The organism is Ammoniphilus sp. YIM 78166, assembly GCF_004522215.1.
GTDB lineage: Bacteria > Bacillota > Bacilli > Aneurinibacillales > RAOX-1 > YIM-78166.
In genome coordinates this window covers 1-57,671 of the sequence record NZ_SDLR01000002.1, presented here as the reverse complement: position 1 = coordinate 57,671, position 57,671 = coordinate 1, and the positions used below count along the sequence as shown (strand labels likewise).

At 44.8% G+C, this 57,671-nt stretch carries 50 protein-coding genes and 1 pseudogene (1 of these 51 running past the window's edge); 7 read left to right on the top strand and 44 right to left on the bottom strand.

Translation table 11 applies throughout. The annotated features are described in order from the left end of the window. The 5 genes from pruA to EIZ58_RS06270 form a co-directional block, all read right to left on the bottom strand. Positions 1-1,275: the 5' portion of an L-glutamate gamma-semialdehyde dehydrogenase gene (pruA, locus tag EIZ58_RS06290; protein ID WP_134699717.1), read on the bottom strand. Its footprint begins 273 nt before the window's first position; 1,275 of the gene's 1,548 nt are visible here — the first part of the coding sequence; it begins with the start codon at positions 1,273-1,275; its stop codon lies off the left edge, out of view. 36 nt (positions 1,276-1,311) lie between these two features. Next, the gene (locus EIZ58_RS06285) at positions 1,312-1,905 is read right to left on the bottom strand and encodes a GNAT family N-acetyltransferase (protein ID WP_134699715.1); all 594 of its coding nucleotides are present in this window, start codon (positions 1,903-1,905) and stop codon (positions 1,312-1,314) included. Between the two features lie 149 nt (positions 1,906-2,054). Continuing rightward, the gene (locus tag EIZ58_RS06280; RefSeq protein WP_240689021.1) at positions 2,055-2,207 is read right to left on the bottom strand and encodes an anti-repressor SinI family protein; all 153 of its coding nucleotides are present in this window, start codon (positions 2,205-2,207) and stop codon (positions 2,055-2,057) included. Between the two features lie 148 nt (positions 2,208-2,355). Beyond that, positions 2,356-4,362 carry an NAD-dependent DNA ligase LigA gene (gene ligA / locus EIZ58_RS06275; protein WP_134699712.1) on the bottom strand — a complete coding sequence of 669 codons (2,007 nt, stop codon included), beginning with the start codon at positions 4,360-4,362 and terminating at the stop codon, positions 2,356-2,358. A gap of 55 nt (positions 4,363-4,417) precedes the next feature. After that, complete coding sequence (locus EIZ58_RS06270; RefSeq protein WP_134699711.1) at positions 4,418-7,723, bottom strand: UvrD-helicase domain-containing protein; 3,306 nt, start codon at positions 7,721-7,723, stop codon at positions 4,418-4,420. Between the two features lie 77 nt (positions 7,724-7,800). Between EIZ58_RS06270 and EIZ58_RS33155 the strand changes: the two genes are divergently transcribed. Beyond that, positions 7,801-7,965, top strand: a complete 165-nt coding sequence (locus tag EIZ58_RS33155) for a hypothetical protein (RefSeq protein WP_167577536.1) — start codon at positions 7,801-7,803, stop codon at positions 7,963-7,965. 30 nt (positions 7,966-7,995) lie between these two features. Here the strand turns inward: EIZ58_RS33155 and pcrB are convergent, their stop codons facing one another. After that, positions 7,996-8,685 (bottom strand): heptaprenylglyceryl phosphate synthase, encoded by a 690-nt coding sequence (gene pcrB, locus EIZ58_RS06265; RefSeq protein WP_134699709.1) that lies wholly within the window; start codon positions 8,683-8,685, stop codon positions 7,996-7,998. A 656-nt stretch (positions 8,686-9,341) separates the two neighbouring features. On the opposite strand from pcrB, the gene EIZ58_RS06260 reads away from it, so the two are divergent. Further along, a complete protein-coding gene (locus EIZ58_RS06260; RefSeq protein ID WP_167577535.1) occupies positions 9,342-10,124 on the top strand; it encodes a hypothetical protein in 783 nt (260 codons plus the stop codon). 60 nt (positions 10,125-10,184) lie between these two features. Here the strand turns inward: EIZ58_RS06260 and EIZ58_RS06255 are convergent, their stop codons facing one another. The 5 genes from EIZ58_RS06255 to EIZ58_RS06235 form a co-directional block, all read right to left on the bottom strand. Continuing rightward, positions 10,185-11,048, bottom strand: a complete 864-nt coding sequence (locus EIZ58_RS06255; RefSeq protein WP_370297660.1) for a carbohydrate ABC transporter permease — start codon at positions 11,046-11,048, stop codon at positions 10,185-10,187. 44 nt (positions 11,049-11,092) lie between these two features. After that, entirely contained in the window at positions 11,093-11,917 is an 825-nt protein-coding gene (locus EIZ58_RS06250) for a carbohydrate ABC transporter permease (RefSeq protein ID WP_240689019.1), read from the bottom strand. 112 nt (positions 11,918-12,029) lie between these two features. Beyond that, entirely contained in the window at positions 12,030-13,358 is a 1,329-nt protein-coding gene (locus EIZ58_RS06245) for an ABC transporter substrate-binding protein (RefSeq protein ID WP_134699705.1), read from the bottom strand. Positions 13,359-13,535: 177 nt separating this feature from the next. After that, positions 13,536-14,501, bottom strand: coding sequence for an SIS domain-containing protein (locus EIZ58_RS06240; protein ID WP_134699703.1), 966 nt, complete (start codon positions 14,499-14,501; stop codon positions 13,536-13,538). 120 nt (positions 14,502-14,621) lie between these two features. Beyond that, the gene (locus EIZ58_RS06235; protein ID WP_134699702.1) at positions 14,622-15,365 is read right to left on the bottom strand and encodes a GntR family transcriptional regulator; all 744 of its coding nucleotides are present in this window, start codon (positions 15,363-15,365) and stop codon (positions 14,622-14,624) included. A 161-nt stretch (positions 15,366-15,526) separates the two neighbouring features. Between EIZ58_RS06235 and EIZ58_RS06230 the strand changes: the two genes are divergently transcribed. Further along, entirely contained in the window at positions 15,527-16,348 is an 822-nt protein-coding gene (locus tag EIZ58_RS06230) for a PfkB family carbohydrate kinase (protein WP_134699701.1), read from the top strand. Positions 16,349-16,452: 104 nt separating this feature from the next. On the opposite strand, the gene EIZ58_RS06225 is transcribed toward EIZ58_RS06230, so the two are convergent. The 8 genes from EIZ58_RS06225 to EIZ58_RS06190 form a co-directional block, all read right to left on the bottom strand. Further along, a complete protein-coding gene (locus EIZ58_RS06225) occupies positions 16,453-16,755 on the bottom strand; it encodes a YerC/YecD family TrpR-related protein (protein ID WP_134699700.1) in 303 nt (100 codons plus the stop codon). A gap of 205 nt (positions 16,756-16,960) precedes the next feature. Continuing rightward, the gene (locus EIZ58_RS06220; RefSeq protein ID WP_134699699.1) at positions 16,961-18,016 is read right to left on the bottom strand and encodes a DUF3048 domain-containing protein; all 1,056 of its coding nucleotides are present in this window, start codon (positions 18,014-18,016) and stop codon (positions 16,961-16,963) included. 135 nt (positions 18,017-18,151) lie between these two features. Then, positions 18,152-18,859 (bottom strand): ABC transporter ATP-binding protein, encoded by a 708-nt coding sequence (locus tag EIZ58_RS06215; RefSeq protein ID WP_134699698.1) that lies wholly within the window; start codon positions 18,857-18,859, stop codon positions 18,152-18,154. A gap of 25 nt (positions 18,860-18,884) precedes the next feature. Further along, positions 18,885-19,667 carry an ABC transporter ATP-binding protein gene (locus EIZ58_RS06210; RefSeq protein ID WP_134699697.1) on the bottom strand — a complete coding sequence of 261 codons (783 nt, stop codon included), beginning with the start codon at positions 19,665-19,667 and terminating at the stop codon, positions 18,885-18,887. After that, entirely contained in the window at positions 19,664-20,950 is a 1,287-nt protein-coding gene (locus tag EIZ58_RS06205; RefSeq protein WP_134699696.1) for a branched-chain amino acid ABC transporter permease, read from the bottom strand. Before EIZ58_RS06205 ends, EIZ58_RS06210 begins: the two co-directional genes overlap by 4 nt. Before the next feature lie 11 nt (positions 20,951-20,961). Then, complete coding sequence (locus tag EIZ58_RS06200; protein ID WP_134699695.1) at positions 20,962-21,927, bottom strand: branched-chain amino acid ABC transporter permease; 966 nt, start codon at positions 21,925-21,927, stop codon at positions 20,962-20,964. Between the two features lie 114 nt (positions 21,928-22,041). Beyond that, positions 22,042-23,265: a branched-chain amino acid ABC transporter substrate-binding protein gene (locus EIZ58_RS06195; RefSeq protein WP_134699694.1), complete on the bottom strand. Its 1,224-nt coding sequence runs from the start codon at positions 23,263-23,265 to the stop codon at positions 22,042-22,044. A 331-nt stretch (positions 23,266-23,596) separates the two neighbouring features. Beyond that, entirely contained in the window at positions 23,597-25,339 is a 1,743-nt protein-coding gene (locus tag EIZ58_RS06190; RefSeq protein WP_134699693.1) for an adenine deaminase C-terminal domain-containing protein, read from the bottom strand. A 135-nt stretch (positions 25,340-25,474) separates the two neighbouring features. Between EIZ58_RS06190 and EIZ58_RS06185 the strand changes: the two genes are divergently transcribed. Continuing rightward, positions 25,475-25,804 carry a YgaP family membrane protein gene (locus EIZ58_RS06185; protein WP_134699692.1) on the top strand — a complete coding sequence of 110 codons (330 nt, stop codon included), beginning with the start codon at positions 25,475-25,477 and terminating at the stop codon, positions 25,802-25,804. Next, entirely contained in the window at positions 25,797-25,922 is a 126-nt protein-coding gene (locus EIZ58_RS34790) for an EYxxD motif small membrane protein (RefSeq protein ID WP_255438231.1), read from the top strand. The genes EIZ58_RS06185 and EIZ58_RS34790 overlap by 8 nt, the downstream gene beginning before the upstream one ends. Here the strand turns inward: EIZ58_RS34790 and purD are convergent. The 17 genes from purD to EIZ58_RS06100 form a co-directional block, all read right to left on the bottom strand. Beyond that, the gene (gene purD, locus EIZ58_RS06180) at positions 25,919-27,184 is read right to left on the bottom strand and encodes a phosphoribosylamine--glycine ligase (protein WP_134699691.1); all 1,266 of its coding nucleotides are present in this window, start codon (positions 27,182-27,184) and stop codon (positions 25,919-25,921) included. The genes EIZ58_RS34790 and purD overlap by 4 nt on opposite strands. Before the next feature lie 22 nt (positions 27,185-27,206). After that, positions 27,207-28,739, bottom strand: coding sequence for a bifunctional phosphoribosylaminoimidazolecarboxamide formyltransferase/IMP cyclohydrolase (purH, locus tag EIZ58_RS06175; protein ID WP_134699690.1), 1,533 nt, complete (start codon positions 28,737-28,739; stop codon positions 27,207-27,209). Then, a complete protein-coding gene (gene purN / locus EIZ58_RS06170; protein ID WP_134699689.1) occupies positions 28,736-29,338 on the bottom strand; it encodes a phosphoribosylglycinamide formyltransferase in 603 nt (200 codons plus the stop codon). The genes purH and purN overlap by 4 nt, the downstream gene beginning before the upstream one ends. A gap of 2 nt (positions 29,339-29,340) precedes the next feature. Next, complete coding sequence (purM, locus tag EIZ58_RS06165; protein WP_134699688.1) at positions 29,341-30,378, bottom strand: phosphoribosylformylglycinamidine cyclo-ligase; 1,038 nt, start codon at positions 30,376-30,378, stop codon at positions 29,341-29,343. Between the two features lie 21 nt (positions 30,379-30,399). After that, entirely contained in the window at positions 30,400-31,830 is a 1,431-nt protein-coding gene (gene purF, locus EIZ58_RS06160) for an amidophosphoribosyltransferase (RefSeq protein ID WP_134699687.1), read from the bottom strand. Continuing rightward, positions 31,815-33,989 carry a phosphoribosylformylglycinamidine synthase subunit PurL gene (gene purL, locus EIZ58_RS06155; protein ID WP_240689018.1) on the bottom strand — a complete coding sequence of 725 codons (2,175 nt, stop codon included), beginning with the start codon at positions 33,987-33,989 and terminating at the stop codon, positions 31,815-31,817. Before purL ends, purF begins: the two co-directional genes overlap by 16 nt. Before the next feature lie 46 nt (positions 33,990-34,035). Beyond that, complete coding sequence (gene purQ, locus EIZ58_RS06150; RefSeq protein WP_134699685.1) at positions 34,036-34,719, bottom strand: phosphoribosylformylglycinamidine synthase subunit PurQ; 684 nt, start codon at positions 34,717-34,719, stop codon at positions 34,036-34,038. A gap of 4 nt (positions 34,720-34,723) precedes the next feature. Further along, positions 34,724-34,972: a phosphoribosylformylglycinamidine synthase subunit PurS gene (gene purS, locus EIZ58_RS06145; RefSeq protein WP_134699684.1), complete on the bottom strand. Its 249-nt coding sequence runs from the start codon at positions 34,970-34,972 to the stop codon at positions 34,724-34,726. Continuing rightward, positions 34,965-35,684: a phosphoribosylaminoimidazolesuccinocarboxamide synthase gene (gene purC, locus EIZ58_RS06140; protein WP_134699683.1), complete on the bottom strand. Its 720-nt coding sequence runs from the start codon at positions 35,682-35,684 to the stop codon at positions 34,965-34,967. The genes purS and purC overlap by 8 nt, the downstream gene beginning before the upstream one ends. Before the next feature lie 28 nt (positions 35,685-35,712). Next, the gene (gene purB / locus EIZ58_RS06135) at positions 35,713-37,008 is read right to left on the bottom strand and encodes an adenylosuccinate lyase (protein WP_134699682.1); all 1,296 of its coding nucleotides are present in this window, start codon (positions 37,006-37,008) and stop codon (positions 35,713-35,715) included. Then, positions 37,005-38,144: a 5-(carboxyamino)imidazole ribonucleotide synthase gene (purK, locus tag EIZ58_RS06130; RefSeq protein WP_134700925.1), complete on the bottom strand. Its 1,140-nt coding sequence runs from the start codon at positions 38,142-38,144 to the stop codon at positions 37,005-37,007. Before purK ends, purB begins: the two co-directional genes overlap by 4 nt. Before the next feature lie 2 nt (positions 38,145-38,146). Beyond that, complete coding sequence (purE, locus tag EIZ58_RS06125; RefSeq protein ID WP_134699681.1) at positions 38,147-38,632, bottom strand: 5-(carboxyamino)imidazole ribonucleotide mutase; 486 nt, start codon at positions 38,630-38,632, stop codon at positions 38,147-38,149. A 175-nt stretch (positions 38,633-38,807) separates the two neighbouring features. Then, complete coding sequence (locus EIZ58_RS06120; protein WP_134699680.1) at positions 38,808-40,217, bottom strand: NCS2 family permease; 1,410 nt, start codon at positions 40,215-40,217, stop codon at positions 38,808-38,810. A 136-nt stretch (positions 40,218-40,353) separates the two neighbouring features. Continuing rightward, entirely contained in the window at positions 40,354-41,892 is a 1,539-nt protein-coding gene (gene guaA, locus EIZ58_RS06115; RefSeq protein WP_134699679.1) for a glutamine-hydrolyzing GMP synthase, read from the bottom strand. A 210-nt stretch (positions 41,893-42,102) separates the two neighbouring features. After that, positions 42,103-44,229, bottom strand: coding sequence for a transglutaminase TgpA family protein (locus EIZ58_RS06110; protein ID WP_134699678.1), 2,127 nt, complete (start codon positions 44,227-44,229; stop codon positions 42,103-42,105). After that, positions 44,216-45,367: a DUF58 domain-containing protein gene (locus EIZ58_RS06105; RefSeq protein WP_134699677.1), complete on the bottom strand. Its 1,152-nt coding sequence runs from the start codon at positions 45,365-45,367 to the stop codon at positions 44,216-44,218. Before EIZ58_RS06105 ends, EIZ58_RS06110 begins: the two co-directional genes overlap by 14 nt. Continuing rightward, positions 45,364-46,332, bottom strand: a complete 969-nt coding sequence (locus EIZ58_RS06100) for an AAA family ATPase (RefSeq protein ID WP_134699676.1) — start codon at positions 46,330-46,332, stop codon at positions 45,364-45,366. The genes EIZ58_RS06105 and EIZ58_RS06100 overlap by 4 nt, the downstream gene beginning before the upstream one ends. Positions 46,333-46,606: 274 nt before the next feature. On the opposite strand from EIZ58_RS06100, the gene EIZ58_RS06095 reads away from it, so the two are divergent. Next, complete coding sequence (locus tag EIZ58_RS06095) at positions 46,607-47,140, top strand: cell wall hydrolase (RefSeq protein WP_134699675.1); 534 nt, start codon at positions 46,607-46,609, stop codon at positions 47,138-47,140. 38 nt (positions 47,141-47,178) lie between these two features. Here EIZ58_RS06095 and EIZ58_RS06090 read toward each other — a convergent pair whose 3' ends face one another. Then, the gene (locus EIZ58_RS06090) at positions 47,179-48,486 is read right to left on the bottom strand and encodes an MFS transporter (protein ID WP_370297627.1); all 1,308 of its coding nucleotides are present in this window, start codon (positions 48,484-48,486) and stop codon (positions 47,179-47,181) included. A 56-nt stretch (positions 48,487-48,542) separates the two neighbouring features. Then, a complete protein-coding gene (locus EIZ58_RS06085) occupies positions 48,543-49,001 on the bottom strand; it encodes a chemotaxis protein CheW (RefSeq protein WP_134699673.1) in 459 nt (152 codons plus the stop codon). Positions 49,002-49,207: 206 nt separating this feature from the next. On the opposite strand from EIZ58_RS06085, the pseudogene EIZ58_RS34785 reads away from it, so the two are divergent. Further along, positions 49,208-49,399: pseudogene (locus EIZ58_RS34785) on the top strand (SelT/SelW/SelH family protein); the annotation flags it as partial. A gap of 32 nt (positions 49,400-49,431) precedes the next feature. Here the strand turns inward: EIZ58_RS34785 and EIZ58_RS06075 are convergent. The 6 genes from EIZ58_RS06075 to xylA all read right to left on the bottom strand — a co-directional run bounded on the left by EIZ58_RS06075 (position 49,432) and on the right by xylA (position 57,134). Beyond that, complete coding sequence (locus EIZ58_RS06075; RefSeq protein WP_134699672.1) at positions 49,432-50,199, bottom strand: amidohydrolase family protein; 768 nt, start codon at positions 50,197-50,199, stop codon at positions 49,432-49,434. A gap of 9 nt (positions 50,200-50,208) precedes the next feature. Further along, entirely contained in the window at positions 50,209-51,510 is a 1,302-nt protein-coding gene (locus EIZ58_RS06070) for an SLC13 family permease (protein ID WP_134699671.1), read from the bottom strand. A gap of 131 nt (positions 51,511-51,641) precedes the next feature. After that, positions 51,642-52,367, bottom strand: a complete 726-nt coding sequence (locus tag EIZ58_RS06065) for a GntR family transcriptional regulator (protein ID WP_167577534.1) — start codon at positions 52,365-52,367, stop codon at positions 51,642-51,644. 459 nt (positions 52,368-52,826) lie between these two features. Then, positions 52,827-54,212, bottom strand: a complete 1,386-nt coding sequence (xylE, locus tag EIZ58_RS06060) for a D-xylose transporter XylE (protein ID WP_134699669.1) — start codon at positions 54,210-54,212, stop codon at positions 52,827-52,829. 19 nt (positions 54,213-54,231) lie between these two features. After that, positions 54,232-55,740: a xylulokinase gene (gene xylB / locus EIZ58_RS06055; protein WP_134699668.1), complete on the bottom strand. Its 1,509-nt coding sequence runs from the start codon at positions 55,738-55,740 to the stop codon at positions 54,232-54,234. A 68-nt stretch (positions 55,741-55,808) separates the two neighbouring features. Continuing rightward, a complete protein-coding gene (xylA, locus tag EIZ58_RS06050) occupies positions 55,809-57,134 on the bottom strand; it encodes a xylose isomerase (protein WP_134699667.1) in 1,326 nt (441 codons plus the stop codon). Between the last annotated feature and the right edge of the window lie 537 nt (positions 57,135-57,671).

The following is a 57,671-nucleotide window of genomic DNA, read 5'->3' as shown; positions in this document are numbered from 1 at the left end:
CGTAAAGCCTACAACAGGACCAAAAATTTCTTCCTGCAAGATGCGCGCTTCCGGATGTACGTCAGCAAAGATCGTCGGCTTGATAAAGAAACCAGCCTCGTCTCCTTTTTCTCCACCCGTCATCAAGCGCCCTTCCTTCTTGCCAATTTCTATGTATTCTAGAATCTTATTATAAGCAGGTTCATCCACAACCGGCCCCATAAAATTAGAAGGATTCCTAGGGTCTCCCATTTTGAGTCCATTTGTCATTTCCACAACACGGGCCAAGACCTGGTCATATATGGATTCATGAATAATAGCTCTTGAGCAGGCTGAGCATTTTTGGCCGGAGAATCCGAACGCAGACACCGTAATACCATGGGCTGCAAGTTCTATATCCGCATCTTTATCAACGATGATGGAGTTTTTCCCGCCCATCTCCGCAATTAACCGCTTGATCCACTTTTGGCCAGGTTGGTGTTTAGCTGCTCTCTCGTTAATCCGCAGCCCAACTTCTCGAGAACCCGTAAAGCTAATAAAGCGAGTAATAGGATGATCGACTAAATAATCTCCAACCTCGGCTCCACTTCCAGGCGCATAATTGACAACACCTGGCGGTAATCCTGCATCCTCGAGAATCTCAATAAATTTAGCCGCAATAACAGGTGTTGTACTTGCTGGTTTTAAGACAACTGTATTCCCAGCCACAATAGCCGCGGTCGTCATGCCCACCATAATCGCTAAGGGGAAGTTCCAAGGAGGAATAACGACGCCAACCCCTAATGGAATATAGTAAAGCTCATTATCTTCCCCAGGCAGCCGGGTTAAAGGGTGTCTTTCCCCAAGCTTGATCATCTGGCGCGCATAGTACTCCATAAAATCGATGGCTTCCGCTGTATCGGCATCTGCTTCTGGCCATGTTTTTCCGGCTTCCTTCACCAGCCAAGCGGACCATTCATGCTTTCTGCGTCTCATAATGGCAGCTGCCTTAAACAGGTACCTGGCCCGGTGATCAGGCGGTACCGCCTTCCAGCTTTCAAATGTTTTAGCTGCCGCTTGAATCGCCTTTTCCGCGAGGTGTTGGTCTGCTTTAGAAACCGTTCCAACCACCTGCTCTTTAAGTGCAGGATTAATGGAGACAATTTTGTTTTCCGTGCGGATTCGTTCTCCGCCGATAATCAGATCATAGTCTCGACCTAGCTCTTGTTCCACCTTCTGCAAAGCCTGCTCAAAATCTTTTCGGTTCTTTTCATCGGTAAAATCGGTAAACGGTTCAGGTCGGTAGTCAATTAGCACAGAGAGATTTCCTCCTTAAAGTCATCTATGTGCTTATCATGCCCCGTTCCCACCATTTATTTCCTTTAATTTTCCCTTCATATTCGCCCACTCGTGATCCAGGATGCTAAAGTAAACGGAATCCCTCCGGTAACCATCGGGCAGAATCCGATGGGAGCGCAGGGTTCCCTCATACTGGGCACCAAGCCTCGCAATCGCTGTGAGCGATCGCTCATTACGCGAATCGGCCTTGAATTGGACTCGGATCATTTCTAGCTTTTCGAAGGCATAACACAAGAGCAGGTATTTACATTCCGTATTGACGTTTGTTCTCCAAACCCTTGGGTTAAGCCATGTCCAACCAATCTCGAGCCCCTTATTCTGTGGCACGATATCTAAATATCGAGTGCTTCCCACAATGGATTCGGTCTGCTTATCATAGATCGTGAACACCATCGAATGGCCTTGCTCTTGTTCCTTCAAAGCCTCGTGTATAAAGCTATTCACTTGATCTTGCGTATTCACTGCGTAGGGCATATAAGGCCAAATCTCAGAAGCCTGCCCTGCTTGAAGAAGCCCCTCTGCATGGGATAGGCATATCGGGATCAGTTTGACTCGTGTTCCTTCTAATTGATGGGTGGGATAGATCATTGGTCATTCTCTCCTCTTCCTTGGTTGTTATCTCCATAGTACGAGAAGATCTAACAGATCAAAAGAGGCAATTTGGATTGATGGGAGGAGTTACGAAGATGAGTGTTCTAGTTCTACTAAACAGGCACCCTACTTGAGTAGTGCCTATGTTATTCAACCAAGACATCTTTTTGTCTTTTCGACTCCAGAAAGGTTTTAAACTCTTCCTTGGTCACGTTTGATTTCATGGCTAGTTTAATCAGTTCCATCCACTGTGGTTCAAGCGCAGTATTCTTTTCTTTAGATTGGACACTTTCCAACATCTTTTCCAAAGTCTCGTCCCCCTAGTGTTTTTTTATTGTATATAGACCTATTTTACCACACCACAGTCAAATTTTGCTAAAATATTGCAAAATGTAGGTCTTTTGTCACAATTTATTAATGAGTAAAAAACCCAGTCCTAAGACTGGGCTAGCTCTGTAACAAAGCAATGAATTCTTCTTCTGTAATAACCTTAACATTGAGTTCTTGTGCCTTTTTCAGCTTAGATCCCGCAGCCTCTCCCGCTACGACAAGATCGGTTTTTGCGCTTACGCTTCCAGAAACCTTTCCGCCGCGCTCTTCAATCGCAGCCTGAGCTTCTTTTCGACTTAACTGTTCAAGTGTACCTGTAAGTACAACGGTCTTGCCGGCAAACGCAGAGTCTGTAGGCAATTCCTCCACACGAGGTCCTTTATACTCAAAGTTAACCCCGGCTTGTCGAAGCTTTTCGAGAGTTTCGTGGACAGCAGAGTTAGCAAAGTACGCGACAATACTATGCGCCATTTTCGGTCCAATTTCATCGATCGCGATTAATTCCTCTTCCGACGCTTCTACTAGTCGGTCCAAGGTGAGAAACGTTTGGCTGAGCGTCTTGGCGGCTTTGGCTCCGACAAGGCGTATCCCCAAGCCAAATACCAGCTTTTCCATGGAGTTCTGCTTACTGGCTTCGATGGCAGCTAAGAGGTTATCAACGGATTTTGCTCCCATTCTCTCTAAGGCTAGCAATTCTTCTCGTTTGAGGAAATAGAGATCGGCTACGTTTTGGATGAGCTCGTGGTTGAACAGCTGGGTAATGACTTTCTCGCCTAGTCCATCGATATTCATCGCGTTCCGCGAAACAAAATGGATCAAACCCTCACGAATATGGGCAGGGCATGACGGATTGATGCATCGCAAAGCCACTTCGTCTTCTAGACGAACCAGTTCACTTTCACATTCTGGACAGTGGGCAGGCATCACGTAAGGTCGCTCGCTTCCTGTCCTTCTCTCTGCCAGCACTCCTACGACTTCTGGGATAATATCGCCCGCTTTTTTGACAATCACATGATCGCCAATCATAATTCCTTTTTCACGAATGATGTCTTCATTATGTAAAGATGCCCTCTTCACGGTCGTCCCCGCAAGACTAACCGGCTTTAAAATAGCTGTAGGAGTTACTGCACCGGTGCGGCCTACACTCACTTCAATATCTTCAAGAATCGTCACCACTTCTTCTGCCGGGAACTTATAGGCCGTGGCCCAACGGGGGCTTTTCGCGGTAAAGCCTAGCTCGCCCTGGTGAGCATAGCTATCAACTTTGATAACCATCCCATCAATATCATAAGGGAGCTGACCTCTTTTTTCTGTCCATCCTTCGACAAACGCAATCACATCCTCGATGGATGAAAACACTCGGCGTTCTTGATTAACCTTGAAGCCCATTTGCTCGAGGTAGTCTAAGCCTTTACTGTGAGAGTCGATCGGATGGCCTTCTACGATCCCGATTCCATAGATGAACAAGTCTAATTCTCTTTCTGCAGCGAGCTTGGGATCAAGCTGACGCAAGGAACCTGCAGCCACGTTTCGTGGATTGGCAAACAGCTGCTCCCCTTTTTCTTCTCGAATCCGATTGAGCTTCTCAAAAGCCCTCCGAGGCATAAAAGCTTCTCCGCGAACTTCGATGGAAACCGGCTCCGTCAGTCTTAATGGCATAGACCGAATGGTTTTTAGATTTTGTGTAATGTCTTCTCCGATCGACCCGTCTCCTCTTGTCGCTCCTTGAATGAACACCCCATCCTCATAACGCAAAGAAACGGCCAGCCCATCGATCTTGAGCTCACACACGTAACGAACGTCCTCAGTGGAAACATTTTGCCTCACTCTTCGGTCGAAGTCGCGAAGATCATCCGCCCCGAAGCTGTTGCCCAGACTGAGCATAGGCACTCGGTGCTCTACTTTTTCAAAAAACGGAAGCGGCTCTCCGCCAACCCGGACGCTCGGAGAGTCCTCTGTTTTCAACTCAGGAAAAGCGGTTTCTAGCTGGATCAATTCTTTCATCAACTGATCATATTCTTGATCCGATATCTGAGGGTTATCTTTTACATAGTAAAGGTAGTTATGTTTATTAATTAATTCCCGCAGTTCATTAATTCGTTTTTGTGCGGTTATTTGTTCCATATGATTCTCCTTTGCTTGGGGTGAAGGCGGGGCCGGAGGCCCCCCTTCCCAACTTTTACAGCCGCTTGATCGGTGCAAACTTAGCTAACAGCTTTTTAATCCCAGTTGGTGCGGAAAACGCAATATCAAGCTCTAAGCTATCGCCCTGCCCTTTCATACTCACGACCGTTCCTTGCCCCCATTTTCCATGCTCTACTTTGTCTCCTAGTTTCCAGTCCGCATTCACATCTGCCCCGCGTTGGGCTGTCTGTGCTCCAACTGCTCCAACTGCTGGTCTTTGGAACGTACGTGCTGACGAGGATACAGGGGCGGCTTTCGGTTCATCCCCTTCCAAAAGCTCTTCCGGAATCTCACTCAAGAAACGAGAGGCTGGGTTCATCGTCGTTCGCCCGTACAAGGTTCTCATCTTGGCTCTAGTCAAATAAAGCTGCTCTTCCGCGCGAGTGATTCCTACATAAGCGAGTCGTCTTTCTTCCTCCATCTCACTGTCCTCAAACAATGCACGGGAATGAGGGAACACGCCTTCTTCCAGCCCGATAAGGAATACGACGGGGAACTCTAGACCCTTCGCGCTATGGAGCGTCATCATAATGACTTTGTTATCTGTATCTTCCTCATCAACTGAATCAATATCGGCGACAAGGGCTAGCTCCGTTAAGAAAGACGTCAGGGTCTTATCCTCATTTTTATTTTCAAAATCAAGCGTTACAGACAAGAATTCATCAATGTTTTCTAGACGTGCATTGGCCTCTAACGTACCTTCTGCCTTATACATTTCTCGATATTCTGTGCGCTTTAAGACTTCCTCGGTGAGCTCCGTTACACTGAGGTACTCATTCATTTGCTCTAAATCGCTGATCAACTGGGCAAAGTCAACGATTGTTTTAGCAGCCTTACCGGAAAGCCCCAATTGATTGCTTTCCATGATCGCCCGATACATCGAGATCCCATGCCGACCGGCATAATCGGCAATTTTGTCAATGGACGCTTGTCCGATTCCACGCTTTGGTACATTAATAATTCGCTGCAAGCTGATATCATCATCTGGATTGCTGATTAAGCGCAAGTAAGCTAGTACATCTTTTACTTCTTTGCGATCATAGAACTTCGTTCCACCCACAATGCCATAAGGAATGTTGGACTTCACAAAAACTTCCTCGACCACACGGGACTGAGCATTTGTTCGATAGAGAACCGCAAAATCCCGATAGGTTTTCCCCTCGGCAATAGCTTTCTTAATTTTGTCTACTATAAAGAAAGCCTCAGAATGCTCACTATCCGCATTGAACAGTCCAATTTTTCGTCCTTCATCGTTTTCGGTCCACAAGTTTTTCGCTTTACGTCCAAAATTATTTTTAATTACGGTATTCGCCGCTTGTAGAATTCGTTTGGTGGAACGATAATTCTGTTCTAGCTTTACAACCTTGGCACTCGGATAGTCTTCTTCAAAGTTGAGGATGTTGGTGATGTCGGCACCGCGCCAACCGTAGATGGAGTTATGAACAATGATATCGTCCGCAACAAAGTTTCGATGATTAGGAACAGACAGATCATAGACTTGACCCTTATATTCCATAATTTCTCTATCTGTTACGACATCCAGAATGACTTTTCCATCCTGTTCAACAGGGATGATCATCCCCGGGTGAATGTGCCCCGCAGGCGTAAAAGTAAATCCTTTCCCCTCACCCTTCTCATCCACAAGTCGTGCTTTATACACTAAATCCAAATCTTCAAGAGCTGCTAGCTGTTTCACATAAGCGATTCCTTGTTCGTAGTCTTTTCTAGCTGTTTCTACTCTCCAAGTCTTTCCTTTCCCTCTTCTAACGGGGAAATCTCCTGCAACTGCCTTTTCTCTTAAACCGTGCTCAGAGGATACCAACTGAACTCGATGATCATGCCAGGCTCTTCCTTGATACTGACGAAGGTCTCCAAACATAGTAAACGATACAAGCTTTCTAGAGACTTCCCCTCGTTGTACCGCACCAGCACGATAATGAGGGTATTCTTCAAATAAAAGCAGATCCTCCATGAGCCTGACTACTCGTTCTTCCGTAACTATTTCTTCATACAGCTGATCAATCTGAGCCTGCTGAAGCGCCATTCTTCTGCCCCTGACATGGAACACCATTGTAGGGATGCCATACTTGAAAGCATAATATTGCTCCAAGTAACTTGCCTTTTCCTCGGAATCCGTGGTAGCCAAGATCCAAACCTTATCCGCCACTTCTTGGTTTGTCCGGATTTGGAGGCCTGAAACTAAGGATCCTTGGCGGTTGCCGGCTCGCACGCCTCGGGTCTTGCCAATTCGATATCCTTTATTCTTTTTATACATTAAATATACATAGTAGAGATTAGCGGAATTTTGCAAGCGAGCAAACATAACATGGTTGGGTGTCGCTGTAATGACTTTCCCTAATTTCGTTGTTAGCTTTACAACAGGTCCTGAATACTCCTTACTCATGACATGATCAACTGCTGCAAAGGCCGTTTTTCCCCATCCGCTTGCTGCTAGTACTTGATCGCCCTCTTGGACGGCATCAATGGTCTTCATCCCATCCTTCGTTTCAATCAGTGTAGATGGTAAAAGACATTGATCGCCGTCACCCACCACACAAATGTTTTGATGCTGAGCTGCTAGCATGCGAATGAGCATGTATTGGGCTCGGTTCGTGTCCTGATACTCATCGACATGAATATATTGAAACTTCTTTTGATAGAAGGCTAGTACTTCTTTAACGTCCTTAAATAGCTCAATCGTCTTCATGATTAAGTCATCAAAATCAAGAGCATTGTTACTCTTAAGCTTCTTCTGATACAATTGATAAACTTTGTGAACCACCTGTTGGAAGGGATCCCCAATAAGCTTCTCATATTGCTTGGGATCCTTAAGTTCGTTTTTAGCCGAGCTTATAGAAGAAAGCACAGCTCTTGGGTCAAACTTTTTCGGATCGATGTTTAACTCTTTCTCACATTGCTTAATCACGGACAACTGATCAGAGGAATCTAAAATCGTGAAGTTACGATTATACCCAATTCGATCGATATCTCTTCGCAATATGCGCACACACATTGAGTGGAACGTGGCAATCCAGATATCCTCAGCTGCTGGACCCGCAAGGCTAGAAATCCTTTCTCTCATCTCGCGCGCCGCTTTGTTCGTAAATGTTATCGCTAAGATACTCCACGGGGCTACTCGCTTATTCCGAAGCAAGTAACCGATACGTTGTGTTAACACTCGCGTCTTACCGCTACCCGCACCTGCAACGATCAACAAAGGTCCCTCTGTCGTCTCAACCGCTCTGCGTTGCTCAGGGTTCAAGCCCTTTAACACATCCTGCTCTCCCGCAAAAATATTCATTGTTTCATCCTTCCTATAAAGTCTGGTAACTGCGCCGAATACGCTTCTTGTTACCAGACAATTGCTTCATCTAACTCTTGGCTACTACGTCGATTAATCTACCAGCTGCCAAGAAACTGTTGTCCCCGGAGGGGATGGTGCCGCCAAGGGCGGCCTTCCTATGCACGGCAACTACGTCGAATAATCCTCTCGCTGCCGTGCAATTGTGGTGCCGCCAAGGGCGGCCTTCCGCTGTCGTCTAATCCAAAACAAGAACACTTGTTTCTATTTTATCATGAGCCTTTAACGGCTGCGACAGTTTTTAACGCTTGACCAATATCTTCATAAATGACATTTCCAACCACTACGGTGTCTGCCCAGTTTGACATTTCCTGTGCTTGATCAGCGCTCCGGATACCTCCACCATAAAATAATCTTGCTTGGTGAAGAACTGACTTCAATTGTCTTACGATCTCGGGATCCCCATAAGCTCCACTATATTCAAGGTAGACGATCGGAAGCTTAAGCATTTGGTCGGCTAATCTTCCATATGCCTTGATTTCTTCAGTGTCCAAGCTGGTTTTAGCTCCTGTAAGACGGGCAGCCTCTGCTTCTGGATTGAGAATGATATACCCTTCAGTTGCCACTTCATTCCATTTCACCAGAGAACCATATTCCATTAAACCTTCAACATGCCGTTGAAAGATCCATTCTGATTTTTCTGCATTAAGAACAATTGGCACTAGATAATAATCAAAGCCAGGCACCACCGCCTGGACATTTGAGACCTCTAGAATACAAGGGATAAGATACCTCCGGACTCTTGCCAGTAAATCAATAGTATTGTCAAACGACACGCCGCTTGTCCCACCGACGATGATGGCATCCGTTCCCGATTCACAAATCTTATCAAGGTGCTCATCTGAGATCTCTTTATCCGGATCAAGTTTAAAAACGTGTCGCCATTCCTCCATGTTAATCATAACGTTTATCCCTCCTTTGCCAATGCTGATTTTCTGGAATTTATTATACCGGATTACGGTGTTTCTAACAAAGAGCTATGACGAATTGCTTCCTGATCTTCACCTGGCCTGGCCCGACTCCTCCACCTACTTGGAATCATTACCGGTTGGGGAGCAAGTTTCTGGCTTTCGTGATCAAATGGCGCGTTTTATTTGGAAATGTACCAGGTACGTGAGCAAACGCCCTCTCTTCGTGATCATCCGCCACTTTTCCGTGAGCATATTAGCATTTTCGTGACCATCCGGACCTGAGCAGTAGCCATGCGCCTCCGAACCAGGTCATGATGAAAAATAAAAGCCTAATTACTAAAAAATCAGCTTAAAATTGGAAGATCTAAACCAAGGTTTAGATCACACTTATAAAAAACGAGACCAAAAACTACGCAAAATCTCAAAAAGGCGCTTCGCCTATTTGGAATCATTACCGGTTTGGGAGCAAGTTACTAGGTTCCGTGAGCATCGGGAGCCAAACGCGAGCTATAGGGTCTGAAAATCGGCCAGGAAAATAAAAAAAGAGTAATTACTTAAAATCAGCTTCATTTTGAAGGCTCTAAACGAAAGTTTAAATAGCACTCATAAAAAACAAGACTAAAATCACCCAGAACCTTGAAAAAAACTTGATCCAGGCGGCACCTCATCCGAGCGATCCGCTAGGTTCAGGGCACGATTCACGTGCTTTCGGTACCTCAACCGAACGGTCCACCAGGTTCAGGGCACGAACCGCGGGCTTGCGGTACCTCATCCGAGCGATCCGCCAGGTTCAGGGCACGATTCGCGGGCTTGCGGTACCTCATCCGAGCGATCCGCCAGGTTCAGGGCACGATTCGCGGGCTTGCGGTACCTCATCCGAGCGATCCGCCAAGTTCAGGGCACGATTCGCGGGCTTGCGGTACCTCATCCGAGCGATCCGCCAAGTTCAGGGCACGATTCGCGGGCTTGCGGTACCTCATCCGAGCGATCCGCCAAGTTCAGGGCACGATTCGCGGGCTTGCGGTACCTCATCCGAGCGATCCGCCAAGTTCAGGGCACGATTCGCGGGCTTGCGGTACCTCATCCGAGCGATCCGCCAAGTTCAGGGCACGATTCGCGGGCTTGCGGTACCTCATCCGAGCGATCCGCCAAGTTCAGGGCACGATTCGCGGGCTTGCGGTACCTCATCCGAGCGATCCGCCAAGTTCAGGGCACGATTCGCGGGCTTGCGGTACCTCATCCGAGCGATCCGCCAAGTTCAGGGCACGATTCGCGGGCTTGCGGTACCTCATCCGAGCGATCCGCTAGGTTCAGGGTACGAACCGCGGGCTTACGGTACCTCAGGTGCTCCATCTACTTGGAATCATTACCGGTTTGGAAGCAAGTGCCTGGGTTTCGTGAGCATCCAGGCCGTAACAGTAGCAAAGTAGGTTCCCTTCTTATCTGGCCAAAAAAGGCCCAGTCTACCACAGACTGGGCCTTCCTCATCACTATCCTTTTATCCCTCCACTGGTAATGCCTCGGACAAAATACTTTTGTAAGAACAGGAACAAAATTACGATTGGCAAGGCTGAGATGCCGAGCCCAGCAAGTAGCACGCCCCAATCCGTATCCAGCGCATCGCGGAAGGCCATGAGGCCAGCCGGAACGGTTTTTAGGGCGTCGCTGTCGATGAAAATAATCGCGAACATAAATTCATTCCATGAAAAGTAAGCGGTTAACAATAATGCCGTCACCAGCACCGGCATGCTCAATGGAATAAACATCCGGGTAAACACACCGAAGCTATTGCATCCATCTAAGTAGGCCGATTCTTCGATTTCCTTTGGAATGGTCAGGAAGTGCGCGCGAATGAGCAGCACCGTCAACGGAATCCGATATGCAACATAAGGAATGATTAATGCCCAGTAACTATTGTACAGTCCCATCGCCTGAATCAGCTTGTATAAGGGAATCAAGCTGACTTGAGGAGATAACATCAATCCTCCTAGGATCAAAATTAATAAAACATTTTTCCCTTTAACATGAAATCGAGTCAACCCATAGGCCCCCAGGGCGCTTAAAAACACCGTCAACAAGCAAGTAACGGTTGTGACGATCAAGCTGTTCAAGAAATAACGGGAGATTCCTTGATTCCATGCTTCCACGTAATTTTGAAACAGCCATTGCTTGGGCAGTGCCCAACTGTTGCTGAAGATCTCGGAGGTTTCCTTTAAGGAGTTCATGAACATCCAAAACAGCGGGTAGGCAATGACGATCAAATACACGACGAGGATGAAAGAAACGCTTGAGATCCCAAACATCTTGGAAAAGGAACCCGCCCTTCGGGTGACCTTTTTGCTAGGCATACCCATTTCGACCGGCGACATACGCTCGCTATATTGCTCCTTCAATCGCCTCACTCCTTCCCCGTTTTAGATAGCTTCATTTGGACCAGTGAAATGGTTAACGTAATGATCAATATCACGGTCGCAATGGTGGAGGCATATCCCATGTTATCTCGAGAGAATGCAGAGTGGTAAAGGTAGGTCCCCAATACATGAGACGCGTGTCCCGGTCCACCTCCAGTCAGGATATACACCTCATTAAACACGGTGAACGCACCGGACAAGGTAATAATAGAAGTAACGAACAGCATCTCCTTTACCTGAGGTACGGTCACATGAAAAAACGTCTTCAGCTTATTGGCCCCATCGATCTCAGCAGCCTCATACAGTTCACCTGGGATTTTTTGAATCGCGACAATAAACAGCATCATGATGTATCCCGTGCTTTGCCACTGGGACACGGCAATGGCGGCAAAAATAGCTGTTGCGGAATCTCCTACCCATGCCCGTCCCCATTCCTCGAGCCCGATCATGGACAAGAAACCATTCAATAAACCTACATGAGGATGGTATACAAAGTCAAACAGTAAGCAAATAACCGTAATGGAAATCACCACAGGGAGGAAAAAGACGGTGCGAAAAATGGGCGACACCCGGCGAAACAGCTTGTCTTCAAGTATGGCGGCGATCACCAAGCCCCCTCCCACCTGGATGATCATCGAGATGATGGCATAGTAGAGGTTATTGCGTAAGGCGATATAAAAAATGGGATCCTGGAACAATTGAACATATTGCTCCAGTCCAACAAAGGTTTTCTGCGGGGAAAAGGTATTCCATTGGAATAAGCTCGATTCCAAGTTTTGAATGAGTGGAATGTAGATAAACACCAGAACCATCAGAAAACACGGCGCTAAATATAGATATGGCGTAATCCTTCGATGAATCAACGAATCTCCCCCCTTTGGATAGAATGACAGTGGAGTTCTGCCGAACTCCACTGCATAGGTATTACTTGGCTTCCGTTCTAACTTGAGCGGCTGCTTTTTGAACATCAGCGATAACTTCTTCCGGCGTCTTCTGTCCAGCTAGCATTTGCTGAGCTCCAGCCAGATACGCATCCACGATCTTAATGTCCATATCCGTATCCAGCCACAGCGAGAATCCTTCGGCCTTCATTACGCGATCCACCGCTTCAATTTGCGTCGGTGTTGCGGTATTGGCATGGACAGTCCCTTGAACGGCGCTAAGCTTGCCTACATCCTTGACATATTTTTCGCCCATCTCTTTGGAAGTCAGGAACTTCACAAACTTTAAAGCTTCTTCCGGATGCTTCGTCAAGGAAGAAATCATCCAGCCTTCAGGTGCGCCGGTTAGGTACGTAGGGTTTCCTTTCGCTCCGTCAATTTGAGGGAAGTCGATGAAACCAATCTCAAACTTGATATTCGGTTCAATCAAGCCGATTTCAGCTTTTTGGAAATACCCAATGGCCGCTTTTCCATCAATAAAGGTTTGACGTGCAAATTGATGCTCCAGTGCGTTCACATCTTTGTTGAAATATGGGCTTAGTTCATTTAGCTTGCGAAGGGCTTCCACATAACCAGGATCCTCAAAGGTTCCTGTGGCGCGATTATAATCCTTCATCCTGGTTTCTTGATCCACCATGCGCTGGTTAAAGGTTCCGATATAGTGCGATACAGCCCATGGAGCCTTGTTTCCGAAGGCAATGGGGGTGATGCCGCTATCCTTGATTTTTTGCAAGGTCTGGATAAACTCCGGCCATGTCTTGGGCACTTCCAAGTTCAGTTGCTTGAAAATCTCCTTATTGTAAAAGAAGGTTTTTCCGTCTAGCGTCATCGGAGCGCCATAGATCTTTCCATCCAAAGTGAAAGGAGGGAACTGGGTCTGGACTAATTGGTTGGCCCAAGCCTGATCCTTTTGCAAATGAGGGGTCAGGTCAAGCACCTTGTCCCCGCGGACAAACTTATAGGCGAACTCGCCGCTCCATGAAGTGAACACATCCGGCGGATTGTTCGTCCCGAGGAGGACGCGGATCTTTTCTTTATAGGAGTCATTGAGCACCGCTTCGGTCTCTATCTTGATATTCGGATTGGCTTGTTCAAATTCTTTTACCACCTGATCAAAATAGCTCTTATCGGGATCCTTCGGCCAGCGGTGGAAAAACTTCAGCGTGACCGTCTCCCCTGATGGAACCGTTGCAGCCGGCTGTGATGAGGCAGGGTCTGGGTTCGATGCGGGAGTTGTAGATGAACTTGAGCAACCAACAGCAAACGTGCTTACAAGTAGGATATTCGTGAAGAGTTTGAACATTTTCTTCATATCGCCTTGCCCCCCATTATGTGGTAAAAAGTCATATATTATTTCATAATATTATAATACTTCATACTATTGCGGGATGTAAACGTTTAATTCCCAAGTTGTAAGTTTGGTTGGTGGGGCTGGAAATAAGCGGAGCCCCTCCGCTTATTTCTTCATAATCCACCGAGTAGATCCCTCTTAATAGGGTACTGTCCACATATATCTTCTGGTCGATAATGGATGGTTTCGGGCATCTGCCAAGGCGTTAGCATACTGTCTCAACAAGTGGTTCAACACCAGTGGGGCTAGATACCCTTGAACGTCCTCATTAATTCCTGCCCAATCAAATTCCTTTGCATCCAACACGATCAGTTTTTCACCGTATTGCTTAGAGAAGCCCAGCGCACGCTCTTCTAGCGGACGAGTTTCGTCCAGACCTAACAGGTGAATGAAGGGAACATTCTTATCCAAAATTTCGAATGGGCCATGGAAGTATTCACCAGCGTGAATCGCGTGGGAGTGAATCCATTGCATTTCCATGAGGATACAAATTGCAAACGAATAGGCTACACCAAAGTTCGCTCCACTTGCCATCGTATAGATGACTTTCTCATCCTTATAGGTTTCTCCGAAAGCCAAGGCCTTCTCCGCATAATCGGCCTTTACTTGCTCGTAAACGCCGTTTAGATTTTCCAGAGATTGAAGCATGGATTGAAACCTTTGATTTTCTTCCTTCAGGTATAACAATCCTGAAGTCAACTGGTACAGCATGGAATAATTGGTATCCTTGGCAATCGCCTCCGGACCCCACTGATACTTTACAACATATTCAGATTCAACCGCTAAAGGAGATTCTTCCACATTGGTCAAGGATACGGTTAAAGCACCTTTATTCCGGGCAAACTTGGCTGCTTCTACCGTTTCTGGAGTCGTTCCGGAGTGAGAGCACAAGATGACTAGCGACTGCTCGCCAAGCGTTACTGGATTGCGGTGGATAAACTCATTGGCACTGTATAAATCCGCATGGATCGTTTTCGCTTCCCGATCCATGAAGTACTTGCTGGGATACATAATTGCCGAGGATCCTCCACATGCCACGTAAAATACAGTCTTAATGTCTCGATTCTTCATTGCCTCTAAAGCCGCGGAAATTTGGGTGTTCATTGTTTGTTCCTCCTCAAATTTGTCATATATAACTTTATATAATATTTTATAACATTATATAAAAAATAATTCAACACATTTTTTTGAATATTTATTTTAAACGAAAAAAACCGCCCTTTTTTAAGGACGGCTTTCGGATTTGGATGCTTTTAATGTAAAGGTTACGCGAGTCGTGGGGTAGTGAGAAACCGATAAATGAATCGGTACTTCTTGTTCATCTAACACCACTTTTTCAATTTCAAATATCGGCGTGCCCACGGTACACTTCAATAAGTCGGCTTGTTCTGTGTTAGCGACAATGACATTGACCGTTTTCTCATTATGATAAGCTTCGGTCTGATAGCGCTCCTTGAGCAATCGGTAGACGGAGCTTCCTTCTTGAATATGTTGCTCCATCCCCGGGAACCGATTCAAGGGGTAATGTGCCGATTCCCTCGAAAACGGATGATCATCAATAAAGTAAAGGCGCTCTAACCGCAATATCGGATCCCCTTGCTGAATCCTAAGAAGAGAGGCCTGATGTTCGTCTGCTGCTTCGGTTGTTGAAGATAAGATGTGTGCGCGTGCCGCTTTCCCGGAGCTTGTAGTGAAATCATAGAAGCCATTGACGTCAATCAGTTCCCGTTTGATCTTTTTCTCTGTTACGAAGGTTCCCTTCCCTTGCTGGCGCTGCAGAATGCCTTCCTCCACCAAATCAAGGATTGCTCTGCGGGACGTAATCCGACTGACCCCGTACACCTCGCAAATTTCCGACTCTGGCGGCAGCTGCTGGCCTACTTTATACTTCCCCTGTTGAATATCTTCTTTAATCTTATCCTTTAACTGAATGTATAAAGGAGTAATTGAAGAATTGTCCAGCTTCATAGTTGTTCCTCCTCTCCACACGGTATTCCCTCATATTAATATATTATATTATATTACAACTTCCCTTCATGAGGGGAAAAATTCAAAAAAATAAATGACATACGCTCACATGTTATTATATAATATTATATAAAATCATATCAAGGGTGGGTGCTGTCTTTATGCGTCTTCTAGCTATTGGAGATAACGTCGTCGATTTCTATCAAGATCAGGGAATCATTTATCCAGGAGGGAATGCATTGAATGTGGCCGTATTGGCTAAACGGTATGGCCTCACCCATAGCTCCTATATGGGGATCTTAGGAAGCGATGCATCGGCTGCTCACGTCAAGCATGTGCTAGAACAAGAGCAGATCGATACGACGAGAATCAGACAGGCCTTTGGCCCTAACGGAGAAGCGGTAGTCAGCTTGAACGAAGAAGGAGACCGCATCTTTGTCCGTTCGAATAAAGGGGGTGTTCAAGCCCTGTTGGGGATTAACCTGAACGCAGACGATGAGGCCTATATTGCTTCCCACGACCTGCTTCATACGAGCGTATATAGCCGGCTAGAACATCATCTTCCAGAACTTTCCCAGAAGATCCCTGTGTCTTTTGACTTTTCCACACGCCGGGATTCCGCTTACTTAGAAAAAGTCTGCCCTTACTTGACCTATGCTTTCTTCTCCGGCAGTGACTTGAGTAAGGAACAATGTCTCGAGTTGAGTGAGACGGCACTTGAGTATGGAACTAAGGTAGTAGGAGTTACCAGAGGTTCCCAAGGAGCTTTGTTCTTCGACCAGCAGCGTGCCTATGAACAGTCGGTTATTCCAACGGAAGTAATCGATACTTTAGGGGCAGGGGATTCTTTCATTGCAATGTTTTTAACCCAATATCACCAGCATCAGCGAATGGAAGAGGCTCTTCTGCGTGCAGCCGAGGCCGCAGCAGAAACCTGCAAAGTTTACGGGGCCTTTGGATATGGAGTACCCAAAGACATATGAAGCTTGGAAGGAGCATCTTGGATAGAACCATAATCGGCTGTTAAATGTAAAAAAACCGCCACTATACCCTTCCGGGCTAGTTGGCGGGTTTTTTACACGAAACTTTACTCTTTCTCGGAATCTTCAATTCGATCTAGTGCTAGCTGATATCCATCGTTGCCGTAGTTCAAGCAACGCTTCACTCTAGAGATGGTAGCTGTGCTAGCCCCTGTTTCTTCCTCGATCTGATTGTAGGTAAAGCCCTCGCGAAGCATGCGTGCTACCTCGAGCCGTTGGGCCATAGATTTCATTTCGTTGACCGTACATAGGTCATCAAAGAATATATAGCATTCATCTAGGTTCTCTAACGAGAGGATTGATTTAAATAGTTGTTCTAGTTCTTTCCCCTTAATCTTATCCAATTGCATAGTTCGTTCACCTCTCATGCTTGGATTACTGTAGTAGTTTGCCACTTTAAAATTTTTACGAGTTAAAGCCCGTTTCTTTTATATTATTCGATTTCCTCTATTTTTGCAATAAGTAATCGCTTTCATTGTTGTCAGAATATATTACTTTAGTAGAATGATTCTATAACGTTGAGTACAGAGAAAAAACCGGGGTGCTGCTCCCGGTTTATTGAAACTTGACACTTTCAGTAAGTGGTGGAACACTAGGAATCATGCTTACCCATGTGTTGCCAGGGTACATCGGAACTTCCTTCCCATCGATATAAGCTCGAATGAGTCCGCCCTTTCGCTCCCAGGTCACCTCTTTCACTTTTCCATGCTGAAGCAAATATCCCTTCCCAGGGCCGAATACATCTACGTCCCTTCTACCTTCTTTGTCTAAAATCTTATGAGGACTAGAAATAATTAGGACATTAACGGCGGTTAATTGTTGGCCTGTTGTCAAGTCAGTATGAGGCTGGCCTGAGGTCAATCTTTTATAACGCTTATTCTCCGTGTCGTATTCATAGCTTATTTTATACTGGCTTGTGAAGTTAACTTCTACTCTAGTTGCATCCGTGCCCGTTGGTTCTTGCTCCGGTGACATAAATACGAGTTCAGGAATTTCTGCTTCCATTCGGAACCCTAACTTCTTAGCCCCGCCCCAAATCTTATCGATATCCGTGTAGAGGTTATGGGGCGCTTTACGAGATTTATCCCGCCAGAATGAACCTCCTGCGTTATAGATCTCATCGAGGTGAGCCATTCCTTTGCTAGATAGTGTTTTTAAAGCGGTTGGACTCCCTCCTGCATGGACCATAATGGCATCAAACCCGCTGCCTATATCGATGTAGTAAGGACGGATGCTGCGAACAGGCCCAACAATGCTAGGCTTTTCGCTATGGTAGATCCCTACGAATCGAGTAATAGCCCCCTCAGCCAGAATTTCATATACTATATCTGCCTTATCGAGTCCAGATTGAGGACGTGCTTTAGGGTCGTTATTTACCATAACCATGACTGCTCGCTTAGGCAGTTCTTCATTGGTACCGATTCCTGTCAGTGGAGCTGTATATTTAAAGACTTCTTTCTCCTCGACTTGTTCGGCTGGCTTTTCCTCTTCACTCTGCTCCGGCTGTTCCACTTGTGGAGGTTCAGTGCTCTTAACCGTTTCTTCCTTTCCGCAGGCCGTGAAAATGATAGACATGGCAAGGGGCACAATAAGGAACAGGCTCTTTTTCATGATTGTTCGCCTCTCTTTTTATGATCTGTTCTTCTTCATTCGACAATAAAACAGAGGATTCCTTCCACATTTGAAAAAATTTAGGTAAAGCTAGAAACTAAAAAGGAGGTCGCTCTCGACCTCCTTTTTAACATCTTAAGATAAATAAGCTTCTTTTACTTGCTTATTGGTTAACAATTTACTCGCTTCATCCTTAAGGATGATTTCTCCGGTTTGGATGACGTATCCGCGATGAGCGACTTGCAAAGCTTGATTGGCATTTTGCTCGACGAGCAAAATGGTCATGCCTTCCTTGTTCAATTCTTGAACGATCGTAAAGATCTGCTCCACCAAGATGGGGGCAAGTCCCATGGAAGGTTCGTCTAGCATAAGAATTTTCGGCTTGGACATGAGGCCGCGTGCAATAGCTAACATCTGTTGCTCTCCACCGCTCATCGTTCCGCCTTTTTGATTAATTCTTTCCTTCAGGCGCGGGAAGTAGTGAAAAGAACGCTCAAACCCTTCTTCAATGTCCTTCTTATCTTTAAGTCCAAAGGCACCCATTTCTAGGTTTTCCTTTACCGTCATCTTCGGAAAGATTCTTCTCCCTTCCGGTACATGGGCAATACCATAAGATGCGGTAATATGAGGAGGGACATTGGTGATGTCTCTCCCTTCATATAGTATGGAGCCTTGCTTCGTAGCGACTTGCCCACAAATGGCTTTTAGCGTCGTGGATTTGCCGGCTCCATTGGAACCGATCAAGGTAACTACTTCGCCTTGGTTGACCTCAACCGAGATGCCTTTTAGCGCATGTATTCCGCCATAATAGGTGTGGATTTGATCTACTTTTAATAGTGCCATGTTTTCACCTCTATCCAGCTTTCGCCTATGATGCTTCCTCTTCCCCGCTCTTACCTAAGTAAGCTTCGATCACTCGCTTGTTATTGCGAATTTCTTCCGGGTTTCCTTCCGCAATTTTTTGACCGTAATCCAGCACGTGAATATTTTCGCTAAGCTTCATGACCAATTTCATGTCATGCTCGATCAGAACGATCGTAAGATTAAGTTCGTCGCGCAAGCGGAAGATAAAATCGGTCAATTCCACCGTTTCTCTTGGGTTCATCCCTGCCGCTGGTTCGTCTAGCAGAATGACCTTGGGTTGTGCTGCTAACGCGCGAGCAATTTCTAAGCGACGCTGTAGACCATAAGGAAGACTTTGTGCTTGATGGGTCGCGATCTGATCAATCCCTACATATTTAAGGATGCGGTAGGCTTCCACCATAACACGCTCTTCTTCTTGCTTCACGCCGCGGAAATTCGCTAAGATCCCCATCAGACCTGACTTGAGCTGAGTATCCATCCCTACCATGACGTTCTCAAGGGCCGTCATTTCCTTGAATAAGCGGATGTTCTGGAAGGTCCGAGAAATCCCTTTAGATGCGATGATGTCTGGACGAAGACCTTTGATGCTTTGTCCATCCAGAAGGATATCCCCCGCATCGGGAATATAAAAGCCCGTCACCATGTTGAAAAACGTTGTTTTGCCCGCCCCATTAGGACCGATAACAGCGGTAATGGAGCCTTTCTTTATCTTGACGCTTACGTCTGAAACGGCGGTTAATCCGCCAAAACGCTTCGTAATCCCTTTAATCTCTAAAACGTTGCTCATGAGCTTTTACCCCCTTGTTGGACTTGACTCAAAATACCGGTTTGAGGCAAGGTCTTATCCAACTCTTTCACCTTCTCCAGATCAATTTCCGGGCGTTTAGCTGGGATAATTCCCATCGGTCTGAAGATGGCAATAGCGATCAGGATCACACCAAAGATTAATCGTTGGAACTTCGAAGGATCCAATTCGTTTGGAATACTGATGACTCCGGACATGTTCAATTGCTGAATCCACTCAGAGATTTCCTGAAGAACGGATACGTTTAGAACGGTGATAATCGCCCCTCCGACGATAACGCCTGGCACGCTTCCATTTCCGCCCAAGATGACCATAACGAGGATACTAATGGACTGCATTAAGATAAAGCTAGTAGGATCAATGAACGTTTGCTTAGCAGCAAAGATTACACCTACAATTCCAGCAAAAGATGCACCTGTAGCGAACGCTAATAGCTTCGTACGTACTAGCGGAATCCCCATGGCTTGAGCGGCTAGCTCGTCTTCACGAATGGCAATCCAGGCACGGCCTAGACGTGAAATCTCCAAGCGCTTATTGGCAATGATGATCACCGCGATGACGATAAGCACCAAATAATAGTAGTGGGTAGATGTGTTAAATTGGTATCCAAACAACTCCGGCTGGGCCACCGCAGGAATTCCACGCGGACCATTGGTGATATTGATCGGCTTATCTAAGTTATTAAATACGATACGGATAATCTCACCAAACCCAAGCGTTACAATGGCCAGATAGTCCCCTTTTACTTTTAGAACAGGCAGACCGAGCAAGATACCAAAGATGGCTGCCACGACGAGTCCTACCAAGAGGAACGGCCAGAACCATTCTCCGCCGAGCGGGAACTGCATCCAATCAGGCATAAAGTTATTCGCTTGAGCGGTTGCGAAGATCGCATAAGCGTAGGCACCCGCTGCAAAAAAGGCCACGTACCCCAAGTCCAAAAGACCCGCGAAACCAACGACGATATTGAGACCGAGCGCCATCGCAATGTAGATCCCTACATTTGACGCAACTTCCATATAATATTGGTTTCCGCCAGAAGCTAACGGGAGGAGGACGGTAAAGATCAGCACCCCGACAATTACACGAGTTTTCGTGGGTATCTTGTTAGAGTAATAAAGGACAAGAAACGAAAACAAGAGCATCAAGAAAGCAATGATGGACTTGCTCGCATAATGCAACCAAAGCGAAGCAATTAATAGATAAATACTCACAACGGCGTATTGAGTGTTTTGATTTGACAGTAGAGCTTTCAGCTTTTCCATGTGCTCTTCACCTACACTTTCTCTTTCACTGCTTCTCCGAACAATCCTTCTGGCTTAAAGAGCAAGACCAGAATCAAGAGAGAGAAAGCAAGTACGTCTTTGTATTCTGCACCCATAGCTCCATGTGTGAGCGGCTCGAGATACGCGGAACCTAAAGATTCAAACATCCCGAGCATGACTCCACCGAACATGGCGCCTTGAATGTTCCCGATCCCCCCAAGTACAGCAGCCGTAAAGGCCTTGAGCCCTAAGAGGAAACCGATAAAGGGATTAATGGTAGAGAAATACTGTGCATAGAGTACCCCCGTAGCTCCTCCTAAACCAGAACCGATAAAGAAAGTAATCGCAATGACTTTGTTTACGTTAATTTGCATCAGAGCAGAGGTTCCTTGATCCTGAGCTACCGCACGCATCGCTTTCCCCCACTTGGTCTTGGAAACAAAGAACGAAAGACCAATCATCATAATGATGGCTGAAGCCATAATGATGACGGATTTCATGGGGAGGATTGCCATTTCTGAGACTTGAAAATTCGTAGTAAATAATTGCGGACTGTTTAAGAAGAAGGCCCCACGTGTTACCCCTTCTACTAAACGAACTAAATCCTGAAGCAAGAATGAAACACCAATAGCTGAGATCAATACAACAAGGCGAGGTGATTTACGAAGTGGACGATAAGCAATTCTCTCGATCCCAACTCCAAGTGTCCCAGTGAAAAGCGATGCGATGAGCAAGGCACCAAACAAGGAGAGGAAAGGATTCATTCCTTCTAATAAACCCGTTGCTTGCAATAGTAACAATACCTCTGTGCCAACAAAGGCCCCCACCATGAAGATCTCTCCATGGGCAAAGTTAATTAACTCTAAAATTCCATAAACCATGGTGTAGCCAAGGGCAACAACGGCATATAAGAACCCCAAGGTGAGTCCGTCAATCAGGACCTGCGGCAATATGGCAATGTAAAAATCAAAACCCATGAGTTTACCCCTCTTTCTGCTTGTATTCAGGGTTCTATAGATGAACCATAGCATTTAAAGCCAATAGGAAAGGGACGACATGGCGTCGCCCCTTGTCGAGCTTTCTAAAACAGACTACTTGATTTCTGCGATTTGATCTGGAGGATAGGCTCCCTTTTCGAAGCTCTTGATGAATACAGAAGCGTTTACGTTGTCTCCTTTGTCGTCGAAAGTCGTGGTAGAAAGGATACCTTTAAAGTCTTTCGTTGCAGAGATAGCCGCGTTCACCTGCTCACGAGTTGGCTTCTTGCCACCGTTGTCTTTAATCGCTTGCTCTAATCCGTTCAATACAACAAGTGCTGCGTCATATCCATAACCAGCGAATGCTCCCGGATCTCTCTTGAAAGAAGTCTTGAAGCGATCAACCCAAGCTGGACCTTCAGCAGAAGCGGTGATATCACCCGCTACAGAAGTGATGCGAGCCAATTTGGAAGCTTCAGCACCAGCAGCTGTTACAAATCCGCCATTATCAAGTCCATCTCCACCTAGGAACATACCCGTGTATTGCTTATCCTTCAATTGCTTTAAGAATTGTCCGCCTTGAGCGTACATTCCACCAAAGAATACAGCTTCAGAGTTAGAAGCCTTGATCTTCGTTACTAGCGTGTTAAATTCCATTTCTTGTGCACTTACAGATTCATGTGCGATTACTTTAAGCCCAAGCTCTTCGGCCTTTTTCTTCATCTCAATGGCTAACCCTTTACCATAGTCGGTTGCATCGTCAATGACATATACAGAATTTAAACCTTGGTCCTTAATATATTGAGAAGCAGCTGGTCCCTGGTTGTCATCACGAGCGCAAATACGGTGGAAAGTCTTCCAACCATTTTGGCTGAGTTGCGGGTTCGTATTGGATGGTGATACCACGGGTAAGCCTGCACCCTCGTAGGTTGTACCTGCAGCAGCCATAACCCCAGAGTTCAAGTGACCTACAAGAGCCAATACATCCTGATCCGTTACAAGTGCTTTCGCATTGGTGGTTCCTGTGGCAGGGTCTGCCTTGTCATCCTTCGGAAGCAACTGTAGGTCAAATCCCATAGCCTTGAACTTCTCAGCATTATCCTTCAATGCAAGCTCAGCACCTAGCTTGATGTCTTCCCCCATCTCCGCATTTTCCCCAGAGAGTGGACTTTGTGTTGCAATCTTGATTACCGCTGAGCCGCTACTTGCCGGCTGTTCAGCAGGCTTGGACTGATCCCCACTCCCTCCGGTTGGTGTGGACCCGCCGCCTCCGCAAGCGCTAAGCAACATTCCTAGCGAAAGAACAAGAGACGCTGCCAAAAATGATGGTTTTCTCATCTTTCTACTTACCCCCTTAGATAATTCTGATTTGGTAAAATATTTCTATAGCCTTATTTTATAAGTTATTTGAATTTTTGCAAGAGCAAAAAACAAATTTTTATAAATAATTTTTTTACCCACTCCATTGTGTTGTAAACTAATTGGAAACGCTAACACCTACGATATATCGCATATTTTATTTTGCGAAGTCTTCCCTCAAACTTTCTAATTACTTGTTGCGTAAAGTATTTTCATAACCTGTACACAAAAACACTCCCTCTCTATACATCCAAGTATAAAGGGGAGTGAGCGAATATTCTCTCTACTTGTTAGATAATCTATCAATTATTTAAAGAGGCTTTGAAGGGTAAATCACCTTGTTATTCTTAATAGAGAACACACCTTGGGCTGTTAAGCGCAGATCGGGCAGATGTGTTGCTGACAAAAAAAACATCGTATAAAAAGGGTCAATATGACGGTGTCCTCTTTCCCTTAAAAGGTGCACAAGCTGAATGGTTTCCTCAATTAGTTCCTCCATGTTTAGTCGACTCATCTTTCCTCCTAAAGGCAAGTCTAATTGGAATAAATTTTCTCTATTCTCTTTAAGGAGTATTCCACCCCCTCGGTCAAGAAGCTCATTCACCGCTTGGGTCATGCTATCCTTGCATTGTCCAATAACCAGCATGTCTTGGGAAGCGGTAATGGTTGCCGCAAAAGCATCCAACCGATGGGCAAAGCCCTTTAATAGCCCAGTTGTCATCCATTTGCCATCTTGATCAATCAATACCGCATAACATAGGTCCGCTTGATTCACGCCGTCTGGATGTCCTTCCTGATGCCGGATGATTACGGCATTTAGCAGCTCAAGTATCGGCAATGATTCTTTATCGATTTCATCAAGCCACTCTTTTTTCATTCTCCACTTCTTATCCATGGGCAGAAAGCGAAGTTTCTCCCAGTCGACCGGAGGCAAGCTCTCGAGCAGTTGGCCTTCTTCCGCCACCAGCCTTCCCTCAGCGATGACCTTTACTGGCTTGGGTTGATGAAGGTCCTTCAAAAATAGGATATCCGCGAGGCGTCCGGGAGCAATTCCGCCGATCTCTTGATCCAGTCCATAGTAAACAGCTGGATTTAAGGTCGCCATGCGATAAGCCACCGGAGCGGGTACACCATTTTCGATAGCCAATTGGATCAGGTAGTCTACGCATCCATGCTGATGAAAAGGCGGCATCGAACCATCCGTTGTCATCAAGAGTCTAGAGGCGGCTTCGAAGTTAAATCCACTCTCCCTTAACTCCCTAACGAGATGGGGAATATCCGGTCGGATCGAAGAATGCCGCAAGGTTGCATACATACCCAACCGCAGCCTGCGCATGACTTCCTCTCCTTTGATCGACTCATGACAAGCGGTTACGCCTAAGGCAGCCATCACATTTAGCGTTTCTGACGAAGCTCCCGGATTATGTCCCTCAATTCTTTTCCCTTGATTTCTCGCTTCTGTGATGCCGCTGATCATGGCGGGATCCCCCTCAATTAATTGCGTCCAAGAGGTCAACTCACCCGCCTGGAGCACACTTTCTTGGCCTAATAATTCGATCAAACGCTCAGTCGTAAACTTAGCGACCATCTCAGGTTGAGTACTCTGCGGGTCCAAGCGTGCCCACCAATAATTTTTAATCGGTAACCTGGAGCAATAGTCCAATAGATATTGAAATTCCTCGGCTCCCATATTGAGATAGTAAATGAGATTATCGTTGACCATAGTCGTCGTTCCTAGACTTAAGGAAAAAGCGGAGAAAGATTCAATATTCGCTAATTGGAAAGGATGAGCATGCGGCTCAATATAGCCAGGGACCAACGTATACCCAGAGGCGTCCATCACAATGGTATCGGCATCTGTCATGGGTGGTTTTTTCCCTACATAGGCAATTCGATCCTGAAATAGGACGATATCAACCTCTTCAACTTCTCCTGTATAGACGTTTAATACTTTCCCGTTTCGGATCCAGGTGGTAGCTGGCAACACACCGCGGGAAACGTCAATCAATCCTTTCACTTTGTCTTCCTTCAATGGGCGAATGGGTTTCGTCATACGGTCCCCCTATTATGTATTTGATTTCTTTATTGTACCATATTTTCAAATTTTCCGTCATCCTCCATCGTTTGTATGCTTTTTCTACGTCAACAAAAACTAGAGAGAACCTTAAAAATAGGGAGGGTCTATACAATGAAGAAAAATGTCGGGACTGTAGATGCCTTAATTCGTCTTAGTCTGGGATTCCTAGCCTTCGGCTGGGGAGTTTCTCGCATGTCAAGAAAAGGTGGAGGGGGATTGTTCCTTACCTTTTTGGGAGCGCAAAAAATTGCGGAAGGCATCACCCGTTTCTGCCCCCTCTCGGCCATGATGGGATGGAGTACCCGAGACGGGCTGGGTAGGGAAAGAAAAATGCCGCCTTCAACCAATTACTTTGCTCGCAGAAAAGTAGAATCCCCCTCTCCTGTTCCACCGCAAGCACAAGCGCAAGCAGAACAAGAAAGGGGGACTATGCATGAATAGCGCCAGAGTATTAGAGCTGGCTGGCGATAACTTCTTTGTTATCGCCTCTGTTGTAGGGTCCATAGCCGTTATTGGCTATCTTTTGTTTCACCTGAATCGCAAAGCCAAAAACCGCTAAGCCCGAAGAGCTTTTTGGGCAATGTCGCTGCGATAATGCGCGCCTTCAAAGGATATTTTCTGAACCGCTTGATACGCCTTATCGCGAGCTTCTTGTACCGTACTTCCAATGGAGGTCACCGCTAACACCCGGCCTCCGTTGGTTACCACTTTACCATCCTTCAGCTCCGTCCCCGCATGGAACACGATCGCTTCTTCTCCTACTTGATCCAATCCCGTAATTTCCTTACCTTTCTCATAAGGACCTGGATATCCGCCAGAAGCCATGATCACACACACCGCGGCTTCTTTTTTCCATTGGACATCTAGCTTTTCCAGCTCGCCTGTCGCACCGGCAATCAAAATATCAACCAAATCGGTGTCTAAGCGAGGAAGAACGACTTGCGTTTCTGGATCGCCAAATCTGGCATTATATTCGATCACCTTAGGACCATCCTTCGTAATGATCAGTCCCGTATATAAAATACCTTTAAAAGGAGAACCTTCTTTGACCATCGCTTCAGCCGTTGGATTTACGATGTTTTGGATGATTTGCTCAACCAAGCTCTGCGGCATATGAGGAACCGGCGAGTACGTTCCCATTCCACCGGTATTCGGACCTTTGTCTTCATCGTAGACCGGCTTGTGATCTTGGGAAGGGACCATCGGCTTTACAGTGGTTCCGTCTACAAAGGAAAGCAGTGTCATTTCCTCTCCTTGAAGGAACTCTTCAATGACCACTCGGGCTCCAGCCGATCCAAAAACCTCATCCTTCATAATTTGGCGAAGAGCTTCCTCCGCCTCTTCTAGCGTCAAGGCTACCGTGACTCCTTTTCCTGCCGCGAGACCATCGGCCTTCACCACAATGGGAGCACCTTCCTTGCGCAGATAGGTGAGAGCTTCTTCATACGTATCAAAGGACTCATACTTCGCTGTCGGGATGTTGTACTTTTTCATGAGATCCTTTGCGAAGGTTTTGCTTCCCTCGATTAAGGCTGCATTTTTCTTCGGACCAAAAACCGTTAAGCCACGCTCTTCAAATACATCGACGATGCCGCCCAACAAAGGATCCTCGGGTCCTACAAAGGTGAGGTCAATCTTTTGCTCCTCGGCAAACTGCGCAAGCTTCTCAATTTCCATTACGCTAATCGGAACACATTCCGCGATTTGCGCGATCCCGGCATTACCAGGAGCACAATAGATTTTTTCTACCTTTGGACTTTGAGCCAGTTTCCAGACAATCGCGTGTTCACGACCGCCACTTCCCACCACTAAAATATTCAATGGTAGCTCCTCCTTTTAAACATTAGTGTTTGAAATGACGTACCCCTGTTAACACCATGGCAATCCCATGCTTGTTGGCTTCTTCAATCGATTCCTTGTCTCGAATCGAGCCTCCAGGCTGGATAATCGCGGTTACCCCTGCTTTTGCCGCTTCTTCAATGGTATCGGGCATAGGGAAAAACGCATCGGAAGCAAGAATGGATCCTTTGGCTTTATCACCAGCTTGTTCAATCGCAATACGCGCGGAACCGACACGGTTCATCTGACCTGCTCCTACACCAACCGTTTGGAAATCCCGAGCCAACACGATGGCGTTGGATTTCACATGCTTGACCACTTTCCACCCAAATAGAAGCTGTTCAAGCTCTTCTGGAGTTGGCTTTCGATCGGTTACGACTTGAAGGTCTGCTTCTGTCACTTGCTTGATATCTTCTTCTTGTACCAGTAAACCGCCTTGAACAGAGGAAAGTCGAAGAGCAGGCTTCTCGTCTGCCTTGTTTTCCGCAAGCTTAAGTAGTCTTAGGTTCTTCTTTTCCTTCAAGACCTCGAGAGCGTCCTCTTCAAACCCAGGAGCCATAATGATTTCGAGGAATAACTCCTTCATCAACAGAGCGGTGTCCTTATCAATCACGCGGTTCGCGGCAATGATCCCGCCAAAAATGGAAACCGGATCAGATTCATACGCTTTTTGATACGCTTCAAGGATGGTCTTACCCGTTCCTACTCCGCAAGGATTGGTGTGCTTAACCGCAACAACAGCCGGCTCTGAAAATTCCTTCACGAGCTGCAAGGCTGCATCTGCATCGTTAATATTGTTATAAGATAATTCTTTACCATGCAGCTGTTCTGCTGTACTCAAGGTACCTTTTCCAGCTAGGGGCGCACGATAGAAGCCTGCCTTTTGATGAGGGTTTTCCCCGTAGCGAAGGTCCTGCACCTTTTCAAAGGTCACCGTATATTGGTCTGGCCATTCCTCGCCCACTTGCTCGGTTAAGTAGTTGGATATCAGGGAATCATAAGCAGCCGTATGACGGAACACCTTCGCAGCCAAGCGACGGCGTGTTTCTAGGCTTACCTCTCCTGCTTTCATTTCCGCAACGACACCTTCATAATCCTTAGCGTCTACTACAACCGTGACGAACGCATGGTTTTTCGCTGCAGAACGAAGCATGGTCGGCCCGCCGATGTCGATGTTCTCAATGGCGTCCTCATACGTAACATCTGCTTTACTGATGGTTTCCTTGAATGGATAAAGGTTCACAATGACGAGATCAATCGGTTGGATCTTTAATTCTTCGAGCTGCTTTTGGTGCTCTTCCTTATCTCGGATGGCCAATAAACCGCTATGGATATTCGGATGAAGCGTCTTAACACGTCCATCTAATATCTCTGGAAAACCCGTGACCTCTGAAATTCCCGTTACTTTAATCCCTTGTTCCTTCAATAGCTTGGAGGTTCCGCCAGTTGAAATAATTTCAACACCTAGCTTTTCCAACTCCTTGGCTAATTCCACCACACCTGTTTTATCGGAAACACTAATTAATGCTCTTGTCATTTCATCTCCACCTTTCTTCCGTTTAGCTTGATTTTGCCTTCGGCGATCCAACCGATGACTTCTGGCAAAAGCTGATGCTCTTGAATCTGTATTTTATGGGAAAGGGTTTCTTTCGTTTCACCCGATTCGATCTCTACGTTCCGTTGCGCAATAATGGGGCCCGTATCCATTCCGGCATCCACAAAGTGGACCGTGATCCCTGTAATCTTCACTCCATAGTCCAGCGCTTGTCCAATGGCATCCTTCCCTGTAAAAGCGGGAAGAAGCGAGGGATGAAGATTGATCATCCGGCTTGAATACGAGTGAAGCAAGGTTGGTCCGATGAGTCTCATATAGCCTGCCAGAACAATCAGCTCGACTCCTTGCTCCTGCAGTTTATCTAGCACAAGCTGTTCATAAGCAGCTTTGTCGGGATATTCCTTAGGCTGAAAAGAAAAAACAGGAATGGATTCCTGTTCAGCCCTTTTTATCACCAACGCACCCGGACGATCGCAAACCAATAGCGCGATTTCTATATTTTTTAACCGCCCCTCTTTCACGGCTTCCACCACTGCAGCAAAATTAGAACCGGTTCCTGATGCAAATACGGCGATCTTCATTGCTAATTTCCTCCGACGAGACGTACCTCTTCATTTCCTTCGGCAACGGTTCCGATGCGATAAGCCTTCTCGCCAAGAGAAGCTAATTTATCTACAACCGCAGCGCTGTCTTCTGCAGAAACTACGAGGATCATACCAATCCCCATATTAAAAGTTCGGTACATATCATAGTCGGTAATGCCGCCTTTTTCTTGAATCAAGTTAAAGATCGGCAATACGGGCCATGTTCCTTTTTCCACATCGACCTGAACCCCTTGCGGCAATACTCTTGGAATATTGTCGTAGAATCCACCGCCTGTTACGTGAACCATCCCTTTGATTTGGAACTCGTTCATCACTTCAAGAAGAGGCTTGACATAAATTCGTGTAGGCGTGAGGAGACTATCCCCCAGCGTTGTTCCTAATTCCTCCACTTGCGTGTCGAGGGTTAAGCCAGCATCCTCAAGAAGCACCTTGCGTACAAGCGAAAATCCATTACTGTGAACACCACTAGAAGCAAGACCTAAAACCACATCACCCGGTGAGATGGATGAGCCGTCAATCAGCTTTTTGCGATCTACGATCCCAACGGTAAAACCGGCAATATCGTATTCCCCATCGGCATACATGCCTGGCATCTCAGCGGTTTCTCCGCCAATAAGAGCACAGCCTGACATTTCGCAACCGTCCGCAATTCCTTTAACAATCGCTTCGATTTTCTCTGGAAGCACTTTTCCACAAGCGAGGTAATCGAGAAAAAATAAAGGCTCTGCCCCTTGCACCACAACATCATTCACACACATGGCAACCGCATCGATCCCAATCGTGTCGTGCTTATCCATAGCGAAGGCAATCTTTAGCTTCGTTCCTACCCCATCCGTCCCGGAAACTAAGATAGGTTCCTCATACTTTTTCATATCCGGCTGAAACAGCGCGCCAAATCCGCCTAACCCTGTTAGCACCTCAGGTCGGAAGGTTTTTTTGACATGCTTTTTCATTCGTTCCACTGCTTCGTTTCCTGCATCTATATCCACGCCAGCCTTGCGATAGGCGTCACTCATGTCCGTTCCTCCTTATTAGCGTCAATTGCTTAAGCTCGCACAGTGGGTCTCTGCCTGCTCATCCTCATAGATCTCAGTAGGATACTGTCCTGTAAAGCATGCTAAACAATGACCTCGATTGGGATGTTCTTTTCCTCTCCCTACACCTTCCATCAAGCCATCAACGGAAAGAAACGATAAGCTGTCTGCCCCTATAAACTCACGCATCTGTTCAATGCTCTTCTTGGCCGCAATCAGCTCTTCACGCGTAGAGGTATCAATGCCATAGAAGCAAGGATTCATAACCGGAGGGGAACTGATTCGCACATGGACCTCGGTTGCTCCTGCTTCACGAAGCATACGAACGATACGTCCACTTGTGGTTCCGCGAACAATCGAATCATCGATCATGACCACGCGCTTTCCTTCGACTACTTTGCGCACCGCACTGAGCTTCATTCGAACCCCTTGGGCCCGTAGCTCTTGGCTTGGGGCAATAAAGGTACGACCAACATAGCGGTTTTTAATTAATCCTAGCTCGTAAGGAATTCCGGTTGCTTCCGCATAGCCGATAGCAGCTGAAATACTGGAATCAGGAACCCCTGTGACGACATCTGCTTCTATAGAGGCTTCTTTTGCTAATTGTCTGCCAAGCTGCTTGCGCGCTTGGTGCACATTAATGCCATCGATATCACTGTCTGGTCTAGCAAAATAGATATATTCAAATGAACAGATGGAACGTTGGGTATTTCCGGAGATACGTTCGGAACGCATTCCATCCTTATCGATGATAATCATCTCACCCGGTTCCACTTCACGGAGATAATCTGCACCAATCACGTCAAAGGCACAGGTTTCAGATGATACCACGTACCCCTCACCAATGGTACCTAGAGATAAAGGACGCAACCCATTGGGATCCAGAGCTACAATCAACTTGGTTTCTGTCATGATAAGAAGAGCATATGCCCCCTTAATCATACGAAGAGACTCCCGAACGGCATCCTCGATCCGGTCATAGCCCGAGCGAGCAATCAAATGGGCAACCACTTCCGTATCACTAGTGGTTTGGAAGATAGAACCCTGTCGCTCGAGTTGGTGCTTCACTTGCTTCGCATTGACCAGGTTTCCATTATGAGCAAGAGCTAGATTGCCTTGACTATATTTGAAAATTAAAGGCTGGGCATTTTCAATCTTGCTTTCGCCTGCCGTTGTATAGCGAACATGACCGATGGCCAAATGACCTTTGATCTGCTCTAATTCCTTGTTGCCAAACGCTTCGGTGACTAAGCCCATTCCCCGGTGATAAGAGAACTTCTCTCCGTTCGAAGCACTGATCCCTGCGGATTCTTGACCGCGATGTTGAAGAGCATGAATTCCGTAATACGTAAGCTGAGGAGCATCGGGATGACCAAACACCCCGAACACTCCACACTCTTCATTTAACTTATCCCAAATTACGTCATCAAACATGCAATCGCATCCTTCCAAGCTGCTTTGGCTGTGGACAATGGCTGTTCGATAACATTCTGGCCATTGACGCTTATGATGAGTTGGTCACCTGTGACTTTACCTAGCTTGGATATCGCCACACCTTTCGCCTCAGCCAGCTTAATAATTTCTTCTGCCTTTTCACTTGTCGCGGACAAGAGAATTCGAGATTGTGTTTCGCTAAAGAGGGCTAAGTCTGGACGAAGATTCACATCCAGGTTCACTTCAGCTCCTACAGTTCCGCTGATGCAGCTCTCTGCTACCGCTACGGCCAAACCGCCTTCTGCTAAGTCGTGAGCAGACTTGACGAAGCCTTGTTTGATGGCTTCGAGCGTAACGGCTTGAACACGGGACTCCAGCTCTAAATCAATTTGTGGAGGACGTCCCTCAATTCGACCCAATTGAAGCTTCTGGTACTCGGATCCACCAATCTCCGCCTTGGTTTCACCTAGTAGAAGAATTACGTCCCCTTCATCCTTGAAGGATTGAGTGGTGATGTGGTCCATATCTTCAATCAACCCAACCATACCGATGGTTGGCGTTGGATAGATGGCTACCCCATTCGTCTCGTTATATAAACTTACGTTACCGCCAATAACCGGAGCATTCAAAACTCGGCATGCTTCGCTGATTCCATCTGCCGATTGCTCTAATTGCCAGAAGATCTCAGGCTTCTCTGGACTTCCGTAGTTCAAGTTATCGGTAATGGCTAGAGGCTTCGCTCCAGAGCAGACCACGTTACGAGCCGCCTCTGCTACCGCAATAGCTCCCCCATGATATGGGTCTAGGTAAACGTAGCGTCCATTACAGTCTACCGACATCGCTAAGGCCTTACGCGTTCCTCGAATGGCTACAACCGCAGCATCAGAACCTGGGTGTACGGCCGTATTCGTACGAACCATATAGTCATATTGATTGTATACCCACTCTTTACTTGCAACCGTAGGAGCAGACAGGAGCTTTTGAAGGGTTTCGTTGTAATCCTTCGGCTCATCCAATTGAGTGGTATCTAAGGTGGCATAGTTTTCATAGTAAGCCGGAACCTTAGAAGGCTTATGATACACAGGGGCATCTTCTGCCAGCTTGTCTACTGGAATATCTGCAAACACTTCTCCTTGGTGAAGGATGCGCAGTCGATTGTCATCCGTAACACGGCCAATCACCACCGCATGAAGACCCCACTTTTCAAAAATCTTGTAGACATCTTCTTCTGTCCCTTGCTTTGCTACAACGAGCATCCGCTCTTGAGACTCAGAAAGCATCATTTCGTAAGCGGTCATTCCTTTTTCACGCTGAGGTACGAGGTCTAGGTTCAACTCGATGCCGTTTCCTGCTTTACTCGCCATTTCCGAACTGGAGCTGGTAAGACCAGCCGCACCCATGTCCTGGATCCCTACAACCAGACCGGAATCAATTAATTCAAGAGTAGCTTCTAGGAGAAGCTTCTCCATGAACGGATCTCCCACCTGAACCGCAGGGCGCTTCGCTTCGGATCCTTCGCTTAATTCTTCAGAAGCAAAAGTGGCGCCATGGATCCCATCTCGTCCCGTGGAAGCTCCTACATAAATGACTGGATTGCCGATTCCTTTGGCTACCCCTTTTTGAATTTGATCATGGTTAATTAAGCCCACGCACATCGCATTGACTAAAGGATTTCCTTCATAGCTTGGGTCAAAGTAGATTTCGCCGGCAACGGTAGGAATTCCGATACAGTTTCCATACCCGGCGATCCCTGCTACCACATTTTCAAACAAGTACTTGGTTCTTGGTGTATCCAATTCTCCAAAACGAAGGGAGTTTAAGAGGGCGATCGGTCTTGCTCCCATGGAGAATACATCGCGGATGATCCCGCCCACACCCGTCGCAGCTCCTTGATAAGGCTCAATCGCAGATGGATGGTTATGACTTTCAATTTTGAAAACAACGGCTTGGTTGTCCCCGATGTCGACAATTCCCGCTCCTTCTCCAGGACCTTGGAGAACGTGCGGTCCACTGGTAGGGAAGCGGCGTAGGACCGGCTTTGAGTTCTTGTAGCTGCAGTGCTCCGACCACATCACACTAAAGATCCCTGTTTCTGTATAATTTGGCTTGCGGCCTAAAATATCCACCACTTTTTGGTACTCTTCTTCCGTTAATCCCATTTCACGATAAACTTTTTGCTCTTCGATCTGCTCAGGGGTAGGCTCTCTATGCTGCACCGTTCTTCTCCCTCCAGTACTTAAGAATTGAAGTAAACATCCGCTTTCCGTCTTCGGAGCCCAACCACTCATGGACAGCTCGCTCAGGATGAGGCATCATGCCTAGGACATTTCCGTTTTCATTCATAATTCCCGCAATTTCATTTATTGAACCGTTCGGGTTGTGCCCTTCGTAACGGAAGATAATGCGATTGTTTTGCTCTAGCTCGTTTAGTGTTTCTTCATCACAATAGTAGTTGCCATCGCCATGAGCGATCGGTATCTTGATCCATTCTCCCTCCGCATAATCGAGCGTAAACGGAGTCTGGTTGTTTTCTACTTTAAGATCGACCATTTTACACTGGAACTTCAAGCTTTGGTTGCGGCGAAGCGCTCCGGGAAGAAGTCCTGCCTCAGTCAAGATCTGGAACCCATTGCACACGCCAAGAACCAGCTTGCCAGCAGCGGCAGCTTTCTTCACTTCTTCCATGGCTGGAGCAAAGCTAGCCATCGCTCCTGGGCGAAGATAGTCACCATAGGAGAAGCCTCCTGGAATAAGGATCGCATCATATTTAGAAAGATCCGTTTCTGTAAACCAAACATAATCCACCGGTTGACCTAAGCTATCTTCGACCCCTTTATACATATCGATGTCACAGTTAGAACCAGGGAATACAATTACGGCGAAGTTCATCGATTTAGACCTCCTGTAGCTCGTAGCGGTAATCCTCAATGACGGTGTTAGCCAACAGCTTTTCGCACATTTCCTTTACACGCTCTTCTGCTGCTGCTTTATCTTTCAAGTTCACTTCTAATTCCATGTATTTACCGATGCGAATGTTGCCTACTTCATCAAATCCAAGGGAATGAAGAGAGCCTTGAACGGCCACTCCCTGAGGGTCTAGTACACTTTCTCTTAACGTTACATAAACGGTAGCTTTAAACATGAGCTTCTCCTCCTAGACGTTTTAAAATTTCTTGATAGGCTTCTTCTACGCTTCCTAGGTCTCGACGGAAACGGTCTTTATCCAACTTTTCTTTCGTATCGGCATCCCAGAAACGGCAGGTATCCGGTGAAATCTCATCCGCTAGGATCACCTGACCCTCCTCGGTCTTGCCAAACTCAAGCTTGAAATCCACTAATAAGATGTTTCGTTCGGCCATATAAGGCTTCAAGACTTCGTTGACCTGAAGGCCTATTTTTTTAAGCAAGTCTGCTTCCTCTTGTGTAGCTAGATTTAATACGGATACGTGATGATCATTAATAAACGGATCGCCCAGCGCATCATCCTTGTAATAGAACTCCACGATCGGGTGAGCCAGCGGCGTTCCTTCTTCCATGCCTAAGCGTTTTGCAAGGGAGCCTGCTGCAATATTACGAACAACGACTTCGATGGGGATGATGGTAACCTGACGTACAATTTGTTCGGTGGAAGACACTTTTTTAACAAAGTGATTTTCAATGCCCTTTTCTTTTAGCATCTCAAGAAAAATGGAGCTGATTTCATTATTCAAAACGCCCTTGCCTGTAATTTGGGCTTTCTTTTCCCCATTAAAGGCAGTAGCGTCATCTTTATATTCAATCCAGTAGTAGCCGGGCTGGTCGGTTTTATAGACTTTCTTGGCTTTCCCTTCATAAAGCAACCCTAACTTTTCCATTGCAGCTTACCCCCATTTTTCCCGTTTTTTAAGAAAGACCTAAACGCTCAAAGATAGTGTCGACATGTTTCAAATGCCAGTTATAGTTAAAGCAATCGTCCATTTCCTCTTGGGTCAACATGGACGTAACTTTCGGATCTTCCTCAAGGATTTGACGGAAAGAGCGCTGTTCTTCCCACGCCTGCATCGCTTTCGGTTGTACCGTATCGTACGCTTCTTCGCGGCTTAATCCTTTATCAATAAGCTTCAATAGCACACGCTGGGAATAGATTAATCCAAAGGTCCGCTCCATGTTGCGCTTCATGTTATCAGGGAAAACCGTCAAGTTTTTCACGATATTCCCGAAACGATTCAACATATAGTTCAATAGAATGGTCGCATCCGGCAAAATCACACGCTCTACAGAAGAATGTGAGATATCACGTTCATGCCATAGCGGTACATTCTCATAAGAAGAAACCATATATCCGCGAATCACGCGAGCAAGTCCCGTCATGTTCTCGCTTCCGATCGGATTGCGCTTATGCGGCATGGCCGAAGATCCTTTTTGTCCTTTTCCGAAGGCTTCCTCCACTTCTCTTGTCTCACTTTTTTGCAGACCGCGAACTTCGGTTGCAAACTTCTCGATAGAAGTAGCGATAAGAGCAAGGGTAGCCATATACTCCGCGTGGCGATCACGCTGAAGCGTTTGAGTAGAAATCGGTGCGGCTTGAAGTCCTAGCTTCTCGCACACATAGCTTTCTACGAACGGATCGATATTCGCATAGGTTCCTACTGCACCGGATAGCTTACCGAAAGCCACACGCTCAGCTGCGTTCTCAAAGCGCTCCAAGTTGCGCTTCATCTCCTCACGCCATAAAGCAAGCTTCAAACCAAAAGTAGTGGGCTCTGCATGCACCCCGTGGGTACGTCCCATCATGACCGTATGTTGATGTTCCTTGGCCTTTTCCGTCAGAATGTCAATAAAATTCTCCAGATCACGCTTCAAGATCGCATTCGCTTGGCGAAGTAAATAAGATAAGGCGGTATCTACGACATCGGTCGAGGTTAGTCCATAATGCACCCACTTCTTCTCTTCTCCTAGCGTCTCGGAAACCGCACGAGTAAAGGCCACGACATCATGGCGGGTTTCTTCTTCTATTTCGTAGATGCGATCAATATCGAAGCTCGCCTTTTCCCGCATCACTTTCACATCTTCTTTGGGAATATGTCCAAGCTCTGCCCAGGCTTCACAAGCTAAAATCTCCACTTCCAACCAAGCTTGGAACTTATTTTGCTCTGTCCAAATGGCGGTCATCTCAGGTCGGCTATATCTTGAAATCATAGGGTTACCTCCGTTTTATTCCAAATGTCTAGTTCATCGATTTGCTGTAAGGCTTCTTCCACCGTCGGAGCCAAGAAATTGATGTGGCCCATCTTTCTTTTGATTTTGCTGTCTTTCTTTCCGTATAAGTGAAGCTTCGCCGTCGTTGGCAAATGCTGAATTCGTTCTAAAACAGGCTCCACGTGCTCTCCCAAGATATTCACCATCACGACAGGGGATAGCATCTGCACTTCTCCGAGCGGTAACCCGCAAATGGCTCTAATATGCTGCTCAAATTGCGAAGTCACACAAGCCTCCATCGTGAAGTGTCCGGAATTATGCGGCCTCGGCGCCAGCTCATTGACGATAATCTGTCCATCGTCCGCTAGAAACATCTCTACTGCAATCAATCCCACCACGTTCAACGAACTCGCAATCCGCAAGGCAATTTCCTCTGCTTTTTGTGCTTGATCCTGGGACACTCTCGCCGGCACAATGGTTTGATGCAAAATGTTGTCGATATGAATATTTTCCGCTACTGGAAAAGCCTTTACTTCTCCCGTGGTACTGCGTGCAGCAATGACCGACAGCTCTTTCTGGAACGAGATAAACTGCTCCACAATCAGCTCGGCCCCTGTACGGTTCAAGTCGGCAAACGCAGCTGGGATCTGATCCATGAATCGAATCACCCATTGTCCCTTGCCATCATAGCCGCCCGTAGCAGTTTTCATCACGCAAGGAAGACCCAACTTCCCCACAGCTTCCTGCAGCTCTTGTTCGGAAGTGATCACCTCAAACGGAGCTACAGGAATGCCAAAAGAATGTAACGTCGTTTTTTCTCTAATCCGGTTTTGGGTAATTTTTAACAACTCGCTTCCCTGCGGGACAAACGAGGTGGTTTCAAGCTCAGCAGCTACTTGGGCATCCACGTTTTCGAATTCATAAGTCACTACATCGCAAGAACGAGCAAATTCACTGGCTCCTTGCAGATCCGAAAACGCAGCGATAATCTGACGATCTGCCACTTGTCCACATGGAGAGTCTGGGGTGGGGTCTAGGGTTACAAAGCGGTATCCCATGTTCCGTCCGGCTAGAGCCATCATTCGCCCTAGCTGACCTCCACCTAAAACGCCAATCGTTGAACCCGGTTTAATCATAGTCACAGGAGCTCTCCTCCCTCCATGACACTCACGCGGGTGTTCTCGCGCCTTGCCACGAACCGTTCTTGAATCTCAGGATATTTAATCCCTAGGATCTGAGCAGCTAACAAACCTGCATTGATCGCTCCAGCCTTCCCAATGGCCACAGTCGCTACTGGAACTCCGCCGGGCATCTGAACGATGGACAGCAAAGAATCCAATCCGTTCAGTGTAGAAGACTTAACTGGCACGCCGATAACCGGCAATTCGGTCTTGGCTGCTACCATGCCTGGGAGATGAGCCGCTCCTCCGGCACCTGCAATAATCACTTCAATCCCTCTATCTTTTGCCGTCGTGGCATACTCAAACATATAATCAGGCGTTCGATGAGCCGATACTACTTTCTTCTCATAAGGAACTTGCAATTCATCCAAAATGGAACACGCTTCCTTCATGGTTTCCCAGTCTGAGGTACTGCCCATGATCACACCTACAAGGACTTTCATTAATGGAATCCTCCTACGCACGAATAATTCATCTTTAGTAAACCATAAATTCCGAAAGAAAACAACCTTATTGACGTACTTTATTAGATTTGGTGGGTATTAATGTTCGTGTTTTACCCTTATGTAAGAAACAAAAAAAGCATCTCTTTTTAAGATGCCCTTTTTGTTCCATATATTAATGCAACCAACCAAAATAAATTAAAAATACGAAGAACAAGGCGTACATGATAGGGTGAACCTCTTTCGCTTGGCCCTTCACGATCTTCGTTAAAGGATAAAGAATAAATCCTAGCGCAATCCCTGTTGCGATACTAAAAGTTAAAGGCATAAGAATGACGGTGAGGAAGGCTGGTGCCGCCTCTTCAATTTTATCCCATTCTATTCGCGCTAGATTGGATGCCATGAGAATACCTACCACGATTAAGGCTGGTGCTGTTACAGCCGGTGTGATGACGGCCAGCAAGGGAGAAAAGAATAGCGCTACCGCAAACAAAATCGCCGTGACAACGGAGGCAAAGCCTGTTCGTCCTCCTGCGGCAACCCCTGCAGAGGATTCCACATAGGAAGTGGTGGTAGAGGTACCCAATACAGCTCCAGCGATCGTAGCGACCGAGTCCGCTGTTAGCGCACGCCCGGCTCTGGGCAATTCGTTATTCTTCATAAAACCCGCTTGGCTTGCCACTCCCACTAATGTTCCAGCCGTATCAAAAAAGTCTACAAAAAGGAACGTAAAGATCACAATCAGCATCTGGGGAGACAGCATGATGGACATGTCTGTCAATGGCGCAAACATCGCTCCAAACGTTGGTGCAACACTCGGAATCGGGGCAACTACCGCTGCAGGCGGCTGAACAATGCCAAAGATCATTCCAGCAACCGCTGTGATGACCATCCCATAGAAGATGGCCCCCGTTATCTTTCTGGTCATAAGCACAACCGTGATAACTAATCCAAAGATCGCTAGAAGCGTATTTCTTACTGCTTCCATTTGGGCAGGTTCCATACCTTCTGTATAGTGAAGCGGACCAAGTGCTACAAAGGTGGCTGGATTAGCGACAATAATCCCTGCATTCTTAAATCCAATAAAAGCGATGAATAAACCTATCCCTGCAGAAGCCGCATACTTTAGACCAGCAGGTATGGAGTTAATAATGGTTTCTCTTACTCCCGTAAACGTAAGGGCCAGGAAGATCACACCCGAAACGAACACGCCCGCTAGGGCATGCTGCCAAGGAATCCCCATGGTTAAAACAACAGTAAAGGTAAAAAAGGCATTCAGTCCCATCCCTGGCGCTAGAGCAATCGGATAATTGGCGTAAACGCCCATGATCAAGGTACCAATTACAGCTGCAAGAGCCGTCGCTACAAACACAGCATCTCGGTCTGGGAACAAGCCTCTTAAGTCTGCCGGCAGATCTGCTCCGCTTAGCATAAAAGGATTAACAGCGAGTATGTAAGCCATAGCGAGAAAGGTGGTTAATCCGGCTATTACTTCGGTCCGAAAATTAGTGCCATGCTCCATAAACCCAAAGTACCTCCCGAGCCCAGAATCCTCACGAACGTTCGGTGTTTTTTCATTTGCCATAATCAGCAAATCCTCCCTAATAATGATAAATATAAAGACTATTACCAAACACGAAAATTAGTTTAGCAATAGTCTTATATTCTGTCAATGAATGATACGAATGTTCGTCAGGTTATCTAACGAAACTTTCGTGTTTCTACTCCCACTCAATCGTTGCTGGGGGCTTAGAAGTAATGTCATACACAACTCGGTTAACATTTTCCACTTCATTGACAATCCGCACTGATATTTTCTCCAAAACATCGTAGGGTATACGCGCCCAATCTGCCGTCATTCCATCAATGGAGGTTACAGCACGAATCCCAACCGTGTAAGAGTACGTACGGCTATCCCCCATTACCCCCACACTCTTCATATCTGGAAGAGCTGTGAAGTATTGCCAGATCTCGCGATCTAACCCTGCTTTCTTTATTTCATCACGAAGGATCGCATCGGATTCACGAACAATTTCAAGCTTATCCTCTGTAATCTCACCAATGACACGGATTCCTAGGCCAGGTCCTGGGAAAGGCTGACGCCATACAATCTCTGTTGGAAGACCTAGCTCTTCTCCTACTTTACGCACTTCATCCTTAAATAATGTCTTTAACGGCTCGATTAATTTGAGCTTCATATCTTCAGGTAGTCCGCCTACATTGTGGTGAGACTTAATGGTTTGAGCGGTTGCGGTTCCGCTCTCCACGATATCCGTATAAAGTGTTCCTTGAGCCAAGAAGTCCATCCCCTCTAGCTTGCTGGACTCTTCTTCGAAAACGTAGATAAACTCGTTGCCAATGATCTTGCGCTTACGCTCTGGATCGGAAACCCCGCTTAGCTTAGATAAGAAACGCTCTTTAGCATCAATCTTGATTACTTTCATGTGGAACTTTTCCCCGAAGGTCTTCATGACGCTTTCCGCTTCACCTTTACGTAATAAGCCATGATCAATAAACATACAAGTCAACTGATCACCGATCGCTTTATGTATAAGAGCAGCTACAACCGATGAGTCAACTCCACCACTCAGTGCACACAATACTTGCTTGTCCCCAACCGTTTCACGAACTTCTTGGACCATTTGTTCAATGAAGTTTTCCATGGACCAGTTACCTTCACACTTACAAATCTCAAATAAAAAGTTTTGGATCATCTCATTCCCATATTCGGAGTGGCGTACCTCAGGATGGAACTGAACGGCGTAAAAGTTCTTCTCCGGGTGACTCATGGCTGCAATCGGACAATGCTCACTGCTGGCATCTATGCGGAAGCCTTCAGGGGTTTCGACGACTAGATCGCCATGGCTCATCCAGACATTTTGCTCTTTGTCTAGCTTGCCGAAGAACGGACTGTCGTTTGTAACCGCGATCGCTGCTTTTCCATATTCCCGCTTATTGGCACGCTCGACTTTCCCCTTCAGGTGATGGGTCATCATCTGCATACCATAGCAAATTCCAAGAATCGGAATACCAAGATCGTACACAGCTTCATCAGCCAATGGAGAATTTTCCGCATACACACTAGCTGGCCCTCCAGAGAAAATAATCCCTTTCGGATTTAATTCTTTCATTTTTTCAATGGACGTATTATAAGGCAACAGCTCGCTATACACGCCTAAATCCCTTACTCTGCGGGCGATCAACTGATTGTATTGACCCCCGAAATCTAAAACAATCACAATTTCACTCGGTCTTTCCATTTTCACTTTTCCTCCTAACATGATAAACGCGACTGACGTTAGAAATAGGTTCTCCCTTTACGCGTAAAAACATAAAGCCGAATTCTCCTGACTCATTCACTCAGGAAGAACTCGGCTTCACCGTTATTCCTATTCCTGACATTCATCCTGCCTAGAACCTTTAACGTTCGACTTTTGACGACATAATTCTACCAAACGTCGAGAAAATGTTCAAGAAAGGAAATGACGAAGGAATTTTCTCATAACAGATTTTGTTTGTTTTACTTCTTGCTCTTTCCAAGAGCGATTCCCATAGATATGTCGCTCATACGCGTCGGTTAGTTGCTTTAAGTCCGCTTTAGATTGTTGATTAAGAGTCAGGCGAGCTACAAATTCTTGAAGTGACTCCCCAGTTTTTCTACGGGAAAACGTAGAACCCAGCGCTTCAAGTACAGACAGGTAGAGATTCGCTATGCCTTCAGCATGCTCCACTCGCTTTCCCTTATGATAGAGATACCAGAAGCGAAGCTCCGTCTGCTTCTTTACCACCATGACAACGGCTAAAATAATCGCTAAAGTGAAAAGAATCAAAATCCAGTTGCGGAATCCAGACTGTGTAGCGCTCGACTCCACCGTCTCTTCCTCAAGCTCCAGCAACCGATCACTCAAATCTTGTGCCACAGGCGGAATGATCGAGCTGGCCGGTGCAGCCTCTTGCTCTTGCTGAGTTTCCTCTCTATCCTGCTTCGTTGGATGAACAAAACCCGGTGTCGGTTCAAAAGTCACCCAGCCATACTCGGCAAAGTAAACCTCTACCCAGGAATGCGCGTTTTTGTTGCGCATGGTCACCTCATAGGAATCTCCTGATTTGAAAACCATATCTCCTGTCGAGAATCCTTTCACATAACGGGCAGGGATGCCCAGCGTACGAAGCATGACCGTCATGGAAGAAGAGAAGTGATCGCAGTACCCTTGTTTGGTTTCAAATAAGAATTGATCTACGAAATCTTGACCTTCTCCCACATAGGGAACGTTCAGCTTTTCATAAACATAGCCGCCAGAGTATTTCAGATACTGCTGAATCGCGTACGCTTTAGAATAAGGATCAGTATGATCTTTAGTCACCTCTTCAGCCAATTGAAAAACCCTACTTGGTAAGCTCGCCGGCAGTTGAAGATAATTGCGAAGCTCTGACGGGTACGCCGTTGAGGAAGTTTTCAGAGCTTCTTCATTAATCAACGGAATGTAGCTGCGGGCTTCATATCCAGCAAGATACTGACCTTCGGACGCAAACTGTACCTTAACCTCTTGATTCCCTGATGAGAATAACCGTAGAGGTTCGGGCTGTATTAAATTGATTTTTTGGAGAATTCCCCCATAGAAGAGCAAGTTATATCGAGGGTTCGGAAAATGGACTTTGACTACTACTTCCTTGTCATCGACCTTCTTATTGCGAATGAGAGGCTCCATACTTATGGAATCTTGCAAGGTCCAATTAGATGGGGTTCCTTGGGTATCCTTCCACTCCGTCCCGGTATAAATGCTTCGCGACTCCCCACGCCAATAATGTTTTTCGGTGGTCTCAGCCACAAAAACCACGGTCTCATCATCAATGAAGGGTCCGCCAAGACGTTGATCCCGACTCTCATACCCTACTCTGTGCGATCCCGCGCCTCCCTGTGCAGACCAGCCTAGGTCGAGTACCGCCGCTTCTCTCGGCTTAGGGACAACATAGGCAACCAACGTGATAGATAAAATAAGCACAGATACTGCCATCAACCAGGCCAACCGACTTGATTTTCCCCACCATGCCTGTACACCCATTCTCTCTACAGATCGAAGCTGTTGCAGGGCCAACAAACCAAGGCAAAGCAAAGTCACTCGCAGCAAAGCTGCTTTTACTTCATAGATCGTTGAAACATCCAACAGAACGAGAAGTGTGAACGTGGCTATACTAAGTCCTATGGCTTGGCCTCGTTTCAGTACGGCAGAAAATACGATTTGAACAGCGATCCATAACAAGAGGACGAAGCCAGCAGATCGTATAAAACTCGTGGTCAAATGGTATTCCCTCAGAAAGATCTGCTCGTAGTTATAGATCAACTCTAGCTTGACATACTCCATCCACGTTTGTTCCGGCAATAAAGATGGAGCAAAGAGATAATAAATCACGCCAGCCGCTCCAAAAGCATTCCAGACTCCTCGCAGCCAAAAGGACCAGTTCGGTATCGAGGAAAAACCAAACCATGCTAGCAACCATAGAAAAATATCGTGGTTCTCGAATGGCGCCAGCAACGGCAATGGACGCAGCCATTCCCATAGGATAAAAAACACCAATATTCCTTTAAGCCAATTCACGGTGTAAAATCACCCCGCTTCCTTGCAGCTTCTTGAGCCAAGGATTGTGTTTATCCATCGATTCTTTACCTGAGAGGAAAAGCTCCACTCTGGTCTTTCTACTGGTAAGCTCCAGTAACAACATACTTAATGAGCGGTCAACCTTTGCAGTCACGACTGCAATATGAGCACCTCGAGGCAGCTGTGGCAAGGATTGTTTGAGGAGAGTGCTGACGGCTACATCTCCTTCTGCTTGCAAGCTTGCCAAGTGCTCTAGTAAACGGTAGAAATCGAAGTCCTGTACCCCTTCTAGCACCTTCGCTTTTCCTTCCGTGCCTTCGAGACACAAAGCATATCTCAACTGTCTTTTGTGAGCAAGATACAGTAAGCTTGCTGCCACTCTAACCGCCTTCTCAAAATGAGCGTTATGGGGATAAACCATTCGATCGGTGTCTAAAAATACAACCAAATGATTGGATACTTGGTATTCAAACTCTTTTGTCTTTAAGCTTTGACTTTTGGCTGAGGCTTTCCAGTGAATCTGGCTCAGGCGATCCCCATGGGCATATTCCCGAATCCCCACTACAGCTGTGGATTCATCCGAACGCCTTCTGGCCATGGATGCATGCCCATTCATCTGTCCGTCTTTAACCGTCCACTTTTGCAATAGATCATGCCTAGGGTAAACTAAGAACGCATCTTGTCTTTGAATGACGGTTCTCCTTTTGATAAGGCCAAACAAATCACCGCAAATAACTTGAATCTCCGTTAGCTCATAGATTCCCCGCTTCATATGCGGGACCTCAAACGTCAGCTCTATTTCTTTTTTAAACCAAGGAAAGACAACTTGTCCTGAGATTGGGGAAACATTCCCAGGCCAAGACTCGTAAGCGGCGTACCAAAGCAAAGGAATGGGTAATTTTCTCTTAATGCGTAGGGTGATCTCTTGCGCGTTCCCAGCCTGCAACCTCTTCTTGCTTATCATCCTCTCCACTTCTATCCGATAAAAGGCTGCAAGGTAAACGATCGTCTCATAGATAGACAGAGTAAACAGAATATAAAAGATAAAAGTGCTCGCAAATCCAGTATGCCATCCCTTATAAAGGTAGGCTAGGAAAGCAAGAATAAGCAGGAAGATCAAATTGGCTAGCCCATTCACTTCGAACCCTTCCTTTGCTCCCTTACCACGGGGACCGCCACGCGTTCTATAATTTGTTGAATGATCTCAGAAGGTTGAACGCCCTCGAAGCGCGCTTCTCCCTTAAGAACCAATCGATGGGACAGAACTTCAACGGCCAGTTCCTTCAGGTCATCGGGTGTGACAAAGTCTCTGCCTCTAATAAAAGCAAGGGCTTGTACCGCTCGATAAAAAGCAACCGTTCCTCGAGGGCTCACCCCAAGCAGAACATCTTGATGCTCTCTCGTCTTCTGGCAGATAGAAACCATATATTCTTTTAACGCTTGACTGACATAGATTTGCGATACTTGCTTTTGAAGCTTGACAATGTCTTCACTGGTGCAAACCGGGGACAACGTATCTATATTTTCCGTGATCATGGTTCGTGACAGGATTTCCACCTCGTCCACCTGATTCGGATACCCTAGATGCAACTTCAGCATAAAGCGGTCCATCTGCGCTTCCGGTAAAGGATAAGTCCCTTCATATTCAATCGGATTCTGAGTGGCCATCACCATAAAAGGCTTGTCTAACCTATAAGTGGCACCATCCACCGTGATCGTTTGCTCTTCCATCGCCTCAAGCAACGCCGATTGCGTTTTAGGCGAGGTGCGATTAATCTCATCTGCCAGCAGGATATTGGTCATGATTGGTCCTGATTTAAACTCAAATTCCATTGTTTTTTGATTATAAATAGAAACACCGATGACATCGGTCGGAAGAAGATCTGGTGTGAACTGAATTCGCTTAAACACGCCATTGATCGAACGGGACAAAGCTTTTACCATTCTGGTTTTCCCCACACCGGGAACATCCTCAAATAAAATATGCCCTTGGGCAAGAAGGGCAACGAGGGTCTTCTCAATAATCTGGCGCTTTCCAACCATTACTTTTTCAACGTTTTCGATAATTCTATCGAGTACTCGCGCTTGATCTAGTTTTAACATTGGGTCCCCCTAGTTTTCTTCTATACTACCTTTATTTTACTTTATTTGGCACAAGGAGGAAACCTTTTAATAGTTGGAAAATAGGTTGACACCGCAAAGGAACATCTTGTTAATGAAGTAAGGTTACTGGTTGTACTTCCAATTATCTTTTATTGACCCTCTCTCTGTACGTGATACAATATTAGGCAAGTTTTAAAGTTGGACTAGGCCTGTCCGAACTAAAAATCTTAGCCTGTGTAAATTGGCAGGCTGATGGAAATAGTGAGGATATTATATGAAAAAGATGATTGCTATGTTAACCACATTTCTTTCCTTTGCTGGAACGATGGGAGCGGATGGCTCATCTCCTGAAGTCGTTGAAGAACCCTGTGCAGTACAAATTCTTGATGTGCAGCCTAAAGAACTTGAGCCTGAAATTCAACAGCCTGAACCTTCCTACTCTGAGCAAGACCTGGTGTGGCTTGCGCGGATTATTCATGCCGAAGCAAAAGGTGAACCCTTTAAAGGCAAAGTGGCCGTAGGAGCGGTTGTACTGAATCGAGTAGAGGATGGCGAGTTCCCGAAAAGTATATATCAAGTTATCCATCATAAGATCAAGGGTAAATATCAATTTCAGCCTGTAGCCAACGGACGAATTCATAATCAGCCGGATGAAAGTTCGAAGGAAGCAGCTAAGCAAGCGCTGGAAGGAACAGACCCTACAAATGGTGCACTCTTTTTTTACAACCCTAAGATTGCCCGCAGTAAATGGATTGCTACCTTGCCTCAAAAAGCCGTGATCGGGAATCATGTTTTTGCGGGAAGCTAGATAAATGAGGCAGGGTATCTGTATACCCTGCCACTTACTTAAGATGGAGTGTTTACTTGCGCAGAGGGCTTGATTCTTAACAAGATGAGAAGTCCAATAGCTACGAGGATGATTAAGGAACCTAGGGCTACTCTGCTGGCAAGGTTGCCGGTTTCAGCCAATAACAGTGTGATGGTTCCATACAACGCAGGTCCAAAAATAGAAGACACTTTACCTGAGAACGCAAATAAACCGAAAAATTGTCCTCTTTTTTCTTCCGGTGTAAGCTCTATAATAAAGGTGCGTGATGTGGCCCACATTGCTCCCATCGCTACCCCATAAAGACTCCCAGCAATCCAGAACATCAACTGGTTAATCGCCAAAGTAGCCAAGGCAATGGCCAACATCAGAATAACGGCTACCCATGCTATAGCTTTCTGGGAACCAATCGAACGATTGACGAATCCAAACATAAACGAGCCAACAATGGCAGTAATTGTAGAAACTAAATAAAGAAGGATGAATTGGCCTGTCGTAAATCCGGTGATTGTTTTCGCATAGATTGCCATCATTGCGATTGCGGTCGCAATGGCATCATTAAAAAAGAAGTAAGCAATCATAAACAACCAGATCGAACGATAGGCTCTCGCCTCGCGTAAGCTTACAACAATTTCTTTGTATCCGCTAAAAAATGATTTAGAGGTTGTGACGGCTCTCCTAGGCTCTTTATAGAGAAACATCATAGGTAGTGAGAATAACAGAAACAACAAGGCTGAAGGAATAAAAGCCCAATGATATTGCTCCCCGATAAAAGGGTAGATACCAAGACCAATTAATGTGCCGACATAACCCATAGCAACACCAAACCCCGATACAATAGGCGTCTTTTTTTCATCTTGGATCAGATCCGGAAGCATAGCGTCGTAGAAAATCAGTGAAGTATTGTAGAAGAACTTGGCGATCATAAATAGGAAAATCACCATAACCACTGAAAATGGCAGTCCCCCGATTATAAAAGAATGAGCCCCCCCTGCAAAAACACCCATAAGTAAGGTAGCCGCTATACAAGCAAGCGTAAAAGGAACTAAGTAAGCCTTCTTTTTCCCTGTTCGATCAATCATCACTCCAAGCAAAGGCGAAAAAAGAACAATAAAAAGACTCGAAATAGCATTGGCATAGGAGATGAAGGTACTTGCAAGCTGATCTAACACTTCGTTGCCGCCAATCACTTGCTGCATGTAAAAAGGAAAAAATATTGTAATCACATTGGATGTAAAAATCGTGTTTGCTAGATCGTAAAGCGCCCAAGAAAAAATTGGCATGGTAAACAATAGCTTCTTGTTGGGTAATCCAAGCTGAGTTTGCATGAGATGCATCTCCTCTGCTAACATATTAATATAGAACACAAAAAAGCTGACAGTTATCAGCTTTTTAACGTTTTCTCCATATCCAATAGAATGATAAGGCGTCGGTCCATCTTTGTGACACCCTGGATGTATGTAGATTCTATCCCCCCTACCACCGTAGGCGGAGGTTCAATTTCACCGCGTTTAATATCCGTAACATCACTGCAGCTATCCACTACAATGCCAACTTCTATTTCTCCTACACTTAAAACAATAATACGTGTATCTTCATTGTATGTCTCTATAGGAAGACCAAAACGCTTCCGAAGATCGATCAAGGGGATAACGGACCCACGCAAATTCATGACCCCTAAGATGTAGTCATTTACATTGGGTACGCGAGTGACATCCGTCATTCTTTCAATTGAATTGACTAACGAAACATCAACTCCATAGTCCTCGTCGTTAATGCGGAATATGACAATTTTCATTAAGTCATCTCGGGTTTCCATTAATACTTCAGATGCTTGAGCCATGCTTCTCTCCCCTTCTCCAACCGAATTGAAGTTTACCTTCTTTCATTTTACTACGAATATAGGGTCGCAGGATAGACTCGGATCGTATTGCACTTATAAAATGGATATACTAATACAGCAAATAGATACCTTTTTGGGAGTGATTTTCTTAAATGGACCAAATTAAATTATCGCTTGAATATTGAACTGGCTGAGGTTTCTTACCTAAAGCCGTCAGTCTGACGGATGAACTACTAGGTCAGCTCAAAACTCAGATCAGTGAGTTTACTCTTATTCCGAGTTCCAATGGGGTTTTTGAAGTAGTACTTAACAATGAATTAATTTTCTCAAAAAAGGAATTAGGCCGATTTCCTGATGAAGGGGAAGTCGTCAACACCATAAGAAGCAAACTCGGTTAATGAAATAGGAAGGGCTCAAGCGGCCCTTCCTATTAGCTGATTGAAAATAGATGCTTTCCCATATACCACTCATCGGCATTTGAATATAGAACTTTCTTCGCACCTGTTTCTCCAAGTGCTTCCGCTATAAGATCTATGTCTTCTGCTGCAAATGGGCGTTTTGCTCTTGTAGAAGGAAGGTCAGTGCCAAACATAAGCGCTTCTGGGTTTTCGGAATAAATCCTTTGCAGGGCATTCTTGATATCAAAATTTACCCTTCCAAATCCTGAAGCTTTGATTTTTACACCTTGACTAACAAGTTTAAGCAAACTAGGAAACCCTTCCTCTACTAAACCTAAGTGATCTATGGATACGGCAGGAAGACATTCAATGATTGGAGACATCTCTTCCAATTTAGACGAGGCAATGTGTAGTTCTACATGCCATCTAGCTAACTCGTAAACCCGTTTTGCCATGGATTCCAAACGAGAAGGGGGAAGTGAAAGGCCATTATAGATGTTAAACCTTATCGCTCTAACTCCTACTTCTGATAACTCGATTATTTCTTCATCTGTTGTTTCGTAGGGTAACTGCACCACCCCAACGAAACCCGGACCAAGTTGTTTTAGAGCATCCTTTAGATAAGATTGGTCGTATCCTTGATAAGAGGCTGAAACAACCGCTCCACCAGTAATATTAAGCTTCTTTGCTCGTTTTATATATTCATCAAAAGTGAAATATCCCGGTAGAAATCCTTGATTTTCTATCAATGGAAATTTTGGATCAATAATATGAAAATGAGAGTCAAATATTTTTTGCATAACTACCTCCTAAAATATAAACATTAAAATCAAAGTTGCAACCATAGCAAACCCTAACCCTAGAGGCGTTGCTTTGTAAAGTAAGTCATTATAAAATTTCTTAGAATCTTCTTCGCTTAAGCCACTGTTACCAAGTATCAAACTACCACCTGTAGAGAATGGCGCTAAAGCTGTTGATTGGGCGCCGATGATAATTGCCACCGCAATTAACGAAGCACTGTAGCCTGTAGGACCTACAATACCAGCAATCATAGGGAACATAAGCGGTGCAACAACACCCAAAGTACTACTAAAAATTGACATAATACCAGCAATGATTGTCACAGCAATAGGAACAAGAATGGATGGAATATTATTTATCATAGAAGCTAATAAATCTATTGTACCCGCTTCAACGGCAACATCGATTAACATACCTACCCCTGAAACAAGCCATAATGTATTCCAAGGTATTCTTGCCATTACTTCTTTTGGTTTGTCCTCAGCTAATTTTAATAAGTAAGCTATGATTGCAAATACAATTGCCAATAAAGTAATGTCCGTACGTGAGTTAATAAACTGAATCGTTTCATTCTCTGGCATAAAATTAGCGAACATCGGTACTCCTAGTACAATTACCATAAGAAGAGTAATTAAAGAAATATTTACTTTTTGGTTTTTTGAAAAACCTTCTGGTTTTTCAATATTCAATTCAGCGATTTGGCTATTTTTTCTATCAAAAAACATCAGAATCAACATGATAAATATTGGATAGATAAATGAAACAACAAAGATATCCCTTGTCAGAACATTCGCCTGATCAGCAACAGCTGTTTCGCTTAACAAAGAGTTAAAGAGTACCCCATGCGCACTATACATGAAATTTGCACCAGAAAGGGAACCAAATGAAACGGCGAATGAAGCATGCAATTTATTCATTCCTGATGATTTACATAATGCCATTGCAATCGCACCCATGACTGCCACAGAGGTAAAGAAACCGGCACCCATTCCTGAAACTAACGCAGTAATAAAATAAATAATTAAAGGAAGCCATTTTGTCTGTTTTTGAAATCTATAAAGTAATAAATGAGCAATTTTTTCTAACGTACCATTCACTACTGCAAAATTAAAGAAGAGCGCTAAGGTGAAAATAACTAAGAATAATTTCGTTGGGAATGTTGCCAATAAATCATTAACAGACATCCCCAAAACAAAGCAACCAATTAAATAAGCGAGTGCTAAAGCAACTAAACCAGTATTAATATCAAGCTTTTCACCTAGATAGATTGCAATGATAATAGCCAGTATTATCAAAATAGAATAGAACATAATTTTCTCCTTCTCCCTCATATATCTATCATTTGTATTGTTAATGAGATAATCCATTAAAATTTGCTAACTTCTTGTTCCACCATAAATAGAACCAGTAAACACAAATGGAAACACTTACAAAATGTTTCTTATTCTAAACTTAATACTGATTTGTATTTGTACATGTCTCCACGATAGGAGGAAGCACCTGTTAAAACACAACCTTCTTTTACTTTCAAGTCAACACTTCTATATAAAATTGGAGAGCCTACAGAAACATTAAGAATTTTTGAAACATCTTGACTAGCAAGAACTGCTTCGATTTCAATTTCTCCTTCGGTAAGGGACATATTAAATTTATTTAAAAATAAATGCGAGAAAGAATAATTAACATATTCTTCATCCGTGATTTGTTCACCATACTTTTTTAATAGATAACGGTTATCGATAACAACTGGGATACCCTCTGAAAGGCGTAAACGTTTTACTTGATAAACTTCTTCTCCAGGTTTTACCCCCAATTTCACACCTATTCCTTCTGGACAAGGTACGGATCCCCTATACAGCAACTTAACATTAAAGTTTTTTTCTAAGTACCACCCTTGAAAAAAAGTATCCAATTTAGCAATATCTGTTTTTAATTTGTCTTTTCGAACAATAAATGTGCCTTTTCCTTGGATACGCTTTAAAAGACCTTCTTTTACAAGTAATTGAACTGCCTGACGAATAGTCATTCTAGAGACATCAAACATTTTTATTAGTTCATCATCGCTTAAGAATTTGTCTTTTCCCTCTTTGGTTAGTTCTTCAACTTTAGCCTTTAGATGTTCTGCAATCTGAGCATACTTAGGAATAGGCAACTCTTCATTAATCATAAAATCCCTCCCATCTATATGTATAGATGAATTTTTATAAAATACCGCTTTCATCTAGTCATCTAGATGACTTTGATGTTATTTTACAGCTTTGTTTAATTCGTGTCAATCTTCAGTTTAAATTCTTATAAACTATATATTCCCCATGCACTTAAGGGCCAATTCACTTAAATTGAACCATTCATTTTATCATGAACTAACGATCCAGCAGCGTTAAGGGCATACGGATATAAATACAACTAAAAAAAAACGCCAAGATAGGCGCTCATTTGTTCCAATTCTTCGTATATAGATAAACAACCAGAATCAAATATAATGCCGATAGGATATAAGCTAAAGCCATCAATGCAGTGAGATCCACTTGTCATCACCACCTTTATACCTTATATCTATGGCAGTTTAGTGACCATTCATGCCAAAAAGAAAAAGCACCTCATGAAAAAGATGCTCGATCTCGTTTTATACTGACTTTTTTAACAATATTTCTAATTCTTCAAGAGAGCTTCCTTTTGTTTCAGGAATGAGCTTCCATACAAAAAGCGCCGAAAGGACACTCATTAAACCGTAAAAAGAATAGGTTAACCCTGGGCTGTATTCCATCATCATGGGATACGTTGAGGAGATAAAATAATTAGCAGACCATTGTGCTGCCACTGCAATGGCTACAGCCTGTCCGCGGATTTTGTTAGGGAAAATCTCAGCAATTAACACCCAAACCACAGGTCCCCATGACATCATAAAGGAAGCCGTATAGATAATAATGAAAATTAATGTGCCCATGCCGATTTGATTGGAAAACGCCATCCAAGAAACGCCGAACATACCAAGGGCCATGCCGATCGAACCAATAATTAATAGGGGTTTTCGCCCAAATTTATCAACGGTTAAAATGGCAACTACGGTAAAGATAACGTTGACCAGCCCCATGATAATGGTTTGAAACATCGAAGCATCTCTACCGGCACCCATGCTTTCAAAAATGCGAGGTGCATAATAAAGGGCTACATTAATTCCGACAAATTGTTGGAAAACGGATAACAAAACCCCAATAATGATAATCCTTTTACCAAACGAAAACAATCCTCCTTTTTCTACGTTAAAGGATCTTTTAATTTCAAACAATGTAGCCTTTACCATTGTTTGATTATAAATTTTAGAAAGGATCTTCCTCGCCTTTTCTTCTTGGTTTATTGATACAAGGTATCTTGGGGTTTCCGGTACTGTAAATAACAAAAGAAAGAATAAAGTAGCTGGAATCGTTTCCGATAGGAACATATAACGCCAGCCGACGTCATTAATCCATTCTATGGATTGGCCTCTTGCTATTCCCCAATTCACAAAATAAACAACTAGCATCCCGAAAATGATGGCAAATTGGTTTAAAGAAACTAATCGTCCTCTAATTTCAGCCGGGGCGATCTCTCCTATGTACACAGGCGCAACAGCTGATGCCAGTCCAACTCCTATGCCGCCAATTACACGGTATAGATTAAATGTAATTAAAAGAGCGAAGGAAGGCTCTCCCCGTGTAAAAAATAAAAACTCCGGAAATGCGGATCCCAAAGCTGACACTAAAAATAATATTGCAGCTATTATTAGGGTATATTTTCTTCCTAAACGAGAAGAAAAATACCCTGATAAAAGTCCACCTATTATACAGCCTAATAATGCACTTGAAACCGTTAATCCATGAACAAGAGGAGAAAGGTTTAAGCTTTCTATAAAGTAAACTTGCAGCGAACCCTCTGCCCCTGAAATAACCGCTGTATCATAGCCAAATAACAGCCCACCTAAAGTTGCGACTAATGTTATTAATAGAATATAAGTATTTCCTGATTTATCCATATTGACTAGGGAATAATCCCTAAATCTCCCCTTTACGAAAAATCTTCAAACCCGCATTTAATTCTTTGGTTTGTGTATAAACCTGCTTATATAATTCAAATAACTGATTGTATTTTTTAACATTACTTGAAATGGGTTCAAACGATTTATCATAGTGCACGAACTGATTTGCACATTCTTCAAGCGAAGGATACCAGCCACAGCCATATGCAGCTAACATCGCCGCTCCCATAGCTGCTCCTTGTTCATTGGTTAGTTTAATGATTTTGGCATTAAACACATCTGCTTGAATCTGAAGCCACGTTTCGTTTTTGGCTCCCCCACCAATGGAAATAATGGTATCAACTGTTTTTCCACTATTCCGAAAGATCTCAATGGATTCTCTTAAAGAAAAAGTGATTCCCTCTATTACTGCACGGGCAAATTCGATTCTTCTATGTGAGGCATCCATTCCTATAAAGCTACCTCGAATAACCGAATCAGCATGTGGTGTTCTTTCTCCAACTAAGTAAGGGGTGAAAAGAAGACCATTAGCTCCAATCGGAACATCAGCCAACCCGTCTAATAAGGTTCCAAAATCTTCACCTTTGGCAAAAGTATCTCTAAACCAATTCAAGCTGTATCCAGCTGCTAGGGTTACACCCATTGTATAGTAGGCATTTTCTTTACTATGATTAAAATAATGAACCTTTCCTTCAAAGTCACGGTTCTTTTCTTCCTCATAAGAAAGCACGACTCCTGAGGTTCCGATACTACAAAGTGTCTTTCCTTCAGATAAAATCGATGCCCCTATGGCTCCACAGGCATTATCAGCTCCGCCAGCGAACACTTTGGTGGTTGCAGATAACCCTGTTGCTTCAGAAAATTCTTTTGTGATTGTGCCAACGAACGCAGTGGATTCAACCAATGGGAGGCATAGGTTCTTATCAATCCCTACTAAATCACAAATTTCTTCACTCCATTTTTTTTCGGCTACATTTAAGAGTAAAGTACCTGCTGCATCAGAGTATTCACTGCCTATATTCCCTGTCATGATGTATCGCAAATAATCCTTTGGCAGCATAAAGACAGAAGCTTGACTTAAAATTTCAGGTTCATATTGTTTTACCCATAGAAGCTTAGGTAATGTGAATCCTTCTAATGCAGGGTTTTTCGTGATCTGTAATAATTTCTCTTTCCCAACTAAATCATAAATTTGCCTACATTGTTCCGTAGTTCTTGTATCATTCCAGAGAATGGCATTTCGAAGAACCTTATTGTCTCTATTTAATAAAACGAGACCATGCATTTGCCCTGAAAAACTAATACCTTCTATTGTAGAGACCTCACCATCAAATGTTTCTACCAGCTCTCTTATAGCACTCGTCGTTTTTTCAATCCATTCCTGTGGATCTTGTTCACTATATCCATCCTTCTCTTGAATTAATGGATACTCCTTGGAAATCTCGCTAAAGACCTCGCCTCTGTTATTCAGTAAAATGACTTTTACAGCACTAGTACCTAAATCAACCCCAATTACGAATTTCATAGTTCTCCCCCTCTTTTTAGAAAAAAGGCTGGGTTACCGTTAAGCACCCCAGCATTCTTCCTTTCCATTTATCCACGAAACGCATTGATTAAATATTGATTTAATATAGCTTTTAGATTCTCTTGTCTGCCGGAGTTTTTATTTTCAACCTTATCAATCTTTAGTGCATACTCAGAAAGCTTATGGAAATCTGTTTTCCCTTCCACGATATCGCGACCGATGCCCGTTGTATAACTACTGTAACGTTCATCAATAAAGTCATCCAATACCCTGTCTTCAATCAATTTTTGCGCAACTCTCGTTCCCAATGCAAAGCTGTCCATCCCAGCAATATGAGCCATGAATAAATCATCTGTATCAAAAGATCCTCTTCGTACCTTCGCATCAAAATTTAAACCACCTGAACCAAGGCCGCCATTTTTTAAGATTTCGTACATCGCTAATGTTGTTGAATATAAATCTGTTGGGAATTCATCTGTATCCCAGCCAAGTAGTGGGTCACCTTGGTTTGCATCAACAGAACCTAGCAGACCATATATACGAGCTACACGCAACTCATGCTCAAACGTATGTCCCGCTAGGGTCGCGTGGTTTGCTTCAATATTAAATTTAAATTTGTCGTCTAATCCATACGTTTTTAAGAATGCAATCCCAGTAGCCACATCAAAATCATATTGATGCTTCGTCGGCTCTTTTGGTTTTGGTTCAATTAAAAACTGGCCATCAAATCCGATTTCTTTGGCATAATCTACTGCCATGTGGAAAAAGCGGCCAAGATTATCTAGCTCGAGCTTCATATCTGTATTGAGCAAGGTCTCGTATCCTTCACGCCCACCCCAGAACACATAGTTTTGCGCTCCAAGTTCTTTTCCGATTTCTAAACCTTTTTTTACTTTCGCAGCTGCATAAGCAAAAACATCAGCATTAGGGGAGGTTGCGGCCCCGCTTAACCAACGTGGATGAGAGAACATGTTGGCCGTATTCCAAAGTAATTTGGTTTTACTCGTTTTTAAATAATCTTTTATCAACGGAACAATTTCATCTAAATTATTAAACGTTTCGGCTAAAGAATCAGATTCAGGCACAATGTCATAATCATGGAAACAAAAAAAAGGTACATCCATTTTCTCAAAGAACTCGAATGAAGCTTCTAATCGAGCTTTAGCTAAATCCATTCCGCTAAAGTTATTATAAGGCCGAATCATGGTAGCTTGTCCAAAAGGATCCGTACCTTCCCCGGTAAAGGTATGCCAATAAGACACTGCAAAGCGCAAGTACTCTTCCATGGTTTGTCCATTAATCTTTTCTTCTGGGTTATAATATTTAAATGCAAATGGATTTTTAGAATCGGGTCCTTCATACTTAACTTTATTTATATTTCCAAAATAACTCATATAGGCACTCCTTCAAAGTGGGTTTAATTATATATTTTGGTAATTAACACAAATTAGTTTGGCAAAAGAATGTGCTAATTATGCTATAAAGAATTCAAAAAAAAAGCACCTTATGAAAAGGATGCTTTATCTAAAGTATCTGTTATGATCGCTTAATCTTTTTTCTATTTCTCTTTCCAGTTCATCCGTTAAAGGGTGGCTATGATTCATTCTTGAACTCGAAACGGATGAAGAATACATCAAACCTATTCCAAAAATGATGAGAAAAAATACGATGGACCCAACCATATTCCATACCTCCTTTTGGTATAGCATACGTCAGGTTCACAATCATTTCTAACGATTGTTTCCTATCATTCCCATCAAAAAAACTGATAGATTGAACAATTGAAAAAGAGGCCTCCCATAAGTTTCGTCAACTTCTGAGAGGCCTCTATATTTATATGTGGTTCAAACCACCATTTAAGCTTTCAAAATCCCTGGGGATCTTGGGCTGATTACATCATGCCGCCCATAATATTACCTTTTGCAACATCG

Coding starts and splice junctions, on each gene's coding strand:
- EIZ58_RS06285 (WP_134699715.1), bottom strand. CDS start 1,905: ATGATCTATCCCACCCATCAATTAGAAGGAACACGAGTCAAACTGATC.
- purM (WP_134699688.1), bottom strand. CDS start 30,378: ATGAGTGACGCCTATCGCAAGGCTGGCGTGGATATAGATGCAGGAAAC.
- purQ (WP_134699685.1), bottom strand. CDS start 34,719: ATGAACTTCGCCGTAATTGTATTCCCTGGTTCTAACTGTGACATCGAT.
- EIZ58_RS06215 (WP_134699698.1), bottom strand. CDS start 18,859: ATGGCACTATTAAAAGTAGATCAAATCCACACCTATTATGGCGGAATA.
- pcrB (WP_134699709.1), bottom strand. CDS start 8,685: ATGATTAACATGGAGGAATGGCGACACGTTTTTAAACTTGATCCGGAT.
- purF (WP_134699687.1), bottom strand. CDS start 31,830: ATGTTTGATGACGTAATTTGGGATAAGTTAAATGAAGAGTGTGGAGTG.
- EIZ58_RS06095 (WP_134699675.1), top strand. CDS start 46,607: ATGAAAAAGATGATTGCTATGTTAACCACATTTCTTTCCTTTGCTGGA.
- EIZ58_RS06065 (WP_167577534.1), bottom strand. CDS start 52,367: ATGATTAATGAAGAGTTGCCTATTCCTAAGTATGCTCAGATTGCAGAA.
- EIZ58_RS06210 (WP_134699697.1), bottom strand. CDS start 19,667: ATGAGCAACGTTTTAGAGATTAAAGGGATTACGAAGCGTTTTGGCGGA.
- EIZ58_RS06225 (WP_134699700.1), bottom strand. CDS start 16,755: ATGCAATTGGATAAGATTAAGGGGAAAGAACTAGAACAACTATTTAAA.
- guaA (WP_134699679.1), bottom strand. CDS start 41,892: ATGGAAAGACCGAGTGAAATTGTGATTGTTTTAGATTTCGGGGGTCAA.
- EIZ58_RS06075 (WP_134699672.1), bottom strand. CDS start 50,199: ATGCAAAAAATATTTGACTCTCATTTTCATATTATTGATCCAAAATTT.
- EIZ58_RS06100 (WP_134699676.1), bottom strand. CDS start 46,332: ATGTTAAAACTAGATCAAGCGCGAGTACTCGATAGAATTATCGAAAAC.
- xylA (WP_134699667.1), bottom strand. CDS start 57,134: ATGAGTTATTTTGGAAATATAAATAAAGTTAAGTATGAAGGACCCGAT.
- purH (WP_134699690.1), bottom strand. CDS start 28,739: ATGACAAGAGCATTAATTAGTGTTTCCGATAAAACAGGTGTGGTGGAA.
- EIZ58_RS06085 (WP_134699673.1), bottom strand. CDS start 49,001: ATGGCTCAAGCATCTGAAGTATTAATGGAAACCCGAGATGACTTAATG.
- EIZ58_RS06205 (WP_134699696.1), bottom strand. CDS start 20,950: ATGGAAAAGCTGAAAGCTCTACTGTCAAATCAAAACACTCAATACGCC.
- EIZ58_RS06270 (WP_134699711.1), bottom strand. CDS start 7,723: ATGAATATTTTTGCGGGAGAGCAGGATGTGTTAAAGGGCTTGAACCCT.
- purC (WP_134699683.1), bottom strand. CDS start 35,684: ATGGAAAAGTTAGGGTTGCTTTATGAAGGGAAAGCCAAGAAAGTCTAT.
- xylE (WP_134699669.1), bottom strand. CDS start 54,212: ATGGATAAATCAGGAAATACTTATATTCTATTAATAACATTAGTCGCA.
- purB (WP_134699682.1), bottom strand. CDS start 37,008: ATGATTTCAAGATATAGCCGACCTGAGATGACCGCCATTTGGACAGAG.
- EIZ58_RS06185 (WP_134699692.1), top strand. CDS start 25,475: ATGAAGAAAAATGTCGGGACTGTAGATGCCTTAATTCGTCTTAGTCTG.
- EIZ58_RS06195 (WP_134699694.1), bottom strand. CDS start 23,265: ATGAGAAAACCATCATTTTTGGCAGCGTCTCTTGTTCTTTCGCTAGGA.
- EIZ58_RS06235 (WP_134699702.1), bottom strand. CDS start 15,365: ATGAAGCTGGACAATTCTTCAATTACTCCTTTATACATTCAGTTAAAG.
- purK (WP_134700925.1), bottom strand. CDS start 38,144: ATGATTAAACCGGGTTCAACGATTGGCGTTTTAGGTGGAGGTCAGCTA.
- EIZ58_RS06220 (WP_134699699.1), bottom strand. CDS start 18,016: ATGAAAAAGAGCCTGTTCCTTATTGTGCCCCTTGCCATGTCTATCATT.
- xylB (WP_134699668.1), bottom strand. CDS start 55,740: ATGAAATTCGTAATTGGGGTTGATTTAGGTACTAGTGCTGTAAAAGTC.
- purE (WP_134699681.1), bottom strand. CDS start 38,632: ATGAAAGTCCTTGTAGGTGTGATCATGGGCAGTACCTCAGACTGGGAA.
- purL (WP_240689018.1), bottom strand. CDS start 33,989: ATGGGATTAACGGAAGAAGAGTACCAAAAAGTGGTGGATATTTTAGGC.
- EIZ58_RS34790 (WP_255438231.1), top strand. CDS start 25,797: ATGAATAGCGCCAGAGTATTAGAGCTGGCTGGCGATAACTTCTTTGTT.
- EIZ58_RS06245 (WP_134699705.1), bottom strand. CDS start 13,358: ATGAAGAAAATGTTCAAACTCTTCACGAATATCCTACTTGTAAGCACG.
- EIZ58_RS06250 (WP_240689019.1), bottom strand. CDS start 11,917: ATGGTTCTGGTGTTTATCTACATTCCACTCATTCAAAACTTGGAATCG.
- EIZ58_RS06070 (WP_134699671.1), bottom strand. CDS start 51,510: ATGTTCTATTCTATTTTGATAATACTGGCTATTATCATTGCAATCTAT.
- EIZ58_RS06190 (WP_134699693.1), bottom strand. CDS start 25,339: ATGACGAAACCCATTCGCCCATTGAAGGAAGACAAAGTGAAAGGATTG.
- EIZ58_RS06200 (WP_134699695.1), bottom strand. CDS start 21,927: ATGGGTTTTGATTTTTACATTGCCATATTGCCGCAGGTCCTGATTGAC.
- EIZ58_RS06120 (WP_134699680.1), bottom strand. CDS start 40,217: ATGGCAAATGAAAAAACACCGAACGTTCGTGAGGATTCTGGGCTCGGG.
- EIZ58_RS06240 (WP_134699703.1), bottom strand. CDS start 14,501: ATGAACACCCAAATTTCCGCGGCTTTAGAGGCAATGAAGAATCGAGAC.
- EIZ58_RS06255 (WP_370297660.1), bottom strand. CDS start 11,048: ATGGGTATGCCTAGCAAAAAGGTCACCCGAAGGGCGGGTTCCTTTTCC.
- ligA (WP_134699712.1), bottom strand. CDS start 4,362: ATGGAACAAATAACCGCACAAAAACGAATTAATGAACTGCGGGAATTA.
- EIZ58_RS06280 (WP_240689021.1), bottom strand. CDS start 2,207: ATGTTGGAAAGTGTCCAATCTAAAGAAAAGAATACTGCGCTTGAACCA.
- EIZ58_RS06230 (WP_134699701.1), top strand. CDS start 15,527: ATGCGTCTTCTAGCTATTGGAGATAACGTCGTCGATTTCTATCAAGAT.
- purN (WP_134699689.1), bottom strand. CDS start 29,338: ATGAAGATCGCCGTATTTGCATCAGGAACCGGTTCTAATTTTGCTGCA.
- purS (WP_134699684.1), bottom strand. CDS start 34,972: ATGTTTAAAGCTACCGTTTATGTAACGTTAAGAGAAAGTGTACTAGAC.
- EIZ58_RS06090 (WP_370297627.1), bottom strand. CDS start 48,486: ATGCAAACTCAGCTTGGATTACCCAACAAGAAGCTATTGTTTACCATG.